This is a genomic window from Absicoccus intestinalis (assembly GCF_033971885.1).
In the GTDB taxonomy this organism is placed as follows: Bacteria; Bacillota_I; Bacilli_A; order Erysipelotrichales; family Erysipelotrichaceae; genus Absicoccus; species Absicoccus intestinalis.
Genome location: NZ_JALBUS010000009.1, coordinates 1 through 57671, shown reverse-complemented (window position 1 = coordinate 57671; position 57671 = coordinate 1). Strand labels below are relative to the sequence as shown.

At 39.4% G+C, this 57671-nt stretch carries 57 protein-coding genes (1 of these 57 running past the window's edge); 10 read left to right on the top strand and 47 right to left on the bottom strand.

Annotated elements, in window-relative coordinates; all coding sequences use genetic code 11:
* Together MOZ64_RS07030 and MOZ64_RS07025 are read left to right on the top strand one after the other, a co-directional pair.
* Positions 1–198, top strand: the 3' end of a protein-coding gene (locus MOZ64_RS07030) for an MATE family efflux transporter (protein ID WP_320325876.1). The gene continues 297 nt to the left of window position 1, outside the view; the window shows 198 of its 495 coding nt (coding positions 298–495); its start codon lies beyond the left edge, outside the window; the stop codon is at positions 196–198.
* A gap of 31 nt (positions 199–229) precedes the next feature.
* On the top strand, positions 230–2707 hold the full coding sequence (locus MOZ64_RS07025; protein ID WP_320325875.1) for an excinuclease ABC subunit UvrA: 2478 nt from the start codon (positions 230–232) through the stop codon (positions 2705–2707).
* 29 nt (positions 2708–2736) lie between these two features.
* Here the strand turns inward: MOZ64_RS07025 and MOZ64_RS07020 are convergent, their stop codons facing one another.
* The 6 genes from MOZ64_RS07020 to MOZ64_RS06995 form a co-directional block, all read right to left on the bottom strand.
* Positions 2737–3195, bottom strand: coding sequence for a GNAT family N-acetyltransferase (locus tag MOZ64_RS07020; RefSeq protein WP_320325874.1), 459 nt, complete (start codon positions 3193–3195; stop codon positions 2737–2739).
* On the bottom strand, positions 3195–4664 hold the full coding sequence (locus MOZ64_RS07015) for an amino acid adenylation domain-containing protein (protein ID WP_320325873.1): 1470 nt from the start codon (positions 4662–4664) through the stop codon (positions 3195–3197). Before MOZ64_RS07015 ends, MOZ64_RS07020 begins: the two co-directional genes overlap by 1 nt.
* On the bottom strand, positions 4661–5347 hold the full coding sequence (locus tag MOZ64_RS07010) for an alpha/beta hydrolase (protein WP_320325872.1): 687 nt from the start codon (positions 5345–5347) through the stop codon (positions 4661–4663). The genes MOZ64_RS07015 and MOZ64_RS07010 overlap by 4 nt, the downstream gene beginning before the upstream one ends.
* A 105-nt stretch (positions 5348–5452) precedes the next feature.
* Positions 5453–6049 carry a cytidylate kinase-like family protein gene (locus MOZ64_RS07005; protein WP_320325871.1) on the bottom strand — a complete coding sequence of 199 codons (597 nt, stop codon included), beginning with the start codon at positions 6047–6049 and terminating at the stop codon, positions 5453–5455.
* Between the two features lie 6 nt (positions 6050–6055).
* Positions 6056–7429, bottom strand: a complete 1374-nt coding sequence (locus tag MOZ64_RS07000) for an MATE family efflux transporter (RefSeq protein WP_320325870.1) — start codon at positions 7427–7429, stop codon at positions 6056–6058.
* Between the two features lie 127 nt (positions 7430–7556).
* Positions 7557–8267, bottom strand: a complete 711-nt coding sequence (locus MOZ64_RS06995) for a TVP38/TMEM64 family protein (RefSeq protein ID WP_320325869.1) — start codon at positions 8265–8267, stop codon at positions 7557–7559.
* Between the two features lie 130 nt (positions 8268–8397).
* On the opposite strand from MOZ64_RS06995, the gene MOZ64_RS06990 reads away from it, so the two are divergent.
* On the top strand, positions 8398–9504 hold the full coding sequence (locus MOZ64_RS06990) for a metallophosphoesterase (protein WP_320325868.1): 1107 nt from the start codon (positions 8398–8400) through the stop codon (positions 9502–9504).
* Positions 9505–9508: 4 nt separating this feature from the next.
* Here the strand turns inward: MOZ64_RS06990 and MOZ64_RS06985 are convergent, their stop codons facing one another.
* The gene (locus tag MOZ64_RS06985) at positions 9509–10048 is read right to left on the bottom strand and encodes a DUF2812 domain-containing protein (RefSeq protein ID WP_320325867.1); all 540 of its coding nucleotides are present in this window, start codon (positions 10046–10048) and stop codon (positions 9509–9511) included.
* Positions 10041–10361: a PadR family transcriptional regulator gene (locus tag MOZ64_RS06980; protein ID WP_320325866.1), complete on the bottom strand. Its 321-nt coding sequence runs from the start codon at positions 10359–10361 to the stop codon at positions 10041–10043. The genes MOZ64_RS06985 and MOZ64_RS06980 overlap by 8 nt, the downstream gene beginning before the upstream one ends.
* A 194-nt stretch (positions 10362–10555) precedes the next feature.
* On the opposite strand from MOZ64_RS06980, the gene MOZ64_RS06975 reads away from it, so the two are divergent.
* From MOZ64_RS06975 to MOZ64_RS06965, 3 genes are read left to right on the top strand one after another with little or no spacing between them, the layout of a single operon-like run.
* Positions 10556–11026, top strand: coding sequence for a MarR family winged helix-turn-helix transcriptional regulator (locus MOZ64_RS06975; protein WP_320325865.1), 471 nt, complete (start codon positions 10556–10558; stop codon positions 11024–11026).
* Positions 11013–12749 carry an ABC transporter transmembrane domain-containing protein gene (locus MOZ64_RS06970; RefSeq protein ID WP_320325864.1) on the top strand — a complete coding sequence of 579 codons (1737 nt, stop codon included), beginning with the start codon at positions 11013–11015 and terminating at the stop codon, positions 12747–12749. The genes MOZ64_RS06975 and MOZ64_RS06970 overlap by 14 nt, the downstream gene beginning before the upstream one ends.
* Entirely contained in the window at positions 12736–14343 is a 1608-nt protein-coding gene (locus tag MOZ64_RS06965) for an ABC transporter ATP-binding protein (protein WP_320325863.1), read from the top strand. The genes MOZ64_RS06970 and MOZ64_RS06965 overlap by 14 nt, the downstream gene beginning before the upstream one ends.
* A gap of 49 nt (positions 14344–14392) precedes the next feature.
* On the opposite strand, the gene MOZ64_RS06960 is transcribed toward MOZ64_RS06965, so the two are convergent.
* From MOZ64_RS06960 to MOZ64_RS06950, 3 genes are all read right to left on the bottom strand, one after another.
* Positions 14393–15067, bottom strand: coding sequence for an ABC transporter ATP-binding protein (locus tag MOZ64_RS06960; protein WP_320325862.1), 675 nt, complete (start codon positions 15065–15067; stop codon positions 14393–14395).
* Positions 15067–16146, bottom strand: a complete 1080-nt coding sequence (locus MOZ64_RS06955) for an ABC transporter permease (protein WP_320325861.1) — start codon at positions 16144–16146, stop codon at positions 15067–15069. The genes MOZ64_RS06960 and MOZ64_RS06955 overlap by 1 nt, the downstream gene beginning before the upstream one ends.
* A gap of 594 nt (positions 16147–16740) precedes the next feature.
* Complete coding sequence (locus MOZ64_RS06950) at positions 16741–17388, bottom strand: sugar phosphate isomerase/epimerase family protein (RefSeq protein ID WP_320325860.1); 648 nt, start codon at positions 17386–17388, stop codon at positions 16741–16743.
* 135 nt (positions 17389–17523) lie between these two features.
* Here MOZ64_RS06950 and MOZ64_RS06945 point away from each other — a divergent pair, with 135 nt between their 5' ends.
* The 3 genes from MOZ64_RS06945 to MOZ64_RS06935 are packed head-to-tail and all read left to right on the top strand — an operon-like array spanning position 17524 to position 19597.
* Positions 17524–18300 (top strand): J domain-containing protein, encoded by a 777-nt coding sequence (locus MOZ64_RS06945; RefSeq protein ID WP_320325859.1) that lies wholly within the window; start codon positions 17524–17526, stop codon positions 18298–18300.
* Positions 18285–18677 (top strand): HIRAN domain-containing protein, encoded by a 393-nt coding sequence (locus MOZ64_RS06940; RefSeq protein ID WP_320325858.1) that lies wholly within the window; start codon positions 18285–18287, stop codon positions 18675–18677. Before MOZ64_RS06945 ends, MOZ64_RS06940 begins: the two co-directional genes overlap by 16 nt.
* 11 nt (positions 18678–18688) lie before the next feature.
* Positions 18689–19597 (top strand): tetratricopeptide repeat protein, encoded by a 909-nt coding sequence (locus MOZ64_RS06935; protein WP_320325857.1) that lies wholly within the window; start codon positions 18689–18691, stop codon positions 19595–19597.
* A gap of 15 nt (positions 19598–19612) precedes the next feature.
* Here the strand turns inward: MOZ64_RS06935 and MOZ64_RS06930 are convergent, their stop codons facing one another.
* The 29 genes from MOZ64_RS06930 to MOZ64_RS06795 form a co-directional block, all read right to left on the bottom strand.
* Complete coding sequence (locus MOZ64_RS06930; RefSeq protein WP_320325856.1) at positions 19613–20398, bottom strand: ATP-grasp domain-containing protein; 786 nt, start codon at positions 20396–20398, stop codon at positions 19613–19615.
* A gap of 257 nt (positions 20399–20655) precedes the next feature.
* Positions 20656–21456, bottom strand: coding sequence for a protein-ADP-ribose hydrolase (locus MOZ64_RS06925; protein ID WP_320325855.1), 801 nt, complete (start codon positions 21454–21456; stop codon positions 20656–20658).
* A gap of 73 nt (positions 21457–21529) precedes the next feature.
* Entirely contained in the window at positions 21530–22474 is a 945-nt protein-coding gene (locus MOZ64_RS06920; RefSeq protein WP_320325854.1) for an SIR2 family NAD-dependent protein deacylase, read from the bottom strand.
* A gap of 158 nt (positions 22475–22632) precedes the next feature.
* The gene (locus tag MOZ64_RS06915; protein WP_320325853.1) at positions 22633–23085 is read right to left on the bottom strand and encodes a hypothetical protein; all 453 of its coding nucleotides are present in this window, start codon (positions 23083–23085) and stop codon (positions 22633–22635) included.
* 240 nt (positions 23086–23325) lie between these two features.
* Positions 23326–24012 carry a DUF4143 domain-containing protein gene (locus MOZ64_RS06910; protein ID WP_502547944.1) on the bottom strand — a complete coding sequence of 229 codons (687 nt, stop codon included), beginning with the start codon at positions 24010–24012 and terminating at the stop codon, positions 23326–23328.
* A 34-nt stretch (positions 24013–24046) separates the two neighbouring features.
* A complete protein-coding gene (locus tag MOZ64_RS11615) occupies positions 24047–24301 on the bottom strand; it encodes an AAA family ATPase (RefSeq protein WP_370659465.1) in 255 nt (84 codons plus the stop codon).
* Between the two features lie 271 nt (positions 24302–24572).
* Complete coding sequence (locus MOZ64_RS06905) at positions 24573–25295, bottom strand: hypothetical protein (protein ID WP_320325851.1); 723 nt, start codon at positions 25293–25295, stop codon at positions 24573–24575.
* Between the two features lie 148 nt (positions 25296–25443).
* Positions 25444–28752, bottom strand: coding sequence for a DEAD/DEAH box helicase family protein (locus MOZ64_RS06900; RefSeq protein ID WP_320325850.1), 3309 nt, complete (start codon positions 28750–28752; stop codon positions 25444–25446).
* A 67-nt stretch (positions 28753–28819) separates the two neighbouring features.
* Positions 28820–29938, bottom strand: coding sequence for a restriction endonuclease subunit S (locus tag MOZ64_RS06895; RefSeq protein ID WP_320325849.1), 1119 nt, complete (start codon positions 29936–29938; stop codon positions 28820–28822).
* Between the two features lie 30 nt (positions 29939–29968).
* Positions 29969–30937 carry a site-specific tyrosine recombinase/integron integrase gene (gene xerA / locus MOZ64_RS06890; RefSeq protein WP_320325848.1) on the bottom strand — a complete coding sequence of 323 codons (969 nt, stop codon included), beginning with the start codon at positions 30935–30937 and terminating at the stop codon, positions 29969–29971.
* Positions 30938–30996: 59 nt separating this feature from the next.
* Entirely contained in the window at positions 30997–32094 is a 1098-nt protein-coding gene (locus MOZ64_RS06885; protein ID WP_320325847.1) for a restriction endonuclease subunit S, read from the bottom strand.
* 18 nt (positions 32095–32112) lie between these two features.
* Positions 32113–33624 carry a class I SAM-dependent DNA methyltransferase gene (locus tag MOZ64_RS06880; RefSeq protein WP_320325846.1) on the bottom strand — a complete coding sequence of 504 codons (1512 nt, stop codon included), beginning with the start codon at positions 33622–33624 and terminating at the stop codon, positions 32113–32115.
* Positions 33625–33639: 15 nt separating this feature from the next.
* The gene (locus MOZ64_RS06875; protein WP_320325845.1) at positions 33640–34701 is read right to left on the bottom strand and encodes a Fic family protein; all 1062 of its coding nucleotides are present in this window, start codon (positions 34699–34701) and stop codon (positions 33640–33642) included.
* A 261-nt stretch (positions 34702–34962) separates the two neighbouring features.
* Complete coding sequence (gene guaA / locus MOZ64_RS06870) at positions 34963–36504, bottom strand: glutamine-hydrolyzing GMP synthase (protein ID WP_320325844.1); 1542 nt, start codon at positions 36502–36504, stop codon at positions 34963–34965.
* A 24-nt stretch (positions 36505–36528) separates the two neighbouring features.
* On the bottom strand, positions 36529–37191 hold the full coding sequence (locus tag MOZ64_RS06865; protein ID WP_320325843.1) for an HAD family hydrolase: 663 nt from the start codon (positions 37189–37191) through the stop codon (positions 36529–36531).
* Positions 37184–37633 carry a gamma carbonic anhydrase family protein gene (locus MOZ64_RS06860; RefSeq protein WP_320325842.1) on the bottom strand — a complete coding sequence of 150 codons (450 nt, stop codon included), beginning with the start codon at positions 37631–37633 and terminating at the stop codon, positions 37184–37186. Before MOZ64_RS06860 ends, MOZ64_RS06865 begins: the two co-directional genes overlap by 8 nt.
* On the bottom strand, positions 37633–38634 hold the full coding sequence (tsaD, locus tag MOZ64_RS06855) for a tRNA (adenosine(37)-N6)-threonylcarbamoyltransferase complex transferase subunit TsaD (protein ID WP_173446686.1): 1002 nt from the start codon (positions 38632–38634) through the stop codon (positions 37633–37635). The genes MOZ64_RS06860 and tsaD overlap by 1 nt, the downstream gene beginning before the upstream one ends.
* 10 nt (positions 38635–38644) lie before the next feature.
* Complete coding sequence (gene rimI / locus MOZ64_RS06850) at positions 38645–39025, bottom strand: ribosomal protein S18-alanine N-acetyltransferase (RefSeq protein WP_320325841.1); 381 nt, start codon at positions 39023–39025, stop codon at positions 38645–38647.
* 29 nt (positions 39026–39054) lie between these two features.
* The gene (gene tsaB / locus MOZ64_RS06845) at positions 39055–39651 is read right to left on the bottom strand and encodes a tRNA (adenosine(37)-N6)-threonylcarbamoyltransferase complex dimerization subunit type 1 TsaB (protein WP_273344830.1); all 597 of its coding nucleotides are present in this window, start codon (positions 39649–39651) and stop codon (positions 39055–39057) included.
* Positions 39644–40096, bottom strand: a complete 453-nt coding sequence (tsaE, locus tag MOZ64_RS06840; protein ID WP_128520262.1) for a tRNA (adenosine(37)-N6)-threonylcarbamoyltransferase complex ATPase subunit type 1 TsaE — start codon at positions 40094–40096, stop codon at positions 39644–39646. Before tsaE ends, tsaB begins: the two co-directional genes overlap by 8 nt.
* A gap of 1 nt (position 40097) precedes the next feature.
* The gene (locus tag MOZ64_RS06835) at positions 40098–41432 is read right to left on the bottom strand and encodes a replication-associated recombination protein A (protein WP_320325840.1); all 1335 of its coding nucleotides are present in this window, start codon (positions 41430–41432) and stop codon (positions 40098–40100) included.
* Positions 41433–41681: 249 nt separating this feature from the next.
* Positions 41682–42044, bottom strand: a complete 363-nt coding sequence (locus MOZ64_RS06830) for a nucleotide pyrophosphohydrolase (RefSeq protein WP_320325839.1) — start codon at positions 42042–42044, stop codon at positions 41682–41684.
* A gap of 51 nt (positions 42045–42095) precedes the next feature.
* Positions 42096–42296 carry a hypothetical protein gene (locus tag MOZ64_RS06825; RefSeq protein ID WP_320325838.1) on the bottom strand — a complete coding sequence of 67 codons (201 nt, stop codon included), beginning with the start codon at positions 42294–42296 and terminating at the stop codon, positions 42096–42098.
* Positions 42297–42362: 66 nt separating this feature from the next.
* Positions 42363–42737 (bottom strand): MBL fold metallo-hydrolase, encoded by a 375-nt coding sequence (locus tag MOZ64_RS06820; RefSeq protein ID WP_320325837.1) that lies wholly within the window; start codon positions 42735–42737, stop codon positions 42363–42365.
* A complete protein-coding gene (locus MOZ64_RS06815; RefSeq protein WP_320325836.1) occupies positions 42710–42865 on the bottom strand; it encodes a hypothetical protein in 156 nt (51 codons plus the stop codon). The genes MOZ64_RS06820 and MOZ64_RS06815 overlap by 28 nt, the downstream gene beginning before the upstream one ends.
* The gene (locus MOZ64_RS06810) at positions 42862–43212 is read right to left on the bottom strand and encodes an ArsR/SmtB family transcription factor (RefSeq protein ID WP_320325835.1); all 351 of its coding nucleotides are present in this window, start codon (positions 43210–43212) and stop codon (positions 42862–42864) included. The genes MOZ64_RS06815 and MOZ64_RS06810 overlap by 4 nt, the downstream gene beginning before the upstream one ends.
* Entirely contained in the window at positions 43205–43861 is a 657-nt protein-coding gene (locus tag MOZ64_RS06805) for a nitroreductase family protein (protein ID WP_320325834.1), read from the bottom strand. The genes MOZ64_RS06810 and MOZ64_RS06805 overlap by 8 nt, the downstream gene beginning before the upstream one ends.
* Positions 43862–43943: 82 nt before the next feature.
* Complete coding sequence (locus MOZ64_RS06800) at positions 43944–44528, bottom strand: sugar O-acetyltransferase (RefSeq protein WP_320325833.1); 585 nt, start codon at positions 44526–44528, stop codon at positions 43944–43946.
* Positions 44529–44540: 12 nt separating this feature from the next.
* Positions 44541–45053: a flavodoxin gene (locus MOZ64_RS06795; RefSeq protein WP_320325832.1), complete on the bottom strand. Its 513-nt coding sequence runs from the start codon at positions 45051–45053 to the stop codon at positions 44541–44543.
* A gap of 101 nt (positions 45054–45154) precedes the next feature.
* Between MOZ64_RS06795 and MOZ64_RS06790 the strand changes: the two genes are divergently transcribed.
* On the top strand, positions 45155–46042 hold the full coding sequence (locus tag MOZ64_RS06790; protein ID WP_320325831.1) for a LysR family transcriptional regulator: 888 nt from the start codon (positions 45155–45157) through the stop codon (positions 46040–46042).
* Positions 46043–46056: 14 nt separating this feature from the next.
* On the opposite strand, the gene pyrE is transcribed toward MOZ64_RS06790, so the two are convergent.
* From pyrE to MOZ64_RS06755, 7 genes are all read right to left on the bottom strand, one after another.
* A complete protein-coding gene (gene pyrE, locus MOZ64_RS06785; protein WP_277633677.1) occupies positions 46057–46719 on the bottom strand; it encodes an orotate phosphoribosyltransferase in 663 nt (220 codons plus the stop codon).
* Between the two features lie 26 nt (positions 46720–46745).
* Positions 46746–48137 carry a C69 family dipeptidase gene (locus tag MOZ64_RS06780; RefSeq protein WP_320325830.1) on the bottom strand — a complete coding sequence of 464 codons (1392 nt, stop codon included), beginning with the start codon at positions 48135–48137 and terminating at the stop codon, positions 46746–46748.
* Positions 48138–48226: 89 nt separating this feature from the next.
* Positions 48227–49573: a nucleotide sugar dehydrogenase gene (locus tag MOZ64_RS06775; protein WP_320325829.1), complete on the bottom strand. Its 1347-nt coding sequence runs from the start codon at positions 49571–49573 to the stop codon at positions 48227–48229.
* Positions 49566–50588 (bottom strand): glycoside hydrolase family 18 protein, encoded by a 1023-nt coding sequence (locus MOZ64_RS06770; RefSeq protein ID WP_320325828.1) that lies wholly within the window; start codon positions 50586–50588, stop codon positions 49566–49568. Before MOZ64_RS06770 ends, MOZ64_RS06775 begins: the two co-directional genes overlap by 8 nt.
* Positions 50589–50598: 10 nt before the next feature.
* Positions 50599–52503 (bottom strand): polysaccharide deacetylase family protein, encoded by a 1905-nt coding sequence (locus tag MOZ64_RS06765; RefSeq protein WP_320325827.1) that lies wholly within the window; start codon positions 52501–52503, stop codon positions 50599–50601.
* Positions 52493–54322, bottom strand: a complete 1830-nt coding sequence (locus tag MOZ64_RS06760; RefSeq protein ID WP_320325826.1) for a glycosyltransferase — start codon at positions 54320–54322, stop codon at positions 52493–52495. The genes MOZ64_RS06765 and MOZ64_RS06760 overlap by 11 nt, the downstream gene beginning before the upstream one ends.
* Before the next feature lie 6 nt (positions 54323–54328).
* Positions 54329–57442 (bottom strand): polysaccharide deacetylase family protein, encoded by a 3114-nt coding sequence (locus MOZ64_RS06755; RefSeq protein WP_320325825.1) that lies wholly within the window; start codon positions 57440–57442, stop codon positions 54329–54331.
* Positions 57443–57671 lie beyond the last annotated feature (229 nt).

Genomic DNA, 57671 nt, shown 5'->3' with positions numbered 1-57671 from the left:
ACGATTTTTGTTATGATCCAAGGAATCGTAGGAGCTTTTGGTGTCCGTATTCCCGTTGCGTATGTTATGAGTCATCAAAGACCAGTTTCCTTATTTCATATTGGCTTGGCCACCCCATGTTCAACCCTTGTCCAAATCATTATTTGTTTGATCGTCTTTCATCATATGAAAACAAAGTTAAAAGAATCCCGTACTTGACGATACCCTTCTTTTTCACTACTCTTTGGGTATGCATAAACAACCAACTCATATTCAAGTACGTGGTGCCCGCGTCCATAACTTAAAAAATATCGATGTGGATATTCCCCTTCATCAAATCACGGCTATTGCTGGAGTATCTGGTTCGGGTAAATCTTCATTGGCCTTGGGCGTTCTCTATGCCGAAGGATCCAGACGTTATTTAGAAGCTTTATCCACCTATACACGAAGACGCATGACGCAAGCCGAAAAAGCCGAAGTGGATGAAATTCGTTATATTCCTGCGGCTTTGGCCTTACATCAACGCCCCAGTGTACCTGGTGTACGAAGCACGTTTGGAACAGCTACTGAACTCTTAAATAGTTTACGTTTGATGTTCTCTCGTTTGGGTTCACATCGTTGTCCCAATGGCCATTATGTAAAGCCTACATTATCTGTAGCGGCCGAAAAAGAAATCGTCTGTCCTGTTTGTGGTGCCCATTTTCGTGGTCCATCTGCGGAAGATTTAGCTTTTAATAGTCATGGTGCTTGTCCTACCTGTCAAGGTACAGGATGGGTACAAACTGTTGATGAAAGTACTCTGGTTCCCAATGAAGATCTAACCATTGATGAAGGCGCTGTCCTTCCTTGGCAAACATTGATGTGGTCTTTGATGAAAGACATTGCTCGCGAAATGGGTGTACGAACCGATGTTCCTTTTAAAGATCTCACACCCAAAGAAAAAGATATTGTTTTTCATGGACCCGCCGTAAAGAAAAATATCATTTATCAAAATAAAACCAGTGGTGCCGCTGGTGATATGGACTTCACCTATTTTAATGCCACCTACACGGTCGAAAACGCCTTATCCAAAGTAAAAGACGAAAAAGGGATGAAACGCGTCGAAAAGTTTTTGAAGACCGAGGTTTGTCCCGATTGTCATGGTACACGTCTTTCGAAAACTGCACGTTCTTCTCTTTTACGTGGCATTTCCTTAGATCAAGCTTGTGAAATGACCCTCCATGAATTGGTCCAATGGGTACAAACTGTGCCAGATTCTTTGTCTGAAGAAATAAAACCCATGGCCCAAAGTATTTGTGATTCGTTTTTACATGTGGCCAAACGATTGTTGGATCTAGGATTGGGCTATCTTACGTTAGACCGAGCAGCTTCGACTCTTTCCACTGGAGAAAGACAACGCATGCAATTGGCACGGGCTGTCCGTAATCGTACGACCGGTGTCTTATATGTTTTGGATGAACCATCCATTGGACTACATCCAGCCAATATCGAAGGGCTATCCGGTGTGATGGATGATTTGATTACGGATGGCAATTCCGTCATCTTGGTCGATCATGATACCCATATTTTAAAACATGCCGATTGGATGATTGAATTAGGTCTCCAAGCCGGTGCCAATGGCGGTACTCTTTTGACTCAAGGCACCATTTCAGATATTGAAAAAAATCCTTCTTCGATCATAGGTCCTTTCTTAGCGCAAGATGCCAAACGCATACGTCCTGTTATTTCCGATATATTTGCTTTGGGTTCGATCCATATGACAACAGGTCCTATTCATACGGTCAAACCATTGGATGTCCGATTCCCAAAAGGACGCTTATCCGTGGTTACGGGTGTTTCTGGTTCCGGAAAAACCACAATGATCCTAGAAAGTCTGATTCCTGCTCTACAAGCACAGATAGATCATCAACCCTTACCCAATCCGGTTCTTACATTAGAGTGTGATGGCATCGAACAAGTGAAGCTGATCGATGCCACTCCGATTGGCATCAATGTCCGATCGACGGTGGCAACCTATGCCAATGTACATAATGAACTTCGAAAAGTCTTTTCGAAAACAGACGAAGCCAAAGATCAACAATTAAAGCCAGGTGCGTTTTCCTACAATACGGGTAAATTACGGTGTCCTACTTGCGATGGCACAGGAACCATTAGTTTAGATGTTCAATTTTTACCCGATGTCGAAATCACTTGTCCAGATTGTCATGGTACGCGCTATAACGAACAAGCCAATCGTATTCATTGGACCAACACAAAAGGGAAATCGTATACATTACCCGAAATCATGGCCATGAGTGTCGATCAAGCCTTAGATGCTTGTACGGGATTAAAGATAGTCGAAAAACGCCTACAAGTTTTACATGATCTTGGACTTGGCTATCTGACCTTGGCCGAACAAACGCCGGGTTTATCGGGTGGTGAAGCGCAACGCTTAAAACTAGCCAGTGAAATGCGACGTCCACAAACCAATTCACTCTTTGTGTTTGATGAACCAACCATTGGTTTACATCCACTCGATGTTCAAACGTTGCTTCAAGTCTTTCAAACCCTCATCGAACAAGGTGCCACCGTCATCATCATTGAACATGATCTCGATGTGATCCATAATGCGGATTATATTGTGGATATGGGACCTGGTGGTGGTATCGATGGTGGTACCATTATCGCAACCGGTACGGTAGATGATATCAAAAACACCAAAAAGAGTATCACAGGAAAGTATCTGTAAAAAAAACGGCTGGATGTCCAGTCGTTTTCTTATAGCTTCATATAATCTTCCATATCATGGAAGCCCATCTTTTGATACAAAGGCTTGCCATCGACGGAAGCTTCCAAATAGATTTTTTGAACATGCATTTCTTTGGCTTGTTTGATTAACCAATCCACGATTCTTTGACCAATGCCCTGTTGACGATATGGTTTCCGCGTATAAATATTCATGATATAGCCACACAATCCATTGGGATTATCTGGAGAGGGCATTTCTTTTTGAATGCAGATACCACCACATCCTACGATCTCATCCTGCCACTTGGCAAAACATGCGATGTGTTGATTGGTTGGCAAAGTTTCTTGATAATACGTTCGATTTTCTCTTTCCAGTTTAGAAAGATTACTTTGACGGGACAAATGAAATACTTCATGCAAAACTTCCATTCGCCAGCTCATCAACAAATCAAGATCTTCAATCTGTGCTTTTCGGATGATCACTTCCATTATACCGTTCCTTCTTTCAGGACGATGGGAAGTTGATGTATGTCTGGTTTTCCATTATCATTCAAAGGAATTTCCTTCATTTTGACAAAAAATTCAGGAATCATAAATGAAGTTAAATTTTGGGCCAATTCCTTTTTGAGATCTGATACTTTCAGATCCTCTTTGGAAACAATATAAGCCGTCATATAAGCCAGTCCCTTTTCATCTTTGTTTGCTTGGACCACTGCTTGTTGAACATTTTTACATTGACACAAACAAGACTCAACCTCTTTGACTTCCACTCGTTTTCCATAAATCATGATTTGCGAATCTTTTCGATGCAAAAACGCAATGTTTCCATCTGGCAACACATAGCCTAGATCACCACTTCGATACATTTTGGATCCATCTTCTAAAGAAACAAACACTTGATTCTCTTCCAAATGATCACCAATATACCCATTTGATACACCATTGCCATAAATACAAATTTCACCCATTTGTCCTTTTTCCACTTCTTGTCCCTTTTCATCAAGAAGGCGAATGGTTATTCCTTTTACAGGCTTTCCCACAGGATAAGTACCATCGGCTAATGCCTTGCCACTGTTGCAGTGGTAATACGAAGCACAAACCGTAGTTTCTGATGGACCATATGTATTATAAACATCCGCTTGATCCAATAAATGATCAACATAGGATGCCCGAAGAACATCGCCACCACTAATCAATAAACGCAAAGAATGGGGAATGGATGAAAGAAGATTCATTTGTGCAAATAAGTAAGGAAAGCCACTGATCATGGTAACGTGGTGTCGATCCACAAACTGCATCAATGCTTGTATATTGCTTTTATCTTCTTTGGATGGAATCGCAATGGCCATGCCATTGATCAAGCTCGCAAACACTTCTTCCACAAAAATGTCAAAGGAACAAACGGAATACTGCAACATGATATCGGTATGGGTTGGATGGAATTCATCCGCAAAAGCCTGTACATAATGACAAACATTTTGATTGGTCACACACACTCCTTTTGGTTTGCCCGTTGTTCCCGATGTATATAAAACATAAGCCGGTGCACTTGGTTTTGCCTGCATAAACGAAGGGGATATCGAATTTTGATGCCATTCCTGATCCATCAAACGAATGGGAAATCCAGACACTTTGGATCGATAGGCCGATTCTGTCATGATCAGATTAACCTGCGCTTCCGTCATCATATAGTGAATTCTTCCGGTTGGAAAAGTGGGTTCTGCCGGCACATATCGTGCCCCACATTTGAGTGTTGCCAACATGGTCGCGATCATTTCGGCACAATGATCCATCACGATACCAACCGTTTGTACATCTTTTGGTAATGTATCGGCGATTTGATTGGTCAATGCCAATAATTGCCCAAAAGTCATTTGCCGATGTTCCTCGATGATAGCGATGCGATCCTCATTCTCTTTCACAACTTGTGTGAATAAACCATACATTGTTTGATTCATGATTGATCCTCCCCAGAAAGAAGCCACATTATGCCTCTAACCATTCTCTGTTCCGCTTCTTGATAATGATTGCCTGGATTCCATTCAAGCCGAGTCTTGATTCCTTTTTCTTGATAGTACTTTACGAGCCTTTCTGTATTCGCTTGTACTGTTCTTAATACAGGATGTGGGGTACATGCTTCTTTCGTTCCTAATGAAAAATACAAACGATCTGGTTGTATGCACATCTCATGATGCTGGATGTATGCGCCAAAATCAGGAAACCAAAAAGAACCGGACATGCTCCCTGCACGTTGGAATAAATCGGTATGATACATTGCATATATCGCAAACAATCCAGCTAGAGAATATCCTGTTAAGATTCGATACGTTGGCTTCTCATTGAGCCCATCTTCCACTTGCGGAACGATCTCATGGGTCAATGTCTGTAGCCAATCATCCGCTTTTCCACCACAAGGCCTATCTTCTTTCGATAATGGTGGACAGTACCAAGGAGTCAGATCATCATCCCAATGTAGATGACTGATTACGACCAATGTATGATCTGGACATCTTGTTTTTAATTGACGACAAAAAGCATCACCATTATCCATAAAACTATGCATATATACGATTGGACCTTTCGCTGAGCTTGGATATACGCACACTTTTCTTTGTTGGATTTGAAATTCAAATCGATCCATATTCTGTTTCCTCTATTTGTTTTTGGTTACCCTAACACATTTCAATTTGATGTACAAGTATGCAAATTTTTCATATTGCCTAGAAAAAAAGCCGATCCATTTCGATCAGGCCTTTCTTTCTTTTGCCAATTCACAAATAATTTTTGTACATGTATCCAACCCAAATTCACCACTATCCAAACACAAATGATAATTCTTTGCTTGCCCCCAATGACGATCGGTATAGTACTTATAATTCGCTGCCCGCTTTTTGTCTTTGTCACGCAACCGTTTTTCCGGTGCTACTTCCGTTTCCCCATAGACTTCAACGATCCGTTTTACTTTCTTTTCGGTGCACGCATGAATGAACACATGAAGACAATCTTCACGATTTCTTAAAATATAATCCGCACTTCGCCCTACGATCACGCAATTTCCCTTCTGCGCCAAATGTAAGATGATCTCTTGTTGTTTGGCCCATAATTGATCTTCAATCGAAGCTCCCGTTGCCGATCGGCCAATAAATGCATAACTAAAAATATTCGTTCCTAACGCATATTCTCCACGTTTTTCGATGTAATCTTTTGAAAATCCCGTTTCCATCGCAATTTTTTCAATGAGTTCTTTATCATAATAAGCATATCCCAATGTTTCTGCGACTTGTTTCGCAATGGTTCGTCCACCACTACCAAATTCTCGACTAATGGTAATCACTCGTTTCATGTTTTCTTACTCCAATCCAATTTCTTTTTTCACGCTACGATACATCAACCAAGCTACGATCACACCACACAATTCCGCAATCGGGAAGGCCCAAAACGTCAAGGATGGATTGCTTGCCATTCGTATAAATAACCAGGCCAATGGAAGATCGACCAAAACCATACGAATCAAAGAAACAATCAGAGAATACATACCTTTACCTAAGGCTTGGAAAATGCCTTGTAAAGCAATATTGAAACCCGCAAACAAGAATCCGGTAGCGATGATCTTCATGGCAACAACACAAACAGAAATAATTTCTGGCGATAAGGCAAAAATACTCGCCAAAGGATTGGCAAACAGTTCCAAGATGATCATACAGATGCCCAATAAAATAACAGTATCCAACGTTCCATATTTGATACTATCTTTGACACGTTGCATATCACCTTTTCCATAATTATAAGCAACCAAAGGAATCAAAGCATTGTTTAAACCAAAACCCGCAAAGAACGCAAATTGTTGGATCTTATAATATACACCATATGCCGTTACATAATTTTCGGAAATACCCGCCAAGATAATATTGACCCCATAGGTCATAAACGACATCAAAGCTTGTAAGATGATGGCGGGAATACCAATTTGATAAATGTGGACAATGATCTCTTTTTGAGGTCTTAAATAACGAAGACCATTTTTGATTTCGGGATTAAAGAAATAATGGAAAAACATATTTAATCCCAAGGTGACCATTTGACCAATCACGGTCGCATACGCAGCGCCACTGATGCCCATGACAGGAAGGCCAAACCAACCAAAAATCAATACGGGATCTAAGAAAATATTGGTAAGAGCTCCAGCTAATTGAGCGATGGTCGTTTGAAGTGTTTTTCCTGTGGATTGGAGCAATTTTTCATACACCATGCTCAAAATCACACCAAAAGAAAGAAAGACACAAATGGATAAATATTGCGTACCCAACATCAAGATCAATTCATTGGATGACTGCGATCGTAAATACACACCGAGTCCAAAAATACCAAATAATAAGAATACAACATACGTACAAATGCCTAAGAAAATCGCATTTCCAGTAATTTTATTTACCGTTTCATAATCTTTTTGTCCCAAAAACCGACTAATCAATGCATTCACACCGACACCGGTTCCAACGCCAACGGCAACCATCAACATCTGAATTGGAAAAGCCAATGTCAAGGCATTCATGGCTTGATCGGCAATCTTGGGAATCTGTGATACAAAATAACTATCAATGATATTGTAAAGTGCTTGTACCACCATTGAACAAATCATAGGAATACCCATGGTCAACATCAATTTAGGGATGGGGTGTATCCCCATTTTATTGCCAGTTTCTATTGTGTTTGTCTCACTCATTCTTTCTGCCTTCTTTCTGCAAATAAAAAAAGTGACGTTCACGTAACCTGGTACATATTTGTATCCTAGATTTACGCTTACGCCACTTTCGGTTCGCGTATTTTATACCATTTTATTTTCAAAAATGTCAATATTTTTTTGATCGAATATAGGGTTCCAATCGAGTCATGATTTGTTTTCTAAAGATGAAAACAAGAGCAGCCATCAGGGCAAGAACGACAATGATCGGCAAGAAAATATGCCAGTTTACAGTGAGGAAGGCATCGCCACAAACGACATCCAAAGCAATGGTTGGCAAACAACCAATAGCTAAAGATTGGATAAATCCGACAAAGGTCACTCTTGTTTTAGCGGCCATATACGGAATCGTGCCATTGGGCACAACGGGTAATAAGCACATATACAAAACCACTCGTTTGGGATCTTTCACTTGTTTCATCAATTCTTCCACTTTGGGATTGCGTCCATAATGAATGTTTTTGGAAACATCCATCTTTCGTTTGCGAGCCCAAAGAAACATACAAGCATTCACAACCAAATTGGTCAGATAACACATCAAGATGCCTTTGCCTTTTCCATATACAATGCCAGCCGTAATATAGATTGGTAAAGCCGGAAGAACGATCGAAATGGTTTCTAATATTTGCAGAATGATCAATACCGATTCACCCCTTCGTCCTTCTCCACGAATATAAGTCGTCAAACCGACAATGTCATTGTTTTCTAAATATTGAAAGATCTTGGGAGAATGTTGAAAAAGAAGATGCACCACAAAAAGGCCAACCATCACAATGCATAGGATCTCAATCGTTAAGACTTTCTTTCTTGTTTGTTTCATCTTCTGCATCGTATCAAATCATTTCTATGGAATCAATTGTTTTCGTTGATAAAACGGACCAATGATTCATTTAGATACTTTGATAGATTTATATATTTCTTTGGTTTTCAGAAACCTTTATAATTCAATTATGAAAATGAAAAGTACACGCTTTTTGGATAAAAAAATCTATTTCCAAATTTCAAGGATCCTCATTGGATTTGCCAGCCTCTATAGTGATCTACGAATCGCTTGGAGCATTCATCCTTCTATCCTTTTGTATTTGATCGTGTTGTCGACAATTGCCTTGGCATTTCAAATATTTGCCGAACACGTTGGCAAATATTTTCCAGCCTATCGCCAAATCGCACTATTTTCAGGTTTGTATTTAGCCTTTCTTACCTACCACATTTCCACATTGATCGTAACCGATCTGGTAGGTATCTTCCTTTCCTATGACTTATCCCGGTTAGGCTTGCTAGTAAGTATCGCCATCACGATCTATGGAAGAGTTCATGCGCATTCGATCAAAACTGTGTCGTATACCTATAAAACAAACAAACTACCGGCTGCTCATCAATACACCATTGTTCAATTGAGTGATCTACATATTGGTGAAATCATTGATCACGCCTATATCCATCATGTCGTCTGTCAGACCAATGCCCTCCATCCCGATCTGATCGTGATCACAGGCGATGTGTTTAATCGAACCAATATACGTAAACCCAAAGACATCGATAGGATTTTTGCGGAACTGGCACAACTCCAAGCTTGTGATGGAGTCTTTGCGATTTGTGGAAATCATGACCCATCCATAGACAGTCCTTTATGGCAGGATTTTTTAAAAAGATCAAACATCATTGATCTCAATAATCAAAGCTTTATCAGCAAAGAAATCAACTTGATTGGTCGCACTCGACTGGTTTCGAATCCAACCCGCATCCATCTCAAAGGTATGATGCAATCGTGTGATCGTTCCAAACCCATCGTGATTCTAGATCATGATCCTTCTGGCATTGTGGAAGCACAAGTACAACATGCCGATTTGATCTTATGTGGGCACACCCACAAAGGTCAATTTTTTCCTTGTACTTTTTTTACACGCTATTGGTATGGAAAAGATTATTATCATGGCAAACATATCCAAAATGGCACGTGCAGCATTGTTTCTGCAGGAACGGGATATTTTGAAATTCCTGTACGAATTGGCACCGATAATGAAATTGTGAAGATCCAGCTACAAGGCATCCAGTAAGAAATCAATGTTCTCTTTTTGCGAACAATACCTTTCGGTAATATACGATAAATTTGAAAATGATATAAATATAAATAACAGAAACGACCACAAGCAGGATCCATGCCACCGGTCTATCCAGTGAACTGTGAATGATAAACAAGAAACCAATAAAGACGATGATCAACGGGATGATCCTTCCTTGATAGACTCGTTTGATCATGTCTTGTTTGGATTGCTCATCACAAAAAATTTCTTCCTTTTTACCGTTCATGGCTTGTTTTGCCTTACGAAAATAGGAAAAACCATTGAGATCTTGGATGTATTCCCAACCACAATCTTCAAACATCTGGATGTAATCTTCCTGATCTTCTTGGGTCTTTTTACTATTGGTATCACGATAATCCAATTGATACACCACCTCTTCTGGTTCACAAGATTCAAACGTATACTTGAAACCATTCGTACTTTTCAACTTCCATCCCTTCTGGTGCATATCTTCCAAATAGTCCTGCTCTTTTTTCCAATCACTGATGTCAAAAAATTTCCATTGATGCTTAAACATGTTGTACCTCCTTCATATTTTTGTACAACCTTTCGATTCGCTTCATTTCTGTTTGCAGTACGATTTCTCCCAATGCAGTGATCACATAGATCTTTCGTTTTTCTTCTTCCCGCACAAACTGGATCAGTCCATCTTTTTCCATTTTCGAAAGGCTTCCATACAAAGTTCCCGGGGCAATGCGAATTTCCCCATGGGTCAACTTTTCAACTTTCTGAACGATGCCGTATCCATGCGATTCATTTCGTAAACAAAAAAGAATGTAAAAGGCGGTTTCACTCATAGGGACATAAACTTTTTTGATGTGTTCACCCATACATATCACCTCGATATATCGCAGTACTATCCTTCCACTTTATATAGCAGTTCGCTATATCGAAGTCAATCGTTAAATATAGATTTTAAATCATTTCTTTCCATCCTCCGTTTCTTTATCCAATCCCATTGCGCTTATCTAATAGATGTACTATCATCTATTTAGTTGATAGTACATCTATTAAGGAGATTCCTATGAGTGAAGAAATGAGAGAAATCACCAAAATTGCCAGAGAAGTATCGAAATTTACCGTAAAGACCATGAAGGCCGAAGGCATTGGAACTGCAGAATTCGATTTCATCCATGTGATCCGTCACAATCCGGGAATTAACCAAAAAGGGATACGCGAAATTCTCGGATTGGATAAAGGCGCTTGTGCTCGACGAACGGCATCTCTGGAAGCAAAGGGCTATTTGATTCGGAAACAAGATGAAAAAGATAAACGAAACTGGAAATTGTATGCATCCGATAAAGTGGAGCGTTTGAAACTTTCCAAGGTTGAAATTGAAAATCTCTATTACGATTGGCTGGTTCAATGTTTGGATGAAAACGAAAAGCAGACGTTTTATACCCTTCTTCATCGATTATATCTTCGAAACAAAGCGGAGTCCAAAGGGGGATTTTCGCATGTTCAGAAAGTTGTGAACGATCATGAAAACAGATAAATTATTAAAACATCCCAACCAAATTCGTACGTATTTTCGATTTGAAATACCAATGCTTATCATCGTAACGATATCCGGTCTACTCTATAATGTTGGACTGATGGCAGGGCCCTATTTTGAAGGTCAATTGGCTCAATGTCTCTATGACATCACCAAAGCCAAAGCGACTTGGCAAGATATGTTACGATTGGCCCTTTTCTATATATTGGTCATTGCCTTAGTACAACTAGCCAGAGCCATCAAACGGTTTGGCGTACGAAGATTTGCGAATGATATCAGTCGGGCCATGCGTCGAAGTCTCTACAACTCGCTTGTTCACACACACAAGCCAAAAGAAAAGGATATGGGCTCGCTTTTGACCAATGCGATTGCCGATGTCGATGTGTGTGCCGAAGGCATTCGTAAATTTACGACTGAACTCTTTGATACAGGAGTTGTTTTGATTGCTTATACATGTCTTTTGCTTCATTACGATTGGAAGCTAGCCATTTTATGTTGTTTGTTTGCTCCGATTGCGTACGTTGTTGCCAATCAAATGAAACATAGAGTCACTGCAGCCAATATTGCTTATAAAAAAAGTGCTTCTTCTTTAAGTGCTTTGACCATGGATCGTATCGAAAATAGTCTTACCTATCGGGTATATGGACGTGAACAAAATCGGGATGAGGCCTATGAAAAAGTGTTAAGTGATTATGAAGTCAAAAGTGCGAAAGCCAATCTTTATGAAGGGGCTTTAACCCCTTTGTATGATGCCATTGCCATGCTTGGCACCCTCATGATCATTTACTTTGGTGGGAAAAATGTAAATGGAACGGGTTGGACTGTCTGGAACATTGCAGCTTTTACGACTTTTCTTTCTTGTTTCACAAAACTAGCCGTCAAGACCAGCCATGCCGCAAAGCTTTTTAATGCCGTGCAAAAAGCAGAAGTTTCCTGGAAACGCATTCAACCTTTGATGAGAGAACCCATCGAAGAGGACGATTCCATCGATACGGTACCTTTTTGTCCCATGACTGTATCTTTCAATCATGTGTCCATTGGTTCGCTCTTACACGATATTCAATTTATTGCCAGACCCGGCGAGATCATTGGTATTACAGGCGAAGTGGCCAGTGGCAAAAGTTCACTCGGAAAAGTATTGATCGATGAAATCGATTATACCGGTTCCATCACGTGCAATGGAAAAGAATTACGCGATATGAGTGAAGAAGAAAAGCGTTCTGCGATTTCCTATATGGGCCATGAACCCCAACTGCTTTCGGTTTCTTTTGAAGAGAATATTTGTCTAGGTCGTGATCTATGTGCCACTACCTATTTGAAAATGACCAATCTGGATCAAGATCTCAAACAAATGGATCGTTTGGTTTCGGATCGAATTGGAGATGCAGGATCGATGTTGTCGAGTGGTCAACAAGCAAGACTGGCACTGGCTCGTACGTTGGCCCATGCCAAACCCATCCTTCTATTGGATGATCCCTTTGCCGCTGTCGATCAAGCAACGGAAACAAACATATTAAAAAATATTCGTCAGACTTTTCCCCATCATACCATTCTTTTCATTTCACATCGTCTTTATCATTTTCCCTCTTTTTCTCATGTTCTTTATTTACACGATCATACAAGTACGTTTCTGTCTCACGACGACATGTTGAAACAAGAAGCTGGATATCGAAAATTGTTTATGCAACAAAGGAAAGGAGAAGATTCGAATGACAATGAATAAGATCGTACAAACATTCATGAAACAAAACAAGAAATGGATGATTCTTTTGATCGTGGTAATTGGTTGTTCTGTTTTCACTTCTTTGCTTCCTCCTTTGGTTCTGGAACGCATTGTCAACCGTCTTGGGAATCAACGATCCATATCCTTCCTCCTTGCACTTTCGTATTTCTTATGTATCGTTCTTGCCGATATTTTTGAATCGCTACAAAATGCTTGTATTACCATTTTTGGTCAGAAAATGACCCATGCGATTCGATCGGCTCTTTGCCAAAAGCTTTCACGACTATCACCACAATATTTTCATGCCCATAAAGCCGGTGAAATCGAATCCATCTTTACCAATGATGGAGATGCCATTGATGTTTTGTATAGCGATGGGATCGTAAGCATGATTGCCGATTGTTTCAAGCTCATTGCCATTTTTATCGTCATCTTTACGCGTTCGAAAGGTCTGGGACTATTGCTTCTGGTCATCACACCATTTTTGTATTTTTTTACGCGATGGGCACAGAAAAAAATGAATAAAGCCCAATTGGCCAATCGAAAAGCCATTGCTCGTGTAAACAGCCAAGTCCCCGAGACGATTCGATGTATGCGCATGATCCATGGTTTTCATGCCGAAAAATATATGGAAAACACCTATGACAAATATATTCAAGAAAGCTATCAAGCCATCGATCAAGGAAATATCATTGATAGTATCTATTCCCCTGTCATCTTGATCACACAAGCCATTGTTACGGCAATCATGATGATCTTTGCGGCGAGTGGATATCGTTCCCTTTTTGGTCTATCCGTTGGATCGGCCGTAGCTATGATTGCTTATGTGGCCAATATTTTTTCACCCCTGGAAAATATTGGTATGGAAATTCAGAACATGCAAGCTGCGAGTGCAGCGATTCATCACATTCAAACTTTTTTGAATGAAACCGACTGGCATCCAGAAGTCAATACAACCATAAAAAATAACGACATCTGCTTTGACCATGTCACATTTGGGTATGATCCTGAAAAACCTGTCTTTCAGAATTTATCTTTTACGATCCATCCTGGTGAACATGTGACATTTGTAGGTCGGACCGGAGCTGGTAAATCCACGATCTTTCGATTATTGACGGGTCTATACAACCCTGATGCAGGCCATATTTCTCTTGCCGGCTATTGTCCTGTCGCTCTAAAACCGGAAGAAAGACGAAATGTATTTGGATTGGTTGAACAAGACTTTACCTCCGTTCCTGGAACGGTTCGGGATCAAATCACATTGTATGCATCCTATAAAGATGAAGAAATCAACAAAGCCCTTCTTCTTTTAGGATTCGAACAAACCATTGAAAACTTACCTCATGGTTTGGATACGCCTATGGATGAAGATTTATTTTCAAAAGGACAACTCCAACTGCTTGCGATTGCCCGGGCCATCGTTTCCAATCCTTCGATCCTTTTATTGGATGAAATTACCGCGAACTTAGATGCCCAGACAGAAGATCGTATCCTTTCGGCTTTGCGTGCCTCAAGTAAAGGTCGAACTGTCCTATCCATATCGCATCGGCTTTCCCAAAGTATTGGTCCAGCGCGAATCATTGAAATCAAATAAAAAGCACGGTAACTCGTATTACCGTACTTTTTTGATGAAGGGAATCCATTCATCCGACTTGTTTCAATTTTCCATCTTCCATTTGATAAACGATATCTACTAAATCAAGAACACGTGAATCATGGGTAACCATGATGGCTGCTTTGTTTCGTTTGTGCACTTCCATCGCAATCATCTTGACGGCTTGTCTGCCTCGTTGAGAATCCAAAGAAGCGGTTGGTTCATCGGCTAAGATCACATCTGGATCTGTAATAAAAGCTCGTGCCAAAGCGACGCGTTGACGTTCTCCACCCGACATTTGGGATGGATAATGGTCCATGATCTTGGTCAAATCTAATTCTTGTGCCAATTGTTCTACCTTTTCTGGATTGGCTTTTTTTACCACATCCAATTGTTCACGTGCCGTAAGAAATGGTAACAATTGATGATTTTGAAAAATAAAACCAATATGATCGCGTCGAATGGCTGTCCAATCTTGCTTTTTCTTCATAGAAAGATCTTCTCCACGCAATATGACTTTTCCTGTATCGCCAGAAAGCATCATTCCGGCAATATTCAAAAAGGTACTTTTGCCACAGCCAGAAGGCCCGACAATCGCGACAAATTCACCAGCATGGATCGATACATTCACATCTTGGAGAATTTGTCTTTTCTTTTGGCCATCTTGATAACTCATAGATACATGTGAAATTTCTAGGATCGTTGACTGTTTTTGGTTTTGCATTAGTTGTCACCTCCAATGATCATCGCCGGATCAATTTTTGCCACGCGTCGAACCGATACCAAGCCACCCACTAAAGAAATCAATACAAACGCAAGTAAAATCGTGATTTCTGCTCGTCCATTGAGATAAAATGGCATGCTTGATGGTAAGACATAGGACAGAATTTGCGTCAATATCGCGGCAAGAATAGCGCCAAATGAGGCAATCAACAAGACTTGGCAAAGAATAAATTGTCTTAATTGACGCATGGATGTACCAATTGCTTTTAATACTCCAAATTCTTTTTCTTTTTGGAGATTGATCACATAAAAGAAGATACCAATGATCACCGCTGTAATGATCACTAACATCCAAATGACCATGGTGATCGTACTTTGTTCCGCACGATAGCCAGGAATGCTGTTGATGATCTCCGATTTAGAATAGACAGCCGTACCATCTACATTGATTTTTGGTGTATTCGATTGTACGGCGATTGCATGATACGATTTCACATATGCTTGAGGATTTACTTTTTTCATGATGGATGCATAAGTATCCGACGACATATAAATAACGGATACATGTCCATACATCTGATCCGACACAAACCCACATACACTCATCACAACTCCCGTCGAAGCATCTTTGATGTGATCCCCTACTTGAATGCCATCTTCTTGAAATGCATCATCCAATACAACTGGATTTTCAGCTTTACTTTTGGCTAGTTGATTGGATGGGGATAAGAAACTATGGGGATCAATGGCAAAATAGACAGCATCCTTCTTTTCATCACTATTTGCTGTTTGAATATAGGTTCGCAAAACATCCAGTGATGTAGTCTTTCCTTTGGTTTGTTTCGTTATTTCTTGGTATTGACGGTCAGAAAGATTGGATACGGTCAATAATTTTTCAGAGTCATCACTCAATACAAAGGATTGAGCATCCAAGCTTTCAACACTCGAAGATACGGCTCTTCCTAAGCCATTGACCAAACCCGAAAGAGATAAGACCATAAACATCATCAATAAAACGATGATACTGATCAATGCATATCTTCGCCAATTATATTTCAATTCTTTCCATGCAAGTCGCATACGTTTCCTCCTATTTATATTTTATCAAATATGATTTGTTCAAATCTATCTGTGATTATACGCGCATTCTCAATAAATGCAACAAACAAGCCATAAAAAAAAGCTTCGAATAACCTGCATCCTAGATAATTCTGAAAGCAAACAAAATGACACGGATAAAACAAACAGAAAATATTTCATCTTTCTACCACGTATTATACATACAGAAACATCTACAGATTTATTGCTGTATCACAAAACAAATAAAAATACCCATTACGTACGATCCATCCCATTTACAAAGATGGGCAAAACCACTCGCAATCAAAAGGAAAACCATTGATTCTTTTGATTGCGATGTAAAATAGATAAAGCAAAAAGTCCAAATCCTAATATGTCAAAATTGTTTATTTGTAAACATGGAATGGGTACATTTAAAACAATTTCCATATACCACCTGAAAAATATGTCTTTTGTTTCCTTTGCATACAAAATGATTCTATAACTCGTAAAAAGAAACCAGAAAATCTGTCATCAAACTTTTCATATCATCTCTCGTTGCTTAAGACCAACACAAAGAAAAAGAACATCGTCCTAAACGATATTCTTACTTGGCTAGGATACATTGTTGACCATCTTTTTTAATACACGCATACATTCTATGCTTCCTTTCCCATCTACTTCCGGTTCTAAAGATAAGCTGCCTGTATATCCATTTTCACACAAACTCGTTAATAAATCAGAATAAGGAATATCTCCCTTGCCAACAGGAACATGCAGAAATGGTTTGGGGCTAGACGCATCATAGCGATAATCCTTGATATGTATATGTCCTATATAAGGAGCCATATGTTCTAATTCTTCCTTTAGATTCCAATGCATATATTCCTTTGGCACATTGGCTGGGATAGCGCGATAGGAATTGGCTGGATCCCATAGTAGTTTGAGATAGGAACTTTGAAGGGCTCGTACAACTTGTAGCGTCATTTCCCCTTTAGGCAAGTGAGAATATGGACAGTTTTCTAACACCAGCGTGACTTGATAAGATTTCGCAATTTCTATAGCTCTTTTGATATTCGGAATGATTCGATCCATATCTTCCTTGGTCCCAAAAGGACCTTTTCGATTATCGGGCCAACGGAAAGGAAATATGCGAATGGTTAAACAATGCAATGCATGCGCGATTTGGCAGGCATTTTCTAAAGCATGCAGATGGGTTTTGATGTCTCCTGTCCCATTTCTTGTTACGATATCCAAATACAAGATAGGAAAATGACTAACAAATCACTACACAGTGATAATGTCAGCTACACGATTTCTAGCTTTTTTCTTCAAAACTTGAGCTATCTTATGCTTTCGTTTATTTCCTTGCTATACTATTTATACAAGGAGATTTTTATGTCCATCATTTCTATACAAGATTCTCTAAACGATCAATATGAAAAGCTATTGTTTGAACGCGATGCGCTTCGTAAGGATGCGGCTTCGATACAATTGGCCTACATTCGAACGTTTGGGCTTTTAATCAACGAAGCCTTTGCAGCAAAAATAGCATGTATCCGACTCAAAAAGCAGATTGCATTCTATCAAGCCGCTCTAAATCAAGGAAAAGAACTTTCCATGGATGAAGTAGACCAATATACAAAACAAGTGATGCAAGCTTATCAAAAACAGTTGCATGAAATGTATGAAAAAACTTCCATGGCTATGCAGTGCAAAGTATCTAGCGAGGCCACCGTCTTAGCTGTAAAACAGAAATATCGCCAACTTGCGAAACAAGTCCATCCAGATTTGCATCCAGAATTTGTCAATGATCTACGATACAAAGAGTTATGGTCACAAATCGTGGATGCCTATCATGCCAATGATTTATCTAGGTTAGAAGAGCTAGAATTCCTCATGCATCAAATCGAAATGGATCATTCCTCTCTTTCCCTCGAAGTGCCAAATATTCAAGAAAAAATTCACGCTTTACAAGATGAGATCCCAACAATTATTTCAAGTGATCCCTATCAATATCATACGATCCTTGAGAATGATGATTTAAAAGAAGAAAAAGTGAATGAATTAAAAGAAGAAATAAAAATTTATTCCCAATACAAAGAAGAATTACAGAAAGTGTTTGAAAAAATAATAACAAATAACAAGGTAAAAGAACCATGGCAAACGAACTAAGCAAGTTAAATCAACAATTAGCAACAATAGCGAGCGAAAATTCTTTAGATGAGATCATAAAGCCATTAACTCGTGAAATTCACTTATTTGATACCTATATTGCCGGTACATCGCATATCACTGAGCCAAGTGTTTTTCAACAAATCAAAATCGGTGATACCTTACATTTACAACGGGAACAAAATCGTTTTGATGAAAATGCAATACTCGTTTTAACTTGTGATGGAAAAAAACTTGGATATATTCCCGAAAAAGATAATGTAGTGTTTTCTCGATTGATGGATGCCGGCAAGCTACTATCAGCTACAATCATAAAAATCAGTCAAAAACATACTTTCACATACATTCAAATCGCCATTTCGCTTATCGATTTTTAGAGGCACCCAACATGAATACAGAACAAGCATGGAAAATATTCAAAGAATATAACGCAAAAGACAACCCTACACAATTTGAAAAAGATGCTTTTATTGAAGCATCCGAATTTTATATATATGCCGATCGCGATACCCCGGATCGTGATATCGTATTATTCAACTTAGCCTCCTTTTATTACGACAATGAATATTATCCTCAAGCAAAAAAATATTATGAGATTTTAATTGATCAATATGATGATTTGTCCAAAAATTTAGCTCAAACTTGTCTTGGCAAATTTTATTATTATGGCCATGATGGAATGCCAAATTATCAAAAAGCCTATCAATATGCCAATCAAGCAGCTGAATTTGAATCGAATTTGCAAGCCCAATGGTTGAAACTTGCTTGTATCTATCAGTTCAATGATTCGCCAAGCACTGACACAAGGTATACAGAATCCGTTTTTCAGTTGACCGAAACAGTGGTCCACAGACAAAGCAGTTGGTTTGCACCTGTTCCTGAAGCCAAATTACTGATTGCTTCCATATTTTCAGAAACAAAGGACCCCTCCATCAAAACGATATGTGAAGAACTACTTCAAGAAGCACGAGCCTTTTTACCAAGGCGGTTACAACAATCAAAAAATCCAGATGACCTTTTATTGATGCACCAAATCATAGATATGCTTCCACATACTGGTCAGGAAATTCTTGATATCTATGATTTAATATGGTTACTAAAAAAAGATAGCGCCGTTTCATTTACGTATGCAGGTGCTCCTTATGAAGTCCATGCACAACAAAAAGACCATCATACCGTCATTTCTTTTCAAGACAATTGGTATTGTTCCATTGATGATTTTCTTAAAAAAGCAACCATTGATGGACATGTATTACGTGGTATTGCCCATCAAATTTCAAACATAACAAAAAGATAAGAGATCTCGTCTCTCTTATCTTTCTTTCCCATTGGCGCGAAAATCAAATATATCTTCTCGCTCTAAGATTTGTGCCCATCGTGCCGATATCATTTTGGCATAGCGAAAATCAACCAAGCCATAGGAGCCAAGCGCATATGCATCGTTACACTCAATAAGGATGGTTTGATGGTCTTTTGTGACTCCAACATCCATGGCACAAGCCATAGGGCGTTGCTTCCAATTTCGAAAAGCATCCATCATTTGATCCAAAACAGTGGGATCGTATGTGTAATGATAATCGCCTTTATATGGTCGAATATCGTAAATCTCATCATAGTAAATAAAACATCGCCATTCTCGCCGAATATCCATGGCTTCACTACATAATACATCATAGTCTTCGCTATAGTTTCCACACCCAACCAGATCTTGGATCGAATGAATGACTTTTCCCGTAAAAGCCTTGGATCTTATTGGTTTTACAAACCAGCCTGCTGACCATTTTTCAGGATCGGTTGCGATTGCATTGATCGTATCTTTCCAGATTCGTCTTCCTAAATATGGTTGTAGACAAGCTGGATAGTCATCTACATGCATATGATCATATCCAAATTTATGAAATACCGTTTCGCATTGCGCAATATAATCAATCACGATATCTTCTTTTGTGATCGTATCATATATATCATCTAGACTTCGATAAGGTACAATTTCAGCACCTAACTCACTAAATCCATAGATGGCTTTTGTAAAGTTTTCACTATGTCCAATCCATAAACCAGAATTGGGATTGACCTTGCATTTCACATACACTTTCATATTTTCACCCTTTCCTCTATCATCAATCGGTCACTTTGAAATTCTTTTAGATAGATTCGATATTTTTATGATACGGTTTGTCAACAACATATGCAAAAAATCGGTTTGTAATCCTATTTTTTGTCCTTTTGAAGCTCGTCAAGATCATTGTCCGTTCTCCTTCTTTGTAGGAATAAAACAATAAAAAAACTGATCTATTATGAATAGCAATTTATTCAATAATTGATCAGTTTTCAATTACTATTTACATGAATTTCTCATAACAACAATTGACTGTATATTTCTTTATCACGATCTTTGAATACATTAAATACAACTTGATGTATGGTTGTTTCTGGATGTGCATCCAACCATTCTTTTACCGTCTTTACCGCAATCTTTGCTGCTTTGTCTTGCGGAAACATGAACACACCAGTCGAAATGCAACAGAAAGCGATATTTTCACAGCCATGCTCTGCTGCAAGGTCCAGACTATTCCAATAGCACGAGCTAAGAAGTTTTTTATCCTTCTTTGTTAGTCTATTGGATACAATAGGACCGACTGTATGGATCACATATTTTGCGGGTAAGTTATATCCCGGTGTGATCTTGGCCTGACCCGTTGGTTCTTCCTGTCCTTGTGCTTCCATGATCTGATAACACTTCTCACGTAGTTCCACACCAGCCATCGTATGAATGATATTATCAATACAACCATGAAGTGGAGAAAAACAACCTAGCATTTGTGCATTGGCTGCATTTACGATGGCATCTATACGAAGGGTAGTGATATCCCCTTGCCAAAGAATCAAGCGTGGATCCAATGGCGTAGGCAAAAGATTCGATACTTCCGTGATTCCTTTCTCTTCAGTCATACTTTTCAATACTTCTGCTTGTTCCTTATAGAAACGATCGGGCAATGTATGAGTGGCCGGCATACGAACATTACATAGGGCACGATATAAATCAAATGCCGGCTGTAGATCGGTTGGAAGTGTATATCCTCCATATTGTGGCATTTCTTCAATCAAGCATTGAATCAAATAGTGAAGTGCTTCTATCTTTTCAAAATTGGTCAAATCCATCCTCCTTTCAAATAATGTTTACTTTTCAATCGATACTATGAATTGTCTACTGTGTCTTCCAAAACGGCTAAGTCGTAAGCTTCTGCAATACTGCTCCGATATCCCCATCAATACATATGGACCGGTTTGCTATCTCCTGTGGACAATAGGCCTCCCCTTTGTTGAGGCAGGCATAGAAAGCATGCGGATTCTCCTTTGTATACTGCCAGAAGGGATACTTGATAATAACCGGGGTATTCATTCCTACACCCAACTCCAAATAGAGAATATGGGCTCCCTCATGTTTCGTTAAAAAGGCGTGATATCGATTCGATGCTTGATGCCATCCTTCATCTTCCACAAAGGAATTGTCGATGCGTAAATTGGTCGTCATCCACTGGCCATCATCTTCACACACAGGTATCAATTCAGTCGGAATGTACATGCTCACTTCTTTGTTTGTTGGTGAAATCAACTCTCCTTTTGGACCGATCGTAAATCCCTGCGCTTCGATCATTTGACGGATGCTCTCATAATTATCATACGTCTTATGAAGCGATGCATTTTGTGGATGACTGCTTTGAAACAATCCATAATCACCTTGTGTATAATACAGTCGTTGTTTATCAAAACCGCTTCTTTGAAAACAATGATCTACATTCGTTGTCAAAACAAAATACTCTTTCTCTTTTACGATCGCATAGAGTTTTTGATACAAATTGGAAGGAATAGGGGCATAGCGATTCACCCAGATTTGACGACACCAAAATCCCCAAAATAATTCGAGATGATCGAAAGGATAAAAACCTCCCGAATACATATCGGAAATGCCATACGTCTTATAAAAATCATCAAAATATTGATGGAATCGTTGGCCTGCATAGGTATATCCAGCAGAAGTAGAAAGCCCGCTTCCTGCACCAATCACGATCGCATCTGCACATTCTAGTTGTTCCTTTAATATTTCAATCTTATGATCAAAACTAACTTTTAATCCCTCGCTCATCATTCGATCCGTATCAAAATAATACATGAACAACACTCCTTTCCCATCGAAAACACCATTATATTCGTCTAATTGTAATAACTTGTATTTCATGTTGCAGATGCACTATATCATCCAATGATATTTGTTGTCAATATTTTTATTACATTTAATCTCCAAACAAATCATAATAGGCTTTCCTTTTCTTATTCTGAACTTTTATAAAACGAATCCATTCGATCATAAAACTTTTTTGTTTCCTTCTCGTCATCAAAATTAAACACATACGATCGTGTTGAATTTTTGAGTTCGATCAGAATGTAATCATTGGAACGACTATGCAAATAAGCCTTACACTTATATACAGATTCCTTTTCCGTTCCATTGGTATTCAAAAAACGAATATTGGCATCTCCAGAAAAATAATCATCGCTGCCCCATCGAAAGCCATTCGATACCAGTTCTATTTTGGTATCTTCAAAATATTTTATGCTTTCAATCTTTGAAAATTTGATACGCTCATCCGGCTGAAATACGATGGTATCCTCTTTAATGGTGGCATAAACCGGTGGATTCATTCGCATCGTTGAAAGAATGATCACAGTTCCAAAGATTCCAGCAAGCAAACATTTAATGATAAATCTTTTCTTTTTATCCATCCTATTTCTTGCCCATAAATCAAAAAGGACTATGATTGATGCAAAAAGAATTCCTAAAACGAAATGATTAACTACCGGTCTCATCTTGCTTTCCTCTATTCATTAAAATTGATTTATTTATTAATTTTTAATTAACATGCAAACAAGACCCTGTCAATCCAATGGTTCGTTACCTTCTTATAAATTTTATACATCAACCAAAAAAGAACCAGTTTTCATCCATCTGGTCCTTTATCTTTTTCACTCATTCCATGTCTTTAAAAACCGTTTTAATAAGAATGCACAAAAATAAGGAATCGTCATAATCGAATTGCTATATCCGATATTTTGAGATGTAATTTTGATTCCCCTATTACTATCTGAATATCGGTCACTTTGAATCAAAGTCTGTAAAGATTTAGATGTTCCTTTTTTTGCCTTAACTTCTACCCTAATCAAATCATGCATCGTTCGTACAAAGAAATCTTCTTCCAATGTGGAGTTTTCTTTTTTATAGTAATACAAAGGTAAACCGCTTTTGTAGAATGCTTCTGCAAGAATATTTTCATAAAGAGCCCCTTTATAAACGCCAAAATTCCTATTCACCCATAAATCTTCTTGTGATTCATCATCAAGCGATGCGACGAATAAACCAACATCTGAAAAATATAATTTAAGCCATTCAACACATCCTACATAATCTTTAAATCGTGTACCATGAGAAACTTTTGAAATCTGAAACTTTTTATTCTCTTTGGAAAGTTGTACAGGAATATGATTATAAACGTTCAGTATACGACCTTGATCAAGTCCATAGGCATATTTTCGAATATCCTCTTTGTAGTCTTCTATCAGTTGTCGCTGTGTCTGTAACGATCCTTCAAATGTTCCCTTTTCAATATAGTTTTGAACCACTTCTGGCATTCCTCCCAACACACAAAAGTCCATGAACAAATTTGAATATAAAGACATTTCTAGTTCACTAAACGATTTTTCCAGCTACATGATTTAATAAATCTTGAACTATTTCATCGCCATATCCCTTTGCCCATAGAAACTCTTCAAAATCTAAAGAAAACATATTCATATCGAATTTATATCCAACACTGTTGCTTTCAATTTGTCGATAATGTATTCCTAATAAAGATCCGCTACAAATCACATCAAAACGCCCGTCCAGACAAAAGAACTTCAATGTGGTCGTAATATCAGGTAAAGCTTGTATCTCATCAAAAATTATGATCGTATTTTATTACATATCCAACAAAAACATGAGCGAATATTCATTTTACTATGAACAATATTCGCTTTCAAAATGTTTTAACATCCTCTTTTCTATCTTGCCCACTTAATTTCAAAGCTGATATACCCAAGTTGTACCCAACGATTGCAACCAGTAAGGTTATTCGTCAGTCAATTGATCAATCATCAGTTATTAACCCTATCGGCATTCTCAAATTTAAACAATTAAAATACGATAGGACAACGGATACCACAACTGATTTGTTCTATTCTGTTGTTCCAATTGATAATTCTGATATCTTACATTTTGAATAATCAAAAAATTCCTGAAATTGATTGATATATTCTGATAGGGCAATCTCAATTAATACTGGATGAAATATATCTTTATTTTTTTTCGAATACTTTGCAAAAATACAAGGTTCATTCTTACCAATAAGATTTCTTATAGTATTGGGTACAGAATGTTTATATGCATTCGATATATCATTTGTTTTTTTCATGAATGGAATAAATTGATCATAATCATCAAATTTACGATCCTTCTTATTTACATACTCGCCTATACTTGAAACAGCCAATTTACACTTTCTGGAATTTTTTAAATACCACGTAAGTGAGATAATCATATCTATAAAATATCTTATGTCTGCAATAATATATGCTCCTATCGTAAATTCTTTTCTATAATAATACGTATTATAAATCATAACCATGCTGTTTTCTCTGGCTATTAATTTCCATGTATCGCAATAATCAACAATCAATTCATTTGTACTATCTAAAGTTAACAATAATGATCCATACATCAGCGATAAATCGGAATTTTGATCGTCCTCCGATAATAATGGTAAGCAATTCACGTTTAAATTCTCTTTTGGTGTTTTTCCAGTATCAATAATTGGATAATTACTTAATGTCCTTTTCTCTTTCTCGATTTCTGATAAATAACTTATTCCTAAATTATTTAATTCTTCCTTATTTTCCATTCTAGCTCCTTAGATAAATTCCAATGAACCTCTGTCCTTCTCTCTAATATTGCTTTCTTTTCATTGTATTAGCAAGGTATTATATATCTTACCCTGATACATGAGATCAGCATTGGACAAGAAATTCTTACATATTCCCCTAGTATAGTTATGCTGCATTTACATTAATCTGATCAATTACTTTCCGAATCCCCATCCACACATTCAGGTCCGGGAAGATTTCAACAATGCTTCCGCGATCTGTAAATGGTGCTTCCTGTAGAACGGAGAGGTCTTTCATCATTCCATTGTGAACAATATACTCTACGATCTGATTGACGAAATAAATCTGACGACTGTCAAGATTGACGTTATTTAGGTATGCTGAGAATGCCTCCTTTGCCGCATTCATATCAAGACCGACGATGCTGCGAACAAATTCACCAAGAGGTTTATCGCCATATTCCTGTTCATATTCTTCTTTGGTGCCAACCTCACTCCAAAGCACTTCTTCCAGAATCTCGACATCGTCTGCCGTTAATGGCTTATTGGTTTTCAGCTTCGCAATCGTGATCATATCTTGATGAGTTCGGACATAGTATTCCGCCTTTGCCTTATAATTGGCAAGTTCCCCATAATCCAATTCAGATTCATGGACTTCCATATTCAAAATATCATCGGTAAAATTCGTATCATATCGTACAGATGGCGTGTGTATGTAAACCATCAGACCACGCAGTTCCTGCCGTATCTTTTCAAACTCATCAATACTGGCATTCTCCAGATAATCCGTATGGAGAATCTGTCGAATCAACTCAGACTTACCCTGAATAGCTGGAATGTTGGCAATATCAGCCAGCGCTCTAACGTGTTTCAGGAGATCTTTACGGGCTCTTGCATACTTTTCTCCTGAAAGATATGCCAGTTCTATTCCGAACATTAGCGCATCGAAACGGACGCTGCTTGCTGGGTCAGAATCTGGCAGAATCAACGGAGCAAGCTCATTCTGGATAATCAGCGTATCTTCATAAGATAACGATTGATACCCCTCAGGTTTGGAGTAAAGATCTACATACTTGATATGCTGCCGAACTGCAAAATTCTCCCGGTTTAATTCCGATACCTTACTGCACATTACCTCAACAAGCTTATTCCGATATGTTTTTAATCTCTTCGTCTGATTTTCCAATGTCTGTAGCTTGTAGGCAATTTGAAATTCCAGGTTAAAGACCGCACCCTGCAACGCGATTTGATTAGCGGAAGGCTTGCCCTTGTTCATCCGGAAGAATTCAAAGTTCCCGCAAAAATCAAAGATATAGAACTTATCTTTATCTTTGCCATCCATAAGTCCTGGACAGAGTCTTGTCCCACGTCCGATCATCTGCCAAAACTTTGCCTTGCTCATTACCTTTTTGAAGAATACAAGGTTCAGGATCTCAGGGACATCAATACCTGTATCCAGCATATCAACCGAAATGGCAATTTGTGGCAATTTCCGCGGATCGCTGAACTCATCAATTGCGCTCTGTGCATAATTGATCCGATTATCAATTACTTTGGCAAAATCATCCAACAGATGCGGGTATTCCTTATGGAACACTTCCAGGATCTTTTCTGCATGAGCGTGATTTTTGGCAAAGATAATCGTCTTACCGATTTTTTCACCGTAATCAATCTTCAAGCCTTGTGTCATGACAGTCTGCAGGACTTTCCGGATTGTATCCTCATTAAAGATCCATGTATTTAATGCAGAAGAGCCAATAGAATCCGGAAGATTTCCATCTTTATCAATAAAATCTTCCTCGTATTCTTCTTTTTCTTCATCAGATAATTCATCGTAAACAATGCCCTGATCAATAAATTTAAGTGTTGTCTCAACAGACTGAAAATCAACTAGATATCCATCCTTTACTGCCTGTGCAAGCTCATATCCATAAGTCGGTACACCATTTTCAAGGTCAAAGACTTCATAGGTATTCTTATCGATCTCATCTTTCGGTGTTGCCGTCAGACCAACAAGCGGTGCATCGAAGTAATTGAAGATGTCTCTGTATTTATTGTAGATGGAACGGTGTGCCTCATCACAGATCACTAGATCAAAATGGCCACAGGAGAATATTTTACCTTCTTCATCCTTTGCTTCATCAATCAGATTGATCATGGTCTGATAGGTGGAAAAGATACAGTGTGCATCGTAATTATTCTTTTCTTCCGTAATATTGCTGCAGGAAAGATCCGGCAAAAGATTTACGAAATTTCGTTTCGCCTGCACGACAAGTGACGTTCTGTCTGCAAGAAAGAGAATGTTGCGGATCCATCCGGCATTCATCAACACTTTACACAGTGCTATGACAGTTCTTGTCTTACCCGAACCGGTCGCCATGACAAGCAGTGCTTTCCGGCGGTTCTTGTTATCAAGGCTGTCGCAGACTGCTTTGATAGCCGCTTCCTGATAGTACCGTCCCGCGATCTGCTTATCGACAACTACATTTCGGAGACTTGTCCGCATGGACCAAAGATTAAACCATTTCTCAAGATCACGTTTTGACCAGATAGTGGCACACTGTCGCTCCGGATACTGTCCATCGACAATTCTTGTATTAAAGCCGTTCGTCAGGAATACAACCGGTCGCCTGTGATACTGCTTCTCCAGAATATCGGCATATAGTTTTGCCTGCTGACGTCCTTTGGACACATCTACGCACGTACGCTTTGCTTCAATGACCGCAAGCGGACGATGTGCATTATCATAGAGCACATAGTCTGCATACCCCTTGTCGGAAACATTCGGCATCCCATCAAGTTCAACTTCATTAAGCCAGTCTTTTCCTTCTGTCCAACCAGCATCCACAAGCATGCAGTCGATATAAATCTTTCTGGTTTTGAATTCAGAGAGATCAAGCGGCTTTGTGACATAAACCGGAGCCTGCTCTTCCCGACGCTTTGTTAGCTCCTCTTTCATTGCCTTGTTTTCTTCAATCAGCGCTCTCAGGTCAACTTCAGTTGCATCTGATTCACCCTTAGAATCCCTTACAGCTTCTGGGATCTGCACAGGCTGTTCCAACAGCAATTCATTATACTTACGTTCCTGATAATTTTCTGCATAGCAATAGGAGACAAAATCCATGAAAAGAAACAAATCCTTCAGGCATAATTTGGCCTGATCCAGTGTCGCCGGCTTTCCAGTATGAGCCACCTGATTTCCCATTCGACGGATAAAATCAAGACGCCGCCATAGACTGTCATCCATCAGGTCTTTAAATTCTTCTGTATGAAGGAGTGTAACCAGATTATCCTGATATGGCATCACAAGAGCCTTATCCACGGAATACATCCATTTAACAGCAAATTCCATTGCCCGACGACAATTGATAATGCTGGCAGACGGATCAAGTGCTGCAATCTTCTCCGCAGATATTGCCACTGGTGCAAATGTATGGAATTGCGATTCTGAATTAAGATAATCAAAGTTTGTCATTTACACCATCTCCTTTCTCCGGCACTTATTCTTATCAGTTATTGATTTCATCCGTAATGTTTTTACATTAAGCTGTCAAATAACAGCCGTGTTTCATCCAATGAATTTGAGCGGCAACTTTTGATTTGTCGACTTGAGCGGCGAAAGCCGCGAACATCTTTTGCCGTTCATACGGTGGAATGATAATTGGGAAATCTTCTACCTGATCCACATTAATCTGCCGTTTATCAATTCCACCAACGCACACTTTTCGGATATATTTCCTATACGCTTCCCCAGTTAGAATAGTGACCACAAATTCAGGAACTATAGAGCCATCTAACCGAACAAGATATACATGCCCATTAATATTTGCTGAATCATCCGCTCCTTTGAATAACGCTGCTCGGCCCAGACTACTATTCTCTGTATTTATTCGTCCTGTTTTTGTAATCAGAATATCATCATGGTGAAGGCTACTCTTTTTCATACTTTCATGTGTTTCTGCGTCTATAAAAGCAACATCATCCAACTCTATTCGGTTTCTCCATACATTTTGACTGCGCAGAAATGTTATTCCGCTCTCAACGTAGTTTTTACTACCACCTTTTGGTGTGTTTCCATTCGTAATCAACACCGATACATCTTTTAGTCGTTTAACAGTCCAACCCATAGGATTTGCAATAGGCTCTCCAAACATCTCGACAAATCGGGCTTTGATGAGGGTATCCAGGCGCTCAAGTTCTTGCTCTCTTAACCACTTAACCTGGCATATTTTGTTAAGATTCCGTACAATTGTTTGCTGTTCATTTATATGCCTTTTCGGAATTAGCATTTTTCTCATCATTGCTTGTGTGAGCTTTTGTCTTGTTGCGCCATTTACAAGACCATTTGTGTCATAAAACATCAATGAATAACATAGGTAGTCCACATCCAGTCCCGATTTTGGCTTCAAGACATGGGCATGGTTGTTTACCCAGCATTTTCCTGACACACGGTAAGCAATCGGTCTGTCTTTTGATCCAAAGTTTCCGCCATCCTCAGCCAAAAGTACAAGCTCATCATCAAATATATAATCGGCAACATAATCCTGGACACCATTCGCCCCGTAATAAGGATATGGTCCCTTTTTTCTCTTAGATGCTGTGATTGGAATTCGCCGTGAATCCAAAATATCACAACATTCCTCTAAAAGTATGTTTTCCATCGTCATCCCCCACAAATATCAATTTGCCTTTTAGGCTATGTATCTCTGATGTGAGTTCTTGACGTTATTCTGATTCACGATCGCATATTGCATCGTAGTATCGATTTGAGAATGTCCCAGAAGCTTCTGTACCTGCTCTATGGGCATGCCTTTGTCTATGGCTCTGGTTGCCATAGTTCGTCTGAACTTATGTGGATGAATTCGATCCAGGGAGAGTTTCCTTCCCAATTGCCTTAACCTGATCTCCACTCCGCTAATTTTAAGCCGCTTATGCCTACCATCCAAGGATACAAACAGAGCTGGATTATCATCCGTTCTTGATGCAAGATATTCCATCAGATGGATCTTTGCTTTTGCATCAAAATAAACTCGGCGTTCTTTATCTCCTTTTCCGAATACAACACACTCTCTCTGCTCCATATTTACATCCGCGATATTCAAACGAACCAGTTCTCCTACACGGATTCCCGTAGAATAGAGAAGATCGATAATGGCAAGATCTCTTACTTCCTCACATGCATCCCGCATTTTCTCCATGCTTTCATCCGAGATTACCTCTTTCACCACGGTTTTTGTTTTAATCTTATGAATACGGCGCATTGGACTTTTCAGGATATAATCTTCTTCCTCCAGCCATGAAAAGAAGCTGGATATGTTACGCCTGATATTGTCGATTGTTACTTTGCTGCATCCGCCACGTTGCTGATACTCCACCAGGTAGGTTCGAATCTCATCCGTAGTTATTTTGCGGATAGGTGTGCTGATCTTCTCCAGCATGTGATCAACCGTGACTTTGTAATACTGCAGCGTTCGTTCTGAACACCCCTCGATCCGTTTTGCATCTAAAAAAAACTTCAAATATTCACTGTTTTCTATGTTCTCTTTCTGGATAGTCTCTTCAGTTAAGTTTTCTAATAGCACCTCCTGCAATTTTTTCATTTGGGGAACGCTCAGGTACTCCGCCATTTCATTTAAAATCTTTACCAGTTTTTCTTCCATGATGATATACTCCTTTTTGTTGTATACCATCATCCTTCACCAGCCTACAGCCACATAGATTACCCAAAATATTGTTGCATCAAACTGTCGAATAACAGTTGTGTTTTATCTAATGCTGCCTGAACGGCAACTTTTGATTTGTCGACTTGTTCCATAAAAGATATAAAGCTCTCAAGTTCTGGTTCTTTCGGAACTGGTACCTTAACATTGTTAAGCATTCTACCTGTTATCTGATTTATTGTCGTCGTTGCTCCTGTTTTAATCTGCGCTCTAAATGCTGGTAACTGAAAATATGTCATAAGATATGGATAATAATGACTTCTTATTATCATCATAAATGCCCCAAAACTCATCGGTTCTTCTATATTTTTTATGAGTGCAACCTTTCCGACCAGCCTTGCACTGCCATTTCTTGAACACATTAAAATATCATTGTCTTGAACATATTTCTTTTCGCCTATCTTGCATATAACCCTAACAGTATCTGCAAAATCCAATTGTGCATTTTGGATATTACTTGATCTAAGTACAATAGTGCCCTTGTTAGCTACATCTTCTGGTTTATAGGTCAAACCGTTCCAAAATTCTGCAATCTCTGGTAGGCTCTTTACCGGGTACCCCTTTGTATTCAAGGATGGATCCCCAAAAAGCTCGACAAATCGGGCTTTGATGAGGGTATCCAGGCGCTCAAGTTCTTGCTCTCTTAACCACTTAACCTGGCATATTTTGTTAAGATTCCGTACAATTGTTTGCTGTTCATTTATATGCCTTTTCGGAATTAGCATTTTTCTCATCATTGCTTGTGTGAGCTTTTGTCTTGTTGCGCCATTTACAAGACCATTTGTGTCATAAAACATCAATGAATAACATAGGTAGTCCACATCCAGTCCCGATTTTGGCTTCAAGACATGGGCATGGTTGTTTACCCAGCATTTTCCTGACACACGGTAAGCAATCGGTCTGTCTTTTGATCCAAAGTTTCCGCCATCCTCAGCCAAAAGTACAAGCTCATCATCAAATATATAATCGGCAACATAATCCTGGACACCATTCGCCCCGTAATAAGGATATGGTCCCTTTTTTCTCTTAGATGCTGTGATTGGAATTCGCCGTGAATCCAAAATATCACAACATTCCTCTAAAAGTATGTTTTCCATCGTCATCCCCCACAAATATCAATTTGTCTCATCAGCGAGCATCTTCTCTAGATCTTTCAGATCGTTTGTAATTTCAGTTTCCAAGCTACGGATACTGGCCAAAATCTCGCTTGTAGGCGGATATTCTACCGGTTTATATTCAACTTTCTTGTACTTGTTGATAGACAAATCATATCCTTTATCTATGATCTCCTGTTTCGGCACCATAAAGGACTGCTCCGTACGCTCACGGTTCATCTCCTGATCTCGATGTCTGAAGCGTTCCATGATATCCGGAATATCATTTTCTTCGATTGGCGTTCTCTTGTCATCCAAGCTAAAACCATCTGCCTTCATGTCATAGAACCAGACATTATCGGTACCGCCGTGATTTGTTTTTGTGAATATCAGAATTCCGGTAGATACCCCTGCATATGGCTTAAATACACCTGAAGGCATGGAGATCACAGCCTCTAGCCTTTGATTCTCGACCAACTCTTTGCGGATTGCCTTATGAGCTTTTGATGATCCAAAAAGCACACCATCCGGGACGATGCAGGCACACCGACCGCCCACTTTCATCATCTGGATGAATAGATCCACAAAGAGTAATTCTGTCTTCTTTGTCTTGCAAAGCTTGAGAAGGTCTGTCGAAACAATGTCATAATCAAGGCTTCCCTTAAACGGCGGATTGGCCAGAATCAAGGTATACTTATTCCGATCCGGGTTCTGATCTGACAGACTGTCACGATATTCTATATAAGGATTATCAATCCCATGCGTCATCATGTTCATAGCACCGATACGGAGCATCGTCCTATCCATGTCATATCCATGAAACATATGATTCATGTAGTGATCTTTTTTCACTCGGTCAAAGAAAATCTCTTCTCGATGATGTTCCTTCTCATATTCCCCTACAGCCACCAAAAAACCTGATGTGCCACAGGCGGGGTCACATACGACTTCATCCGGTCCCGGCTGCATCAGTTCAACCATCATCTTGATAATGTGCCTTGGGGTCCTAAACTGTCCGTTTACACCGGAATTTGCCAGTTTGGATAGGAGATATTCATAAATATCTCCGCGTGCATCTGTATCTTTCAGTCCGCTCATCTGCTTATAAAGTTCATCCATCGCATCGACGATCTTGGAAAGCATCAAAGGTGTCGGAATCTTGAAAATCGCATCCTGCATGTATTTTGCATAGGCGCTCTCTTTATTTCCGTGCAGATTTTTGATAAACGGAAAGACCATTTCCTGCATAACAGAATACATTTTCTGTGCTGGGAAATCATGGAAAACTGACCACTTAAGCTGCGATCCATCAACCATATGGTCTCCAACCTTAACTTCCCCTGCAAATATGCTTTCATAGGAAAGGCCCAACATGGCACTTTCTCTGGCATGCAGATTATCACTGTCATCCAGATCGTGAATGAACATAAGGTAAGTCATCTGTTCAATGACATCCAGCGGATTGGTAAGTCCTCCCGTCCAGAAGATCTCCCATAAAGCATCGATTTTATTTTTCAGTTCTCCTGTAATCATGACATCCTCCAAGAATCACTCCTCTTTATCCCAGTTCCAGCGGTACTTCGTATAACGGCCACCGCCAATTTTAATAATCTTATTTTCCTTTTGAAGCTTGGATAGAGTTCGCTGTATCGTTGCCTGACCGATATTTGGAAATTCTTTTTGTATCTCAGTCTTCGTAAAAGTTCCTAATTTTTTACGCATCATCTCTTCGATGCGGTCTGGTTTCGAAACCTTCCGTTCTTCCACAAGTTCCGTGCGTTCCATAAACTCGCGATAAGCAGCTGTTATGACACTAAGCATATATACGACGAATGGCATATAATCATTATTTCCTTCATGCCACCCCGCCGAGCTTGCCTGCAGTGCATCATAATATTGATCCTTTGTTGTCTCTATGAGTTTCTCTATACTGATATACCTGCCAACGAAATATCCATTTTTATACAGCAAAAGCAGTGTAAGCAGCCTGCTCATTCTGCCGTTTCCATCAAGAAATGGATGGATACACAAAAAATCAAGAATAAACATCGGGATTATAAGTAACGGATCAACCTGAACATCTGCCAGTATATCCTGATATGCCTGACATAATTGTTCCAACGCCTCTGGTGTTTCAAATGCTGAAACAGGCTGAAATCTCACCTTTCGATTCCCATCTTCATCCATTTCCTCAATTATGTTATCAGTAGATTTCCATCTACCACCAATTCGTGTCTCTTCAAATTTGTACATGCCACGATGAAGCTGCAGTAACAAAGCCGGCTTGATGGGAATGTATTCATAGCTCTCATGGATCGTATTCAGAACATCCCGATATCCAGCAATTTCATATTCGTCTCTGGAATGAGGTGTCGTTTTATCCATGACAATTTTTTTCAGTCGCTCATCCGAGGTGTAAATACCTTCGATTTTATTTGAACTTTCCGTGCTTTGAATTCTGGCAATTTCAACTAGGTTTTGCAGAATATCCGCATGCCTAGTCGCGATAAGTTCCTGTCTTCCCTTGTACTCATGAATTGTTGTCAGATAACTCACAATTTGGGGTGTAAGCAGTTTTGTCCATTTATTCTGAAAGGAGAAATCATGCATATTTCAAGCCTCTATTTTAATCATTTTCAAATATTTGATATATTTAATTTATCATATGCTACACTTGATCACAAGTCTTTTAATATGATCAATATTACAAAAATGATCAAATTAAAAGACTTGTGATCATCTTATATTCGGTATTACCAACACTACATTAAATATGCTTTTCTCCATTCCTACCGACTGAAAATTTGTACCCAGAAGCATGAAAAAATCCCCATAAGTCTTGAATCTACAAGGCTTATAGGGATCCTGTGTTTATTCAAATTCAATGGTTCCAGGAGGCTTTGAGGTAATATCATACACAACGCGATTGACATGATCCACTTCATTGACAATACGATTGGAAATACGATCCAATACTTCGAATGGAATCTTCGCCCAATCGGCCGTCATTCCATCGATGGAAGTCACTGCCCGAATCACAACGGCATAATCATAGGTCCTTTGATCTCCCATGACACCGACACTACGCATATTGGTCAGAGCGGTGAAATATTGCCAGATTTCTTTATTTAATCCAGCCTTGGCAATTTCTTCACGCAAGATATAATCACTATCTTGAACGATCTTGATCTTTTCATCCGTCACATCACCTAAGATACGAATTCCCAAACCAGGACCAGGGAAAGGTTGACGCCATACCATTTCTTCTGGAAGACCCAATTCTTCACCTAGAGCACGTACTTCATCTTTAAATAATGTATTCAATGGCTCGATCAATTGGAACTGCATATCCTTTGGCAAACCACCAACATTATGATGGGATTTGATCGTTTGTGCCGTCTTGGTACCCGATTCAATGACATCGGTATACAACGTACCTTGTGCCAACCACTTGATTTCTTCACCAGCCGCTAACTTCTTGACCTCATCATCAAATGTATATACAAATTCATTACCAATGATCTTACGTTTCTTTTCTGGATCCGTAACACCTTTCAACTTGGATATAAAACGATCTTTCGCATCAATTTTGACCAAATTGACATTCATATTCTTACCAAACGTTTCAACGACACTTTCAGCCTCTCCCTTACGTAACAAGCCATGATCAATAAACATACAAATCAATTGATCACCAATGGCCTGATGTAAAAGGGCAGCCACAACACTGGAATCCACACCACCAGATAGGCCCAATAAAACTTTATCCGAACCAACTTGTTCTTGGATTTTTTTGGTTTGCGTCGCAATAAAATCTTTCATCGACCAATTGTTTTTGGCCTGACAAATCTTAAATACAAAGTTCTTTAAGATATCATTTCCATATTCCGAATTGCGAACTTCGGGATGAAACTGTAATGTATAAATTTTCTTTTCCACATTGGCCGTTGCCGCATTCGGACAAGTATCACTTGTCGCCAATACTTCAAAGCCAGGTGCCAATTGTGAGACCTTATCACCATGAGACATCCAAACGGTTTGTTTCTTTGGCATTCCGGCAAAGAGTTCATTTTCATGATCGATCGTAATTTCCGTACGACCATATTGTCTTTCTTCACTAGACTCCACTTTTCCACCCATTTCATAATGGATCATCTGCATCCCGTAACAAATACCTAAAATGGGTAAACCACTAGTAAAAATGGCCGGATCACATTTTGGTGCATCCGCTTCATAGACACTATTCGGACCTCCACTAAAAACGATTCCTTTTACATCTTTCAAGGCAAGAATATCATCCAATTTCATTTCATTGGAATGCAATTCAGAATACACTCCAAATTCACGAATACGACGGGCAATTAATTGATTATATTGACTTCCAAAATCCAAAACAATAATTTTATCTGGCATGAATTTTTCTCCTTCTTATGCCTACTATTCTAGCATATTCTTTTCTAAATAATCTATAACGTCATGGAGCGTATGCATACGCAACTGAATGTATGGATACATTTGCCGATCCTGCTCGATCCGATCCGGAATAAAAATCGTTTGACAACCAGCTCGACGACCCGCCATGATGCCAAATTTTGAATCTTCTAAGACAAGACATTGTTCGGGTGCCTTGCCCAATCGCTTTGCCGCTTCTTTAAAGATCATCGGATCCGGTTTGGAAGGAATGCCTGCTTCTTTACTGGAAACAATTTCTCGTGGATGAATATCACAATGCGCATACGCAATCAAACGCTCAATGTCTTTTCGCATGGAACTCGAAGCAATCGCATACGGAATCTTCTTTTGATTCAAATAACGAATCAACGCTTTCAATCCCGGTTTACAACCATCTTTCGGATTGGGAAACATCCGCATAAAAATATCTAAACGCACTTTCTGGAAATGGTCCATACACGCAATGATACCTGGATACGCATCTTCAAATTTTTGCACAATGCGTGAATCACAACCAATCAATTGGCGCACTTCTTTGTCGGTTATCATAACACCTCGTTCATGACATAGTTGTTTGAATCCTTTTAAAAAAGTTGCTTCGGTATCAAACATCAGTCCATCCATGTCAAATATTACTGCTTCAATCATTCTCTTCTTTCGCTTCCTCTATATATTGTTTTGCATTCTTAATGATCATTTCAATTTGTTTGTCCGTGGTTTGTTTGATGACCTTTCCGGGACAGCCCACAACAACACTATTGGCAGGAATTTGGGTATTTTCAGGAATTAAGGCACCTGCACCAATGATGGAATGCGTCCCAATGGAAGCCCCATTCATAACGATAGCTCCCATACCAATCAACACTTCATCTTCAATCGTACAACCATGAAGAATGGCGCCATGTCCAATCGTTACGCGTTGTCCAATATGAACGGGAAAACCCTTGTCCACATGGATCACACAACCATCTTGAACATTGGTTCCATCCGCAATTTCGATTGCATCACTATCGCCACGAATTACCGCATTGTACCAAACACTGACATCCTTGCCTAAAATGACATTGCCTTTCACAATTCCTTTTTGCACTATTGGATCTCCCAGTTGGCATCGGCTGTCAACGAAGCATCGGCTCGACGACCATGTTCATACGCAATCGTTCCAGCAACCGCAATCATGGTCGCATTATCTGTGCACGCAAACATTGGTGGTACCGTAAATGTCACATTTGGATATTCACCTTTTAATTCTTCCACTTTTTCACGCAAACGACTATTGGCCGAAACGCCACCACCAACAACAAAATGTTTGATGTCTGGATAATCATTCAACACCAAGCGAATCTTATCAAAGATCTCATTCAACGCACATTCTTGGAAGGAACAAGCCAAATCCGCATCACTATATGTTTTTCCTTGGCGTTCCATTCGCTTCGTAAATTGCAGAACGCCACTCTTTAATCCCGAAAAACTAAAATCATATTTACCTTGTGTTTTTGGTTTTGGCAAAGCATAGACGTTCTTTCCTTGTTTTGCTAACTTATCAATCTTTGGTCCACCTGGATAACCCAAATTCATGACACGTGCGACTTTATCAAACGCTTCCCCAATCGCATCATCTTGGGTCGTTCCTAAGATTTCAAAGGAACCCTCTTCTTTCATATAGATCAATTGACTATGACCACCCGATACAACCAATGCCAATACCGGATAGTGTACATCTGTAACCAATTCATTGGCATAGATATGGGCCGCAATATGATGCACTGGCACCAACGGTTTATGAAACGCAAACGCCAATGTTTTGGCTGCTTGTACACCGACATGTAAACAACCAATCAAACCAGGTCCTTTGGTTACCGCTACCACATCGACATCATCCATCGTCAAATTGGCTTTCTTTAAAGCATCTTCAATCAAATACGAAATATTTTCGACATGAATTCGACTCGCTACTTCGGGTACGACTCCACCAAATTCTTTATGTACATCGATTTGTGAGGCTACAACACTCGATAAAATGTCTTTGCGATCTTTTACGATTGCTACCGCTGTTTCATCACAACTCGATTCAATTCCTAAAACGATCATCGTCATCCTCCTATAATTCACAGATCATGATCCAAGCATCTTCCCCATCTTGGTAATGATGCTTCGAACAATGACTCTTGATAAAACCACACATTTCATATAAACGAATCGCTGGTATATTGGATACCCGCACTTCCAATGTCATCGTTTCACAACCAGCTTGTTTGGCATGGGCCATACATTTGGTCAATAAACGATGGGCATAGCCTTGTTTACGATACGTTGGCAAAATGCCAATTCGTACCAATTCTGCTTGTTCGTAAGCTTCCCACACAAAGGCATACCCTTCCTTTGTCATCCACGCATGAAAAAAAGGATTGTTTTGAAATTCGGATTCAATTTGTTCCTTGGTCCATGCATCTAGAAAACATTGCGATTCAAAATTTGCCAAAACATTGGCTTTCTTATCATCTACCAACATCATTTATTTTTATATGCATTGGAAGACTTTAAATATTGCGGAACCAACGCATGAATATTCTCGATCTTTCGAGCCGGTACCTGCATAAAATTCGCTAAGAAATCACTTGGTTTGCCTTCTTGATCCAATAAGTACGCATCACCCATTAAGGTACCTGGATGTTGATCAATAAATGTCTTCACTTCATCCAATGGCAAAACTTGTGTTTCCGGATGAATGATGCCATTTTCCACATGTGCAATATAGGCACGATGACTACGTGCATCCAAGATTACGTTAGCACTTGGTTCCATACCGGCATACAACTGCATCGTTGAAATACAATATAGTTCTTTATGCATTTGGGTACACAACACTTTCGCAATGGTCATCGCAATCCGAATGCCCGTATACGAACCTGGCCCATCGGTAATGATCACCCGATCAATATCGGCATAATCCAAATGGGTTTGTGCCAATAATTGATTCAATTCCACAAAAATGGTTTCACTTTGTTGCTTAAACGCTTCCTTGGCAATTCCTGCCAATAAACGATCATCTTCATATAGGCCTAAGACTAAATTTTTATAGGCACTATCCATACATAAACTAATCATTGTATGCCTCCACTATCGTTTGACTTACACTTCCTGTATAGGTCATTTCAATTGTTCGTTCTTCATCAATGCCTTCTTCAATCGAGATCGAGATATGATCGTCAGGAATTTGATTGGCGATAAAATTTCCCCATTCGATCACACAAATGCCTTCATCAAAACAATCTTCAAACCCTAGATCTTGATCAATGCCTTCTAATCGATAGGCATCAATATGATAAAAAGGTTGTCCATTGCCTTGGGTATACGATTTCATGATCGTAAACGTTGGTGAATTTATGACTTGTTGAATACCTAAAGCCTTGCCAAACGATTGTGTCCAAGTCGTTTTTCCTGCACCTAAATCTCCATCCAAACAAAGGATGACATGTTTATCTCGACAAAGATCTGCCATTTTTTGTGCAAATCGTTGCGTTTCTGCTAATGAATGAATTTGGATTTTCATACTATTTCTTCCTTTTCTGTTCATGAATCATATGCTTGATATTCTTGATATCTTGCATACGCTTCTTTACTTTTAATTCCGATCCTTGATCTTTCGGTACATAATATACACGATCTTTTAATGCCTCTGGCAAACAAACCATATCCGTCATGTGATATTTGTAGTCATGGGAATATTCATAATCTTTGCCATAGCCAAGATCTTTCATCAATCGTGTCGGTGCATTGCGAATTTGCAACGGTACCGGTTGATCCAATGTTGCCTTAGCATCTTGTGCCGCATGAATATATGCCGTTTCTAAGGCATTGGATTTTGGTGCCAAGGCACAATACACGACCGCATGCGTTAAATGCACATTGCATTCGGGCATGCCTAAATAATGACACGCTTGATAGGCGGCAATACAAATTTCCAAAGCCCGTGAATCGGCCATACCGATATCTTCCGAAGCAAATCGAACAATGCGACGAGCCACATATAAGGGATCTTCGCCAGCTTCCAACATGCGTGCTAACCAATAGATGGATGCTTGTACATCACTATTTCGCATACTTTTATGCAAAGCTGAAATGATATTATAGTGCTCTTCACCTTGGCGGTCATATAATAACGATCGTCGTTGCAGACATTGTTTGATGACATCTTGCGTGACATGAATTCCTTCCACATCACTGGGACTATTATATACCACCATTTCTAAAGTATTTAAGGCAAAGCGGGCATCCCCACCCGAAAAATTGGCAATCGCTTCGATTTGTACATCACTCATATCAATATGTAATGTGCCAAACCCTTTCGGACTGGAAAGTGCCCGATGAAGCAGTTCAACAATATCTTCTTGACTGAGGGATTGCAGCACAAAAACACGACAGCGCGATAAAAGGGCATTGTTTAACTCAAAGCTGGGATTTTCCGTTGTGGCCCCAATCAAAGTAATGCTGCCATTTTCCACATAGGGCAAAAAAGCATCTTGTTGCGCTTTATTGAAGCGATGGATCTCATCCACAAACACAATCGTTTTTTGACCTTGCGCTTTGTGTAAAGCCGCTTCCTTCATGACAACCTTGATATCTTTAATACCCGATGATACGGCCGAAAAAGTCACAAAATGTGCTTTGGTCTTATGCGCGATCATGCGAGCCAAAGTGGTTTTACCAACACCAGGAGGCCCCCAAAAAATCATCGATGGCACCTTATCATGCTCAATCATTTGCCATAAGATCCGCCCAGGCGCAATCAATTGTTTTTGACCAACATATTCTTCCAATGTTTCGGGTCGCATGCGATCGGCTAAAGGACGCGAATCAGTCGTATCAAATAAAGACGCTTGTTCCATTTCAACCTCCGTCGTTTTATTATACCATTAACTTCGCTTTCTAGATACGTTGTCGTAATGTCTGCATTATCTGGTATATCGGGATCATTCATCACTTTATACATATACTGCATAGAATTGTCCCATGCTCGAAATTCATTTTTTGGTGTATGGCGTCCCATCTTTTTTAATATATTTTGTTCAATATCGATCGCAATGGTATCATTTCAACACTTTCAAGAAAATCCCGTCGCGAACCATCATAGATAATCATTTCTGATCTCCTTGGTAGGCCGTATATTTCAATGACTTCCCATAGGCTTGATCCACCGGATATTTTTTCTCATTCACTGCTAATTTATCTTGAATAATCTGCAACACGTCTAAATCAAGATCATGTGCCATCATCAGTGAATAAATCAATACATCTGCTAACTCTTCTTTGATCTTATCCATTTTCTCTTTTGTATCGGCTTGCGTATCTGCACCGGTCCATTGAAATACTTCCAATAGTTCGGCTGCTTCCAAAGAAATGGAAATGGCCAGATCTTTGGGATTATGAAATTGTTGCCAATTGCGTTGATCACGAAACGCAATGATTTTTTGTGTTATGGTTTGGATGGTATCTTCCATATAAATCACCTCTGTTACCTATTATACAAAAAAAGTGCAACTCGAATCGAGTTACACTTTTTCATGGGCAGCATAAATACCTATACAATGGGGATCTTCACTCAATTGCTTGACCCAACGAAAGGTTTTTTTCATGGATTGTATATCATATATTGGTCCAGGCAATTTTTGTTCTTCCCACGAATGATGATTATAGGAATCATCGCCAATAAAGGCGGCATATTGCTTGTGTTCGTATACCAAGATTGCCATTGATCCTTCACTATGTCCCGGTGTTAAAATCAAAATAAAACTACCATCGCCAAATAAATCACAACTCTAGCCAAATGGGGACGATGTATCCTTTTTCATAGATACTGTTTCTATGTGAACACCTTCCCAAAAAGCTTTGCGATAGCGTACATCTCTGGTTTGGGCATGTTGCCATTCTTCTTTGGAACAATAGATGTGTTTGGCTTCTTTTAAAGGTCGTAAACCCGACACATGATCACAATCTAGATGCGTCAATACAATCGCATCGATGTCTGATGGTTTCAGTGACAATTTCTGTAGTTGATACGGTATTGCTTCTTCTCTTTTCAAAACCGGTTCACTCGCAAACCATAAACCAAATCTAAGATGAGAAAGGGGATGATCGACACATGCTTCCGACCAACCTGTATCAATCAATACCCGATGGCCTTGGTTTTCCACCAAAAAGGCTTTAACAGGTACACAAATTCGCTTCTTTCTTCATTGAAACAAGCCCGTATAGGCATAGGTCCAACGATGCGAGCTTCGATCCGGAACCGCACACCGGTTTGTAAGATATAAATTTTCATTCATCCCCACTCCGATTGGGTAATTCTTTGGTGATTTCTATGGCTAAATGCAACACATCAATCAACGCATTCATGGATTTCATATCGGGATCAAAATAATAGAAGATCTTGGTCCCTTCTTTTCGTGTCTTTAATAATCCCGCATCTTTCATGATTTGGAAATGATGCGATACAGCTGGACGGGAAAGATTGGTATGGGCTGCTACATCAATGGCACGTACACCGGAACAATCACCCATCTGCATCATCGTTAAGATGATGTGCTGGCGACTTTCATCACCCAACGCAATCAACAATTTTTGACTCGCACCAAATGCACGGGCAAGTTTTTCAATCTTCTTATTCATCGAAAGTATGCCCACTTGCCAATTCAAAATCGCACTTCACAATGCCTAGATCCACTTTGGAAAAAAAAACTCGACCATTCACTTTAGCACTCAGTTTCTTTCCATCATAAGAGATCAAAAACTTTTGTTGGTTAACAGCGGTTGGCGAAAGCATGGCTGCTTCCATGCCCGTATGAAACCAAGTGGGTACATCTCCGGTAACAGAACATAGTTTATCCATGGGTTTACTTTTATGGGCAACGCCTTGGTTTTCTCCATATCCCAGGGATACAACGATGACTTGTTTCTCGTCTTTGTTTACGATCGCATCACTTTTACCATGGGTCATGCCGACCCAACAACTGTTGATACCTAAACTTTGCGCCAACAACACCACTTTTTCACCATAGTATCCGGCTTTTTCATCTAGTTTTGGTTCTTTCTTACCGACAATGGAAAGATAATTTTTCACATTGGTAAATTTTCCATAATGTGCCATGCGAGAATCAAAACAATCGGGTTCATCAAAGAATAGTTGCATATGGAGGTTGCTTTCGGTATTTAAGCGTTCCACTTCTGCTTTCAATTTTTCTTGTATTTCCATGGGAATCTTTTGATCCGTATATTGACGGACACTATGTCGTTGTCTCATGACTTCGATCCATTCCATATTTGTTTCCTCCGTTCATTTGCTTGAACATTATACCAAATCAAAATAGAAATAGATCATCTGTAAAGAAAATCGAGATGGATCATTCTTTTTGATCATTTGGATCTAATATCTTGATTACTTTAGCAGGTACACCGGCAACCACGGCATAGTCAGGGACATCTTTTGTGACCACAGCGCCTGCTCCAACGACGGCATATTTACCAATGGTCACACCAGGACAAATGGTTACATTCATGCCAATCCAAGCATTTTGTTTCACCGTGACTTTGCCATAGGTGTAAATCGTATGTCTTTCATTCATATCATGGTTGATCGTGGCAATGCGTAAACCGGGAGCTGCCATACAACCATCTTCAAATTCGATACCACCCGAAGCTGATAGAATCGCGGAATGATTGATAAATACATCTTTTCCAAATGTAACCCGATTGCCAAAATCACAAATAAAGGGAGTTAAGATTCGTACATCATCCAATTTACGACCAAATAATTCTTCCAAATACTGCATATACGATGGATCATCGGGTAAAGTCGCATTGGCTTTTTGACAAAGGGTACGAGCTCGCATCATTTCTTCCACGGCTTCTTTAAAATACGATTCGCGCACATCAGTAGGACCTCCTCGGTCCATCAATTCATAAACATATCCTTTTTTGTATTCCATAATCTTTTCCCCCTATAAACTTTTTGCCCATGTTTTTACTTGATTGGCACTCTTTGGGGCATCGGCACCATGAATAGCTAAGCCAGGACCAAACGTGGCACCTTTCAATCCTTTTTTCAAATCGCGTTCACAATTTCCCATGCCACTGCCTTCATGCGTTACGACAACATATACATTTTTATTCGTAAAATCCAATCGTTCCAATTGAGAATAGATTGGCATGGGGAACAACCCCCACCAGCAGGGTCCACAAATAAAGATGTTGTCGTAATCGGAAATATCATCGATATAGTGAACCAAAGCAGGTCGTGCATGGGCATTCATTTCTTTTTTCGCTTGATCAATGCAGGCCATATAATCATTTGGATACGCATCAACCGTTTCAATGGGAAACAAATCCCCACCAATTGCTTCTTGAATATATGTAGCCACATAGGCTGTGTTGCCTTTGGAAAGTTTTTGAATACTTCCATTGACATAATTTTCACCTGTTCGTGAGTAATATAGAATTAATTTTTTTGACATCTGTATACCTCGTTTCTGTATTCATCTTAAAATCGATATATTAATTTTTCAAATTGAAATAATCGATATATAATAGAATTATTAAATTATGAGGAGATAAAATGAACACCAAACAAATTGACTATATATTAGAACTCGCACAAACCTTAAACTTCAATCGTGCCGCTGAAAATCTTTATATTTCCCAACCAACCTTGACCTATCAGATTCATGCAGCCGAAGAAGAAATTGGCTTTATTATTTTTGATCGGAGTGGCAAAGGAACGAATATCACTCCGGCCGGCCAACAATTTGTGGCGAGTCTTCGTAGTATTCGGGCTGAATTAAGAAAAGCCATTGAACAAGGGCAAAACTTTTCAACCAAGTATCGTGAAAATATTCAAATTGCCTTACCCGTTCGTTCAGCACTCTATTTCTTGCCCCAAGTGATCCAAGAAATTTCAAAGGGAGATTCGGGTATTTTGGTTACGCCTTCTTTTGATCCAAATCATATATTGGATTCTTTTTTACAAGGCGAACAAGATGTACTCTTTGCGATCCATGATGAAATTCGTCATATTCCTAATATTCAAGTTCATCCACTGTATGACTCTAAAATCTATTTAGTGGCTCGTCATGATGATCCGTTAGCGCAAAAATCACGTATTGAACCCGAAAATCTAGCAGGTCGAACCTTGATGGTAGGCGGTCCTTCCCCTATTCCTTTGCGTCAAGTCCAACAACGCATGATCGAAACCCAACCGATTGATTATTTCAATAGTGATGATCATGATACTTCTTTGACCAATGTCGCAGCCAATCGAGCCCTTGTGCTTTCTCCTGGTTTTTTAAATGATCATACCAATGAATTTGCGTGGATTCCCTTTGATTGTGAAGAAACCATACCTTGTGTATTATGTACCCATGCTTCAGATCATCGAGCCATTATTCATAATTTTGTCCAAATGATCCAGAAAATGTATGAAGATCATCCGGATTTTGCGGTATAAAAAAAACAGAAGAACTAGTCTTCTGTTGCACCATATTCTTGATAGTATGCATCAATGCGTGCTTTTAGATCATCATCCAAACGATCCCCTAAATATTCAATAACTTCTGGCATCGAGACAATGGCTGCTGTTGGGAAACCATACAACTCACTAATTTCTTTTAATGCGGTCTTGTTGCCTTTTCCCTTCTCATTTCGATTCAAAGAAACCATCAAACCAACAATATCGACATTAGCAGCCCCTCTTACTTTTGGCACCGTTTCTTCCATCGATTTACCCGAAGTTGTGACATCTTCGATCATTACGACACGATCGCCATCTTTCAATTTTGTACCCAAGAATTTGCCTTTATCCGCACCATGATCTTTTGCTTCTTTACGATCCGAACAATAGCGAACTTCTTTGCCATATAAGGTATGTAACGCAATCGCTGTCACAACGGCTAATGGAATCCCTTTGTATGCAGGTCCAAATAATACATCAAAATCGAGACCATATGTATCCACGATAGCTTTGGCATAAAATTCGCCTAATTTCTTTAATTGTTCTCCTGTGACATAAGCCCCTGCATTCATAAAGAAAGGACTTTTTCGACCGGATTTTAAGGTGAAATCTCCAAATTTTAAGACATCGGATGCCAACATAAATTCAATAAATTCTTGTTTATATTCGTTCATATTTGTACTCCTTTTTCGCTATTATATCATGCATCCGAACGACTGAATGCATTCTTCATTTGATTACTTAGGATATAAAGGACTTGATTCAATACTTCGGTTGTTTGATCTTGTAGCCATTGTGCCATTTCTTCATTGGCTTGATGACGCAATTGTAACTTTTTGCCCTCATCGGTTTCATGTTCCAATAGACCATTATAGGTATGAATCATTTGATGCGCTTTAGCAGCGACTTTGTTTTGATAGCGTTCAATTTCAAAAATTGATTGGCGATAGGAAGCATCGGCCATAGCGGCTAATAAACGACTGGACCAGTAAAAATTATCACTCGAAACATCTTTTGTGGTATTGGCCATGTATTCTGGTGTCGTTTCAATATTCGCATAGAATGGCACCAATGCATTGAAGACATTGGAAGCAAAAGCAACCCATTCAATCGTTTCACAGTTTGGTTTCATCTGGGTAATCGTTAAAAAATCATTGCGATTAATACCAATCGAACGATACTTACCTGCTTGGGCTTCTTTTCCATACGGATCATATGGTGTACCTTGATAATGCAAACTTAAAACATATTTGACATCCTCTACCGTTATTTTCTTTTCTGGAACCATACACCATGGTAGATCATCCGCTTCGGGTTCAAACTTTGTATGCGGATTCAAGGTTCGTAAAATATCCCAAGCTCTTGGCGTATTGTAAATATGATCACTATCCTCATGGGAACCAAACGCCGCCCGAGGATCAAAGGCACCATACGAAGATAGATTCAAATGATTCGTTTGTACAAATTTCTTTAGATCGGATGAACATATATAATTTTCTTCATCTTCAAAATCAAAACGATCAATGCCTAATTGATTGGGCATGACCACATAGACATCATCGGGTACTTTTCGTGCCATCCAATGATGACCCCCAATGGTTTCTAACCACCAGATCTCATTGACATCACAAAAGGCAATCCCATTCATTTCGTAAGTTCCATACGTTTCCAATAAGGAACCCAAACGTAGTACTCCTTCTTTGGCCGAATGAATATATGGCAAGACCAATGTCACCATATCCTCTTCACCAATACCATTTTCAACCAATGGATCTGCTCCTAATACACGAGGATTGGACGTAATCGTTTCCGTTGCCGTCATGGCTACATTGGCTTCATTGACACCACTGGCTGCCCATACGCCTTCACTTTCAATCGCATTGGGCATCGATGTATAACGCATTGGCTCATCCGGCAATTCAATTTCGACATGCGATAAAACCGAACAATATTGTTTCGGTTGTTCTTCGGGATGAACAACCACAAATTTCTTTGGGGTAAATTGTCCCGATGGTGAATCATCATTTCGTGCAATCATACAAGATCCATCATAGGAAGCTTTCTTACCCACTAATACGGTTGTACAAGGCATAGTATTCCTCCTTCATCATTCTTCCATTATCCATGGATTGATCAAAAAATTCCAGTTTCTTTTCGAACGATTCAAACCCAACGTTTCCATCACAAACGCCAATAATGATACCCAAGCGAACGAATTTTATCTCGATCAAAAATACTTTTGACATCAATCAACACTTTTTTATCATTGCTTAATTCTTTTTTATAAAGCCGATCAATTCCTTTAATGCCCATATCCATAAATTGCGAATGCGCTACCGCAATAATGATGACATCTGCATCATGGATCTGATCCATATCTGTAAGCTGTATATGATATTCTCTTTCTGCCTCTTTGGATGATGCCCATGGATCCACTACCCGTGGATGCACACCATATGCATTCAATTCACAAATAATATCATAGACCTTACTATTCCGAATATCTGGACAATTTTCTTTAAATGTCATCCCAAGAATCACAAAACGGGAAGATATGACTGCCTTTTTCGCCAAAATCGTTTGTTTAATGGTCGAATCCGCAATAAATTTTCCCATATCATCATTGACTTTTCGACCCGAAAGAATGATCTGACTGTGATACCCTAGCCTTTCTGCTTCATAAATAAAATAATACGGATCGACACCAATACAATGTCCCCCAACTAAACCCGGTTTAAAACCAAGCGCATTCCATTTTGTGTTCATACCATCTATGACTTCTTGGGTATCAATATCCATTCGATCAAAGACCATGGCCAATTCATTCATAAACGCAATATTGATATCTCGTTGACTGTTTTCAACAACCTTGATGGCCTCAGCCGTTTTCAGATTCGATACCGGATACGTACCCGCTTGAATGACTAAATCATACACATTCTGGATGATTTCTAAAGCCTCTTTATCGATGGCAGAAACGATTTTTTGAATATTCTCCAACCGATGGATCGAATCTCCTGGATTGATCCGTTCCGGCGAATACCCCACTTTAAAATCTATTCCACATGTTAAGCCAGACGCCTTTTCCAATGCCGGAATACACACATCTTCGGTAACACCTGGATATACCGTGGATTCAAACACAACGATACTGCCCTTCGTTAAATTTCGGCCCACCATTTCACTCGCACGGATCACCGGACTCAAATCGGGGGTATGATCCAAATTGACGGGGGTTGGCACCGCAACAATCAGAAACTTGGCTTCTTGAAGACAATGTTCATTGGCACTAAACGATATCGTTGTATGAGAAATGACATCATCCCCAATTTCTTTGGTTGGATCGATTCCTTTTTGATACATTTTTATTTTTTCTTCATTCAAATCAAAGCCAATGACTTGGATTCCTTTTTGGGCAAACGCCACTGCCATGGGCATACCCACATAGCCCAAGCCCACAAGAGCTAATTTTTCTTGACCCGAAAGTAATTGATCATATACATTCATCTTCATTCCTTCTTCATTCATTACGAAACAATCTCCACAAACTGATATCAACCGTCCTACCGGCTGCTGTATCCAATGTTTTTGCCCAGAAAGCCATCGTTTTTTCATCCGCAAACCAAACCGTATGAGAACCATAAGTGAAAGACAACGCTTGACTGGAAGGATCTCTTTTTGGTTTGGCCTTTTTTTCGATGATCAATGCCTGGATCTGAGACGATGTCATGGCCTCGGCTTTTTTCGAGCCATCAAAATCATAACCACCATTCGCCAGGGCATACGACACATGATCAAGCGAATCAAATTTCATGACCATATCTTTTAGAAAATCTGCATCCGCTTTCGGACCTGGCTTGGTCCCCATGCCATAGAGGTTATAACACATCACGACATATTCAGGTCCAGAAGGCAGATCCATCTGATCCACAGGCGTGGAAGATTCCAATACAATGCGCAAGGCCAAATGATTTTTTGAACATAGAGCCATCAAATCCTTTTCAAAGTTGATAAACTGATTCCATAGATCGATATCATTGCGAATTTTTTCAAAATCAATTTCAATACCCATACATTGATTTTGTATCGCCATATCCACGATTGCCTGCGCATTCTTTTCGGGCTCATTCATGATTTTCTTCAAAAGATCCACACTTTTATTTTCACTATCGGTATCATTCACCACACAAAGATACCTTGGAATGGTTGGTGCATCCTCAATCGAAGCCAAATGCTGGATCAGATCATTTGATTTTTCCGGCAAAGACAATGTCTTGCCATCAGGATAATAGGCACTGAATACACCAATACCATTGATTTTTTTTCGATTTCGATGGATGGTTCGTACATCCCCAGTACAATCCCAATAAACCGACCATACATACAGGTTTCGATTGGATTTTTTTAAGACTTGGATTTGTTTGGATACATCCAGATCATAGTGATGTGTTTGGGTTGTACCTTGTCCACGGCTACATCCACTAAGAAATAGACATACGATGATCAAAAGCTTCAGGATCCCTTTTCTATTCATTCTTTTCATAGATTCCCCATCAAAAATGATCAATAAACCAATTCACGACCTGATCCCACACCACACGGATCGTATGCGCAACGAAAGAGAATCCATGATAGGTATAGTCATAAATCAACATATGATCCGGTGTCTGAATGGAAAGATCCTGAAAAGCCGCATCATACACATCATCCGCAATATTTCTTTGACTTTTCATAAAGCCACCAAAAGCACTTTCTAACGCAATACCACCCGATCCTTTAACCGCCACCTTACGATCATGGGCTAAGACGATCCCATCGGCTTTCAATGTCAATCGATTGCCTTGTAGCGTCATTTCAATTTTCACATCCCCTGGATCACTGATCTGAATTTCCGGAATGTATTCATCGGCACCATCCGCAACACTTTCCACTTTTTTTCGGGAAGCCCGGAATGCCTTCAAATCATATAAACCGGCAATCGTATTATTTTTCGAAAACTTACCACGCACTTTCAATTCAGCCACATAGGCATCTTGATCATCTTCCGGAATCGAAATGGGATTCTTATCATGCAGTTTGTACATATCTTGTCTAAGCAATACATCTTGCCCATCGGCATTTTTTTGACGAACATAAAGAATATTATTTTCTAAGGAAACAGAAATATACTGATCCAGATTTCCCGCAGTCCGCAAATAAATGGTTTGACGACCAATCTTATTTCCCAATAATCGACAAGATACTTTCACATCCTTGGCTTTGGTGTTCTTCAATGTCATACGTCCAGTGGATTCGGATTCCGAAGTAAGGGCAATGAGATTGCCTTTAAACTCGGCAGCCCCCTTTTTGATACTCCATTTGGAATAGCCTTTTTTATCACCATGCACAAACTGAATATTTTTCTTATCTGCTTTTGGCAAATCATCTTTGATCCGCATCAACAAATGATTGGTGTACCACCAAGGTTGCGGTTCCAAACGCGTCAGATCATAAATCGAAGATTTTTTATTATTTAAGGAATAGCCTTCCCGATTCACATTCATCGTAAATAAACCTTCCAAATTTTCACTGTTCACTTCGGAAACACTCTCATTATTTCCATAACGTCCTGTATTCGAATGCATCAAACAATAGAGCTTCGGCACATAGCCAATCTTCTTTGTGTAAATGCTTTCCATCAAATCATAATCTTTGGTGATCCTTTTGGCCATCTCTTGGGTACTTTCTGTCGGCATAAAATCTTTATCCCGAATATAATCCATCAAATAATGATTGTAGTCGCGATCAATATATTGATTGATTTCCACAAATTCGCGTGATTCCAATTCACCAAGGAAACGATGATAACGATCATAGGTATTGATATACGATAAACGATAGCCATTGGTTCCCAATTCCCAATACCCTTGTCGTTCCAGTTCTTTCAGCTGTTCGGGTGAAACAAATTTGCCATCATCGTTTCCAAACTTTTCGGCATACGTAAGGATCGAAGCCTTATAGTTTAACTTTTCCAATAGTTTTTCGGTAAACAACATCGTATCGGAACGACCGTCTTCAAAGAAAAGGAACAAAGCCTTATCTGGCAATGGTTTTCCCTGCCTGTAGTACGCTTCAATATCTTCTTGCGTAACAGTGACATAGCCCAGCTTTTTTAGGGTTGTCAATTCTTCTTCCAGTCGGGAAAGCGCAATCAATGAATCGGTTCCACTTCTGGCCACACCAAAATAAGAAAGCGCAATAAAACCATGATCTTTTCCCGAAACGATCTGGGGATCCGATCGATCATACGGTTCATAGGTTTGATATACGATCAAGCTTCTACAAACCATACATACAGTGAAAATGATCACCAGAAATTCCAAGCACGTTCGTATAACTTTTACTTTATCTTTATGGGTCTTCACAGGATAAAACAGAAACTTCCTTGTCTTATCCTTGGTTTTCCGATTACGTTTCATTTTCTGCCTTCTTCCGCTTCATTTCTTTTTTCGCTCGTTTCTTTTCTTCGGCTTGGACATCACTCGGCGTCATCCTTGTACCCCAAGTGGATTTCCAGAACGTGAACCAAGCAATAGGCATTTGCCACAATAATACAAGTTCGTAATAGAGACAGAACCAAAAGCCAAACAACCATGTGGTGCTCTTGCGTAAAAGCAATTGCGAAAAGGACATCATCATGGCCATCAACAATAAACCAATAAGGAAGGTTGTTGGAAATACATGTTGTGTAAGCGGCACATAAAAGAAATTATAAACAACCACGATTGGTGCCAACATAGGTACGATCAAGCCAATATAAAAATTGATCATCGCAAAAGGTTCTTTCCGCCACATAAACTTACCCGCCATTAAAGATTCTCGAAGCCAAGAGCGTTTCCATCGCATTTGTTGCTTCAAAAAGACTTTATGTTCTTTCGGAACGATCGTGGAACAAACCGCAGTATCTTGATAGGAACATTGATGATGACTCAATACAAAATTGGTCATAGATCGATCATCACCAAACGTGGCTTTATGACCAAGAAAAGTTTGATTGACCCAATTGTCTTTGTATTCCATCACAATGTCACGACGGTAACACGATAAAGGACCACTCAAACATGTAACGGTATCAAAAAGCGCTTCGGCTGCTTTCATGATACGAAAGGCCGTATAATACCGAACGGACTGCATTTTGGTCAATGAATTTGTATACGTATTGGCCACATCACATCTTCCGGCACAACCACCCATCTTCGGTTCACGAAAGGGTTGCACGATATTTCGAACCGCATAGGGATCTAAAAAAGAATCACTATCCACAAACATCACCAAATCCGTATCGGTATTCTCCACTCCACGACTTAGAGCCGCTCGTTTTCCAGCATTTTGTGGTTGAACAAAATAAGATAAACGATCTTCCAATTGATATCGTTTTCCTTCTTTTTCCTTAAGTTTATCAATGATTTCTTTGATTTTTTCAACCGATCGATCCGTTGAACAATCATCCACAACGATTACTTTCAGTTTATCGACAGGATAATTTTGATCAATACAAGATAGAATGGTTGTCTGGATCCATTCTTCTTCATTGAAACAAGGAATAACGATCGTAACCGATGGCGTATACGTGGGATCAATGGGAACGGGCTTGTAAAACATCCCAAATAAATAACGCGTCAACAAAAAGGTCGCAGCAATGATGGAATAGGCATAAAGTAGGGTATGATAGCGAAAATAAATAAAAGATTCCATGCGCATCAAGACCACGCAAAAACTCACAAAAGCCAGACTCAAAGCGGCTCCAAACATCAGATACCGATCTTTTCGTCGTCTGTCATAGGTACCCAGATCTTCCAAAAATTGAAGGCCAATTTGTCGCGTTTCATCCACAGATCGTACAACCGAAGCTGATAACTTATATCTGGATTCGCGTCCTTCCGGCATGACACCGGGCGGAATCTGAAATTTTAATTTGACATGTGATTGTCCTTTGATTGCTTCATACTCTTTTTCATCCTCCAATTGCAGAAGAAGCCCCGTATCAGAGATGTCCATACATAAAGCTTTCAAAACGGTTTTTTCCTGTATGATCGAAACCGAAAAGTTTGTGATATAGCGAATGCCTTTCTTATGTTGACGAATGATCGCATCTAGATCCTTGTTTCCCTGTTCATCCTGTCCACGCCGATCGGATACCTGCCTCTGACCTGTCGGATCGGGTACATGAGATAATAATCTTCGATCTTTTTTGATTTTTAAAAGGACATCCTTTTGGCTCGTTTCTTTCAAACTCATTCCCCCTTATGGCTGATATTGACGCGTGTACGCATCCACTCGCGCAAAACGATATCCCTGGGCTTGCCAACGAGGAATCATCACATCTAACATCTGTGCCGTATATTTCGCATCTTCCGTCATATGCATGACAATGACACTACCATTTCCCAATTGATAATCCTCTTTTGAAGAAGGTGAGCCATTCGTCATATCATGAATATATTTATTTAAATCGGTAATTTCATAATCATTGGTCGTCACATCACCGGAAATCGAATATTGGAAGCCAACATCAAACACCTGATAGAGTCCTTCCTTACTAATTTCCAGTGTCGGTGGACGGAAGTCCAAAGAAAGGGCTTTTTTCCCATCCACACGAACATCGCCTACATATTGATTTAACTTGTTGTAGGAAGTCACTAGATCCTTACGCATCGCTTTTTGTTCTTTTTTGGTGAGTGAAGCATATTGAGAATGATCTTCATTGGCATTCGCAAGCGCTATATGCGAATTCGAATGACAACCAATTTCATGACCATCTTCGGCAATTGCCCGTAAAAGATTTGGGTTTTCATCAACATGCTCCGTCAATACAAAGAAAGTTGCTTTGACATGATATTTCTTTAATACATATAAGATCTTATTGACCGATTCATCGGATCCCCAATCGTCAAAAGTCAAAAATATTACTTTTTCATGGGTTAGCTTTCCGGTTTTATTCATTTGTTGGATTTCTTCATCGGTAAATCCCGGCATCTTTTTTTGATTGATGATGAAATTACTACCCAGATAATGATCCTTCATATACGCAAATTGTTTTTCTGAACTGTCCATTGAAGTCAGCACATTTTTCTTCAAAGTCACAGCCTTTTGTTTCTTCTTGGATACGGTATACACTTGATCCGAATCCAACAAGGCACTCACCGTTTTCAAACGATATCGACTTTCCTCTTCGATTTGATTGGTTTGGGCATTTTCAAACGCAATAGAATCCACAAACTGCCCAATCACGTCCGAAACCACTTCTCCCATCAAGGTTTTCTCACCCACTTTTTTCATGGCATCCGCTTCATAATAACCAAGATTAAAATATTCTAAGCCACCACGTGTAAAACGAACATTCGATAATTGAGCCAACACTTCAGGAATTTGATCCTCTGTGGTCTGTTGGGTATTGTTTTGGATCAAACTTTTTGAGGCACCCACAGCACGCAATCCGGCTGCATGAACAGCTTCCAGCATTTCTTTATTTGTCGGTTCTTTTGAAAGCATCACCAACCTAGGTTGGTAGTTATACCGCCATTCCATGTATGCCAGACAATCATGGATATACGTAGCCATGCCATCGTAAGTATTCGCATACGAGCCATCACTTGGCCACGAAATGCCAATTTCTTGACCTTGATCGATCAAGGTTTCAATCGTATCGGTGTACTCTCGCATTTCATTGAAATTCACAAAGAAGGTACCTACCGCTCCTTTGTGCTTTAAAACATTCGCAACATCTAGATCCACAGCTTCATTGCCAATATTGCCAAACGTCAAAGCCAAGGCTGGCTCGGTCGTGGATACATTCTGCATATAAGTGGCTTTTATGCCCTTATTTTCCTTTTTTTGTTTTTGGATTTGGGTGTTTGTGAATGCAGGAATCGTTCCATTTTGATCAAGAAGTGTTGGTATATCGGAGATCTTATATTCTTTCTGTTGTGCTTTTTCAAGAAGTTGCTCGATCGATTTCAAATCCGATGCATCATATCCATAGAAAGAACCTTTTGAAAGTTTCTTTGGATCTTGCGGAAGAATCGGAATCTGTCCATCCACAAAACAAACTCTACGGATGGCATCGATCGAAGCTTCATCCGAAACCAGATAGGCAAGACTATCGGTATCCAAATCTTGTAGATGTCTCCGTACCTTTTCCATTTCTTGATAGGTCTTGGTTGCATCGGCATAAGCTTTTCCCGCATTTTCTAATGTATATCCATCTTTAAGGATCCGTTTGGCTAATTTTTTATCCACATCATCGCTCACAAAAAAGGAAGCCGACGCATCATATTGTTTTAATACCGATCTTACTTTTTCATATTGCGCTTCATTTTTGAGATGGCGAATACATAATCCAACATCTTTCTTGTTGGTCAAAACACTACGATACACTTGCGCCTTTTTTGAACGATCGTCTAAATTTTTTTCAATATAGGTAGAAGCCGGTTGTTTTTGGCAGTCCGATAAAGCAATCGACTGGATATTCTTTTGATGGACCGTTTCCAGCAACCACTTCGTGATATCCGCAATACTTGGTTTTTCTTCTTTGGTTTGCGCATTGTCATCTAGATCGGGTTGTTTATCCAATTCTGGTTTGGCGGAAACAATGGTCGGTTCTTGATGGACCGGATCCTTATTTCCATCTAAATAGATCACCAGAATATGTTTGCCTTGTAGTCCATCCACATATTGATCCACATCGGTTACAGACAAAAAGGTGTCCGCATCAATTAAATCGTTATCATCCGCAAACATCATCTGATCATAGCCCGCTTGTTTCGAAGCTTTCAAATGCATCAAAGAAGCATCCAATCCCGGACTATACAATATGGAATGGGACCCTTTTGTTTCTTCATCAAAAATTTTTTTCGACTTCGAAAGATCATCACATAAGGCCGTGATATCTTTGGCTTCCTTTTCTTTTCCATTCAAGCCACCACTAATGATTCGATTTCCACTTTGAAGGATTTTCTTGATCATGCCTTGATTTTCACGAACATTGACTGCCGGAATCGCAAAAGTAGCTTGCATGCCATTTTCTTGCAGCAAACGAAGCACTTCTTCGTTAATACTCACATCTTCATTCAATCCAGAAAAAACGATGGAAACATTTGTATCTTGTGCCGTATCGTCACTCGAAATCACACTGGCTGGACTGGCTTTTTGATACGCATCCAAAATTTTTTGTGAATCATCTTTCACATGCACAGAAACCGTTCCATCGACATTGACATCGGTATACTGGCTCATACGATTCAGTTGAATAAAATGATAAATTTGAAAAGAAACAACCGAAACAGCGAGAATGATCACAATGATCAGTACCGTTATGCCTGCCCCTTTCCACTTGTTTGATTTAAATCTCCCTCTCATTTGTTCAATCCTTCCTAAAAAAGATTTTTACTTAAGTCTCCTTTATTATACCTTTTAACTGTTTAAAAAACTATTGCTTTCCCCCTAATCGATGAAAGCCCATATAAAAACCACTAATAAAAATTAGTGGTATTGAATGCCCTATAAGGGCCTGTTGTTGCGCAGGTCCTTCGACCATTGAAACCTCGCCAGTCGCAACCCCGTTACATGCTGCCTCTAAAAGAGGCGT

Excerpts from the sequence above, each read along its gene's own strand:
- MOZ64_RS07010 (WP_320325872.1), bottom strand. The coding sequence starts at position 5,347 with ATGGATCGATTTGAATTTCAAATCCAACAAAGAAAAGTGTGCGTATAT.
- MOZ64_RS06995 (WP_320325869.1), bottom strand. The coding sequence starts at position 8,267 with ATGAAACAAACAAGAAAGAAAGTCTTAACGATTGAGATCCTATGCATT.
- MOZ64_RS06780 (WP_320325830.1), bottom strand. The coding sequence starts at position 48,137 with ATGCCTTGTACAACCGTATTAGTGGGTAAGAAAGCTTCCTATGATGGA.
- tsaE (WP_128520262.1), bottom strand. The coding sequence starts at position 40,096 with ATGAAAATCCAAATTCATTCATTAGCAGAAACGCAACGATTTGCACAA.
- guaA (WP_320325844.1), bottom strand. The coding sequence starts at position 36,504 with ATGCCAGATAAAATTATTGTTTTGGATTTTGGAAGTCAATATAATCAA.
- MOZ64_RS06755 (WP_320325825.1), bottom strand. The coding sequence starts at position 57,442 with ATGAGAGGGAGATTTAAATCAAACAAGTGGAAAGGGGCAGGCATAACG.
- MOZ64_RS06765 (WP_320325827.1), bottom strand. The coding sequence starts at position 52,503 with ATGAAACGTAATCGGAAAACCAAGGATAAGACAAGGAAGTTTCTGTTT.
- tsaB (WP_273344830.1), bottom strand. The coding sequence starts at position 39,651 with ATGATTAGTTTATGTATGGATAGTGCCTATAAAAATTTAGTCTTAGGC.
- MOZ64_RS06880 (WP_320325846.1), bottom strand. The coding sequence starts at position 33,624 with ATGATTACAGGAGAACTGAAAAATAAAATCGATGCTTTATGGGAGATC.
- MOZ64_RS07000 (WP_320325870.1), bottom strand. The coding sequence starts at position 7,429 with ATGAGTGAGACAAACACAATAGAAACTGGCAATAAAATGGGGATACAC.
- MOZ64_RS06930 (WP_320325856.1), bottom strand. The coding sequence starts at position 20,398 with ATGAAAGTGTATGTGAAATGCAAGGTCAATCCCAATTCTGGTTTATGG.
- MOZ64_RS06970 (WP_320325864.1), top strand. The coding sequence starts at position 11,013 with ATGAAAACAGATAAATTATTAAAACATCCCAACCAAATTCGTACGTAT.
- MOZ64_RS06805 (WP_320325834.1), bottom strand. The coding sequence starts at position 43,861 with ATGGAATGGATCGAAGTCATGAGACAACGACATAGTGTCCGTCAATAT.
- MOZ64_RS06900 (WP_320325850.1), bottom strand. The coding sequence starts at position 28,752 with ATGACAAACTTTGATTATCTTAATTCAGAATCGCAATTCCATACATTT.
- pyrE (WP_277633677.1), bottom strand. The coding sequence starts at position 46,719 with ATGAACGAATATAAACAAGAATTTATTGAATTTATGTTGGCATCCGAT.
- MOZ64_RS06835 (WP_320325840.1), bottom strand. The coding sequence starts at position 41,432 with ATGGAACAAGCGTCTTTATTTGATACGACTGATTCGCGTCCTTTAGCC.
- MOZ64_RS07005 (WP_320325871.1), bottom strand. The coding sequence starts at position 6,049 with ATGAAACGAGTGATTACCATTAGTCGAGAATTTGGTAGTGGTGGACGA.
- MOZ64_RS06990 (WP_320325868.1), top strand. The coding sequence starts at position 8,398 with ATGAAAATGAAAAGTACACGCTTTTTGGATAAAAAAATCTATTTCCAA.
- tsaD (WP_173446686.1), bottom strand. The coding sequence starts at position 38,634 with ATGATCGTTTTAGGAATTGAATCGAGTTGTGATGAAACAGCGGTAGCA.
- MOZ64_RS06830 (WP_320325839.1), bottom strand. The coding sequence starts at position 42,044 with ATGGAAGATACCATCCAAACCATAACACAAAAAATCATTGCGTTTCGT.
- MOZ64_RS06910 (WP_502547944.1), bottom strand. The coding sequence starts at position 24,012 with ATGGACTTTTGTGTGTTGGGAGGAATGCCAGAAGTGGTTCAAAACTAT.
- MOZ64_RS06795 (WP_320325832.1), bottom strand. The coding sequence starts at position 45,053 with ATGTCAAAAAAATTAATTCTATATTACTCACGAACAGGTGAAAATTAT.
- MOZ64_RS06945 (WP_320325859.1), top strand. The coding sequence starts at position 17,524 with ATGTCCATCATTTCTATACAAGATTCTCTAAACGATCAATATGAAAAG.
- MOZ64_RS06810 (WP_320325835.1), bottom strand. The coding sequence starts at position 43,212 with ATGAATAAGAAGATTGAAAAACTTGCCCGTGCATTTGGTGCGAGTCAA.
- MOZ64_RS06865 (WP_320325843.1), bottom strand. The coding sequence starts at position 37,191 with ATGATTGAAGCAGTAATATTTGACATGGATGGACTGATGTTTGATACC.
- MOZ64_RS06940 (WP_320325858.1), top strand. The coding sequence starts at position 18,285 with ATGGCAAACGAACTAAGCAAGTTAAATCAACAATTAGCAACAATAGCG.
- MOZ64_RS06885 (WP_320325847.1), bottom strand. The coding sequence starts at position 32,094 with ATGGAAAACATACTTTTAGAGGAATGTTGTGATATTTTGGATTCACGG.
- MOZ64_RS06985 (WP_320325867.1), bottom strand. The coding sequence starts at position 10,048 with ATGTTTAAGCATCAATGGAAATTTTTTGACATCAGTGATTGGAAAAAA.
- MOZ64_RS06825 (WP_320325838.1), bottom strand. The coding sequence starts at position 42,296 with ATGGCAATCTTGGTATACGAACACAAGCAATATGCCGCCTTTATTGGC.
- MOZ64_RS06895 (WP_320325849.1), bottom strand. The coding sequence starts at position 29,938 with ATGGAAAACATACTTTTAGAGGAATGTTGTGATATTTTGGATTCACGG.
- MOZ64_RS06960 (WP_320325862.1), bottom strand. The coding sequence starts at position 15,067 with ATGCAAAACCAAAAACAGTCAACGATCCTAGAAATTTCACATGTATCT.
- MOZ64_RS06935 (WP_320325857.1), top strand. The coding sequence starts at position 18,689 with ATGAATACAGAACAAGCATGGAAAATATTCAAAGAATATAACGCAAAA.
- MOZ64_RS06800 (WP_320325833.1), bottom strand. The coding sequence starts at position 44,528 with ATGGAATACAAAAAAGGATATGTTTATGAATTGATGGACCGAGGAGGT.
- MOZ64_RS06955 (WP_320325861.1), bottom strand. The coding sequence starts at position 16,146 with ATGCGACTTGCATGGAAAGAATTGAAATATAATTGGCGAAGATATGCA.
- MOZ64_RS06975 (WP_320325865.1), top strand. The coding sequence starts at position 10,556 with ATGAGTGAAGAAATGAGAGAAATCACCAAAATTGCCAGAGAAGTATCG.
- MOZ64_RS07025 (WP_320325875.1), top strand. The coding sequence starts at position 230 with ATGCATAAACAACCAACTCATATTCAAGTACGTGGTGCCCGCGTCCAT.
- MOZ64_RS06965 (WP_320325863.1), top strand. The coding sequence starts at position 12,736 with ATGACAATGAATAAGATCGTACAAACATTCATGAAACAAAACAAGAAA.
- MOZ64_RS06760 (WP_320325826.1), bottom strand. The coding sequence starts at position 54,322 with ATGAGTTTGAAAGAAACGAGCCAAAAGGATGTCCTTTTAAAAATCAAA.
- MOZ64_RS06905 (WP_320325851.1), bottom strand. The coding sequence starts at position 25,295 with ATGGAAAATAAGGAAGAATTAAATAATTTAGGAATAAGTTATTTATCA.
- MOZ64_RS06875 (WP_320325845.1), bottom strand. The coding sequence starts at position 34,701 with ATGCATGATTTCTCCTTTCAGAATAAATGGACAAAACTGCTTACACCC.
- MOZ64_RS07015 (WP_320325873.1), bottom strand. The coding sequence starts at position 4,664 with ATGAATCAAACAATGTATGGTTTATTCACACAAGTTGTGAAAGAGAAT.
- MOZ64_RS06980 (WP_320325866.1), bottom strand. The coding sequence starts at position 10,361 with ATGGGTGAACACATCAAAAAAGTTTATGTCCCTATGAGTGAAACCGCC.
- MOZ64_RS06915 (WP_320325853.1), bottom strand. The coding sequence starts at position 23,085 with ATGGATAAAAAGAAAAGATTTATCATTAAATGTTTGCTTGCTGGAATC.
- xerA (WP_320325848.1), bottom strand. The coding sequence starts at position 30,937 with ATGGAAGAAAAACTGGTAAAGATTTTAAATGAAATGGCGGAGTACCTG.
- MOZ64_RS06790 (WP_320325831.1), top strand. The coding sequence starts at position 45,155 with ATGAACACCAAACAAATTGACTATATATTAGAACTCGCACAAACCTTA.
- MOZ64_RS06815 (WP_320325836.1), bottom strand. The coding sequence starts at position 42,865 with ATGAAAATTTATATCTTACAAACCGGTGTGCGGTTCCGGATCGAAGCT.
- MOZ64_RS06920 (WP_320325854.1), bottom strand. The coding sequence starts at position 22,474 with ATGTATTATTTTGATACGGATCGAATGATGAGCGAGGGATTAAAAGTT.
- MOZ64_RS06775 (WP_320325829.1), bottom strand. The coding sequence starts at position 49,573 with ATGAATGAAGAAGGAATGAAGATGAATGTATATGATCAATTACTTTCG.
- MOZ64_RS07020 (WP_320325874.1), bottom strand. The coding sequence starts at position 3,195 with ATGGAAGTGATCATCCGAAAAGCACAGATTGAAGATCTTGATTTGTTG.
- MOZ64_RS06770 (WP_320325828.1), bottom strand. The coding sequence starts at position 50,588 with ATGAAAAGAATGAATAGAAAAGGGATCCTGAAGCTTTTGATCATCGTA.